The 55,278-nt window shown below is 66.9% G+C and carries 53 protein-coding genes and 1 tRNA gene (2 of these 54 cut by a window edge); 30 read left to right on the top strand and 24 right to left on the bottom strand.

Annotated elements, in window-relative coordinates; all coding sequences use genetic code 11:
* A protein-coding gene (locus ABD923_RS06115; protein WP_259546112.1) for a LysM peptidoglycan-binding domain-containing protein crosses the window boundary here: on the top strand, positions 1-306 show its 3' end. Its footprint begins 1,023 nt before the window's first position; only the last 306 of its 1,329 coding nucleotides appear in the window; the start codon falls outside the window, past its left edge; its stop codon occupies positions 304-306.
* Between the two features lie 71 nt (positions 307-377).
* Positions 378-2,264: an ABCB family ABC transporter ATP-binding protein/permease gene (locus ABD923_RS06110; protein WP_259546113.1), complete on the top strand. Its 1,887-nt coding sequence runs from the start codon at positions 378-380 to the stop codon at positions 2,262-2,264.
* Positions 2,265-2,385: 121 nt separating this feature from the next.
* Here ABD923_RS06110 and ABD923_RS06105 read toward each other — a convergent pair whose 3' ends face one another.
* Together ABD923_RS06105 and ABD923_RS06100 are read right to left on the bottom strand one after the other, a co-directional pair.
* Entirely contained in the window at positions 2,386-6,207 is a 3,822-nt protein-coding gene (locus ABD923_RS06105; RefSeq protein ID WP_259546114.1) for an efflux RND transporter permease subunit, read from the bottom strand.
* Positions 6,204-7,451, bottom strand: a complete 1,248-nt coding sequence (locus tag ABD923_RS06100) for an efflux RND transporter periplasmic adaptor subunit (RefSeq protein WP_259546115.1) — start codon at positions 7,449-7,451, stop codon at positions 6,204-6,206. The genes ABD923_RS06105 and ABD923_RS06100 overlap by 4 nt, the downstream gene beginning before the upstream one ends.
* A gap of 283 nt (positions 7,452-7,734) precedes the next feature.
* Between ABD923_RS06100 and ABD923_RS06095 the strand changes: the two genes are divergently transcribed.
* Together ABD923_RS06095 and ABD923_RS06090 are read left to right on the top strand one after the other, a co-directional pair.
* Positions 7,735-8,583, top strand: coding sequence for a hypothetical protein (locus ABD923_RS06095; RefSeq protein WP_310796364.1), 849 nt, complete (start codon positions 7,735-7,737; stop codon positions 8,581-8,583).
* Between the two features lie 49 nt (positions 8,584-8,632).
* A complete protein-coding gene (locus ABD923_RS06090; RefSeq protein WP_310796365.1) occupies positions 8,633-10,003 on the top strand; it encodes an outer membrane protein assembly factor BamB family protein in 1,371 nt (456 codons plus the stop codon).
* 31 nt (positions 10,004-10,034) lie between these two features.
* Here ABD923_RS06090 and ABD923_RS06085 read toward each other — a convergent pair whose 3' ends face one another.
* The 3 genes from ABD923_RS06085 to ABD923_RS06075 form a co-directional block, all read right to left on the bottom strand.
* The gene (locus tag ABD923_RS06085; protein ID WP_259546116.1) at positions 10,035-10,667 is read right to left on the bottom strand and encodes a YdcF family protein; all 633 of its coding nucleotides are present in this window, start codon (positions 10,665-10,667) and stop codon (positions 10,035-10,037) included.
* A gap of 7 nt (positions 10,668-10,674) precedes the next feature.
* The gene (gene guaA / locus ABD923_RS06080; RefSeq protein ID WP_259546118.1) at positions 10,675-12,252 is read right to left on the bottom strand and encodes a glutamine-hydrolyzing GMP synthase; all 1,578 of its coding nucleotides are present in this window, start codon (positions 12,250-12,252) and stop codon (positions 10,675-10,677) included.
* Positions 12,253-12,367: 115 nt separating this feature from the next.
* Positions 12,368-13,051, bottom strand: coding sequence for an outer membrane protein (locus ABD923_RS06075; RefSeq protein WP_259546120.1), 684 nt, complete (start codon positions 13,049-13,051; stop codon positions 12,368-12,370).
* Between the two features lie 286 nt (positions 13,052-13,337).
* On the opposite strand from ABD923_RS06075, the gene ABD923_RS06070 reads away from it, so the two are divergent.
* Positions 13,338-14,894 carry a trimethylamine methyltransferase family protein gene (locus ABD923_RS06070; RefSeq protein ID WP_259546121.1) on the top strand — a complete coding sequence of 519 codons (1,557 nt, stop codon included), beginning with the start codon at positions 13,338-13,340 and terminating at the stop codon, positions 14,892-14,894.
* A 23-nt stretch (positions 14,895-14,917) separates the two neighbouring features.
* Here ABD923_RS06070 and ABD923_RS06065 read toward each other — a convergent pair whose 3' ends face one another.
* Positions 14,918-15,157 carry a DUF6477 family protein gene (locus ABD923_RS06065; protein ID WP_222187305.1) on the bottom strand — a complete coding sequence of 80 codons (240 nt, stop codon included), beginning with the start codon at positions 15,155-15,157 and terminating at the stop codon, positions 14,918-14,920.
* A 212-nt stretch (positions 15,158-15,369) separates the two neighbouring features.
* Between ABD923_RS06065 and ABD923_RS06060 the strand changes: the two genes are divergently transcribed.
* From ABD923_RS06060 to ABD923_RS06050, 3 genes are all read left to right on the top strand, one after another.
* Positions 15,370-16,521, top strand: a complete 1,152-nt coding sequence (locus tag ABD923_RS06060) for a DUF6456 domain-containing protein (protein ID WP_259546122.1) — start codon at positions 15,370-15,372, stop codon at positions 16,519-16,521.
* A gap of 127 nt (positions 16,522-16,648) precedes the next feature.
* Positions 16,649-17,599, top strand: coding sequence for a lipoyl synthase (lipA, locus tag ABD923_RS06055; RefSeq protein ID WP_259546123.1), 951 nt, complete (start codon positions 16,649-16,651; stop codon positions 17,597-17,599).
* A gap of 52 nt (positions 17,600-17,651) precedes the next feature.
* Positions 17,652-19,004: a tetratricopeptide repeat protein gene (locus ABD923_RS06050; protein WP_259546124.1), complete on the top strand. Its 1,353-nt coding sequence runs from the start codon at positions 17,652-17,654 to the stop codon at positions 19,002-19,004.
* Positions 19,005-19,069: 65 nt separating this feature from the next.
* Here the strand turns inward: ABD923_RS06050 and ABD923_RS06045 are convergent, their stop codons facing one another.
* The 5 genes from ABD923_RS06045 to hpt form a co-directional block, all read right to left on the bottom strand.
* Positions 19,070-19,969 carry a cytochrome c gene (locus ABD923_RS06045; RefSeq protein WP_259546125.1) on the bottom strand — a complete coding sequence of 300 codons (900 nt, stop codon included), beginning with the start codon at positions 19,967-19,969 and terminating at the stop codon, positions 19,070-19,072.
* A gap of 67 nt (positions 19,970-20,036) precedes the next feature.
* Positions 20,037-20,501, bottom strand: coding sequence for a c-type cytochrome (locus ABD923_RS06040; RefSeq protein WP_259546126.1), 465 nt, complete (start codon positions 20,499-20,501; stop codon positions 20,037-20,039).
* A 112-nt stretch (positions 20,502-20,613) separates the two neighbouring features.
* Positions 20,614-20,796 (bottom strand): hypothetical protein, encoded by a 183-nt coding sequence (locus tag ABD923_RS06035; protein ID WP_259546127.1) that lies wholly within the window; start codon positions 20,794-20,796, stop codon positions 20,614-20,616.
* Between the two features lies 1 nt (position 20,797).
* On the bottom strand, positions 20,798-21,766 hold the full coding sequence (locus tag ABD923_RS06030) for a hypothetical protein (RefSeq protein WP_259546128.1): 969 nt from the start codon (positions 21,764-21,766) through the stop codon (positions 20,798-20,800).
* Between the two features lie 156 nt (positions 21,767-21,922).
* Positions 21,923-22,486 (bottom strand): hypoxanthine phosphoribosyltransferase, encoded by a 564-nt coding sequence (hpt, locus tag ABD923_RS06025; protein WP_259546129.1) that lies wholly within the window; start codon positions 22,484-22,486, stop codon positions 21,923-21,925.
* A gap of 90 nt (positions 22,487-22,576) precedes the next feature.
* Here hpt and ABD923_RS06020 point away from each other — a divergent pair, with 90 nt between their 5' ends.
* Entirely contained in the window at positions 22,577-23,035 is a 459-nt protein-coding gene (locus tag ABD923_RS06020) for a type II toxin-antitoxin system RatA family toxin (protein WP_259546130.1), read from the top strand.
* An 82-nt stretch (positions 23,036-23,117) separates the two neighbouring features.
* Here ABD923_RS06020 and ABD923_RS06015 read toward each other — a convergent pair whose 3' ends face one another.
* From ABD923_RS06015 to ABD923_RS06005, 3 genes are read right to left on the bottom strand one after another with little or no spacing between them, the layout of a single operon-like run.
* Positions 23,118-23,600 (bottom strand): CinA family protein, encoded by a 483-nt coding sequence (locus ABD923_RS06015; protein ID WP_259546131.1) that lies wholly within the window; start codon positions 23,598-23,600, stop codon positions 23,118-23,120.
* The gene (locus ABD923_RS06010; protein WP_259546132.1) at positions 23,597-24,091 is read right to left on the bottom strand and encodes a phosphatidylglycerophosphatase A family protein; all 495 of its coding nucleotides are present in this window, start codon (positions 24,089-24,091) and stop codon (positions 23,597-23,599) included. Before ABD923_RS06010 ends, ABD923_RS06015 begins: the two co-directional genes overlap by 4 nt.
* Positions 24,088-25,257: a bifunctional 2-C-methyl-D-erythritol 4-phosphate cytidylyltransferase/2-C-methyl-D-erythritol 2,4-cyclodiphosphate synthase gene (locus ABD923_RS06005; protein ID WP_259546133.1), complete on the bottom strand. Its 1,170-nt coding sequence runs from the start codon at positions 25,255-25,257 to the stop codon at positions 24,088-24,090. Before ABD923_RS06005 ends, ABD923_RS06010 begins: the two co-directional genes overlap by 4 nt.
* Positions 25,258-25,491: 234 nt before the next feature.
* On the opposite strand from ABD923_RS06005, the gene dusB reads away from it, so the two are divergent.
* The 5 genes from dusB to ntrX all read left to right on the top strand — a co-directional run bounded on the left by dusB (position 25,492) and on the right by ntrX (position 32,655).
* Positions 25,492-26,427: a tRNA dihydrouridine synthase DusB gene (gene dusB / locus ABD923_RS06000; RefSeq protein ID WP_259547393.1), complete on the top strand. Its 936-nt coding sequence runs from the start codon at positions 25,492-25,494 to the stop codon at positions 26,425-26,427.
* Complete coding sequence (locus ABD923_RS05995) at positions 26,424-27,497, top strand: two-component system sensor histidine kinase NtrB (protein ID WP_259546134.1); 1,074 nt, start codon at positions 26,424-26,426, stop codon at positions 27,495-27,497. Before dusB ends, ABD923_RS05995 begins: the two co-directional genes overlap by 4 nt.
* A 36-nt stretch (positions 27,498-27,533) precedes the next feature.
* The gene (locus ABD923_RS05990; protein ID WP_222187319.1) at positions 27,534-28,907 is read left to right on the top strand and encodes a response regulator; all 1,374 of its coding nucleotides are present in this window, start codon (positions 27,534-27,536) and stop codon (positions 28,905-28,907) included.
* 127 nt (positions 28,908-29,034) lie between these two features.
* A complete protein-coding gene (locus ABD923_RS05985) occupies positions 29,035-31,251 on the top strand; it encodes a sensor histidine kinase NtrY-like (RefSeq protein ID WP_259546136.1) in 2,217 nt (738 codons plus the stop codon).
* A gap of 3 nt (positions 31,252-31,254) precedes the next feature.
* Positions 31,255-32,655 carry a nitrogen assimilation response regulator NtrX gene (ntrX, locus tag ABD923_RS05980; protein ID WP_259546137.1) on the top strand — a complete coding sequence of 467 codons (1,401 nt, stop codon included), beginning with the start codon at positions 31,255-31,257 and terminating at the stop codon, positions 32,653-32,655.
* Here ntrX and ABD923_RS05975 read toward each other — a convergent pair.
* Entirely contained in the window at positions 32,652-33,158 is a 507-nt protein-coding gene (locus tag ABD923_RS05975; RefSeq protein WP_345229434.1) for a hypothetical protein, read from the bottom strand. The genes ntrX and ABD923_RS05975 overlap by 4 nt on opposite strands.
* A gap of 212 nt (positions 33,159-33,370) precedes the next feature.
* Here ABD923_RS05975 and trkA point away from each other — a divergent pair, with 212 nt between their 5' ends.
* The 4 genes from trkA (at position 33,371) to hflX (ending at position 37,927) form a co-directional block, all read left to right on the top strand.
* Positions 33,371-34,747: a Trk system potassium transporter TrkA gene (gene trkA / locus ABD923_RS05970; protein WP_222187323.1), complete on the top strand. Its 1,377-nt coding sequence runs from the start codon at positions 33,371-33,373 to the stop codon at positions 34,745-34,747.
* A 3-nt stretch (positions 34,748-34,750) separates the two neighbouring features.
* Entirely contained in the window at positions 34,751-36,268 is a 1,518-nt protein-coding gene (locus ABD923_RS05965; protein ID WP_259546139.1) for a TrkH family potassium uptake protein, read from the top strand.
* 124 nt (positions 36,269-36,392) lie between these two features.
* Positions 36,393-36,626: an RNA chaperone Hfq gene (gene hfq / locus ABD923_RS05960; RefSeq protein ID WP_025312876.1), complete on the top strand. Its 234-nt coding sequence runs from the start codon at positions 36,393-36,395 to the stop codon at positions 36,624-36,626.
* Positions 36,623-37,927: a GTPase HflX gene (gene hflX, locus ABD923_RS05955; RefSeq protein WP_259546140.1), complete on the top strand. Its 1,305-nt coding sequence runs from the start codon at positions 36,623-36,625 to the stop codon at positions 37,925-37,927. Before hfq ends, hflX begins: the two co-directional genes overlap by 4 nt.
* Here the strand turns inward: hflX and ABD923_RS05950 are convergent.
* The 6 genes from ABD923_RS05950 to ABD923_RS05925 form a co-directional block, all read right to left on the bottom strand.
* Entirely contained in the window at positions 37,884-38,819 is a 936-nt protein-coding gene (locus ABD923_RS05950; RefSeq protein WP_259546141.1) for a DMT family transporter, read from the bottom strand. The two genes, hflX and ABD923_RS05950, sit on opposite strands and share 44 nt — an antisense overlap.
* A 119-nt stretch (positions 38,820-38,938) precedes the next feature.
* Entirely contained in the window at positions 38,939-40,024 is a 1,086-nt protein-coding gene (locus tag ABD923_RS05945) for an OmpP1/FadL family transporter (RefSeq protein WP_259546142.1), read from the bottom strand.
* A gap of 371 nt (positions 40,025-40,395) precedes the next feature.
* Positions 40,396-41,226, bottom strand: a complete 831-nt coding sequence (locus ABD923_RS05940) for a DMT family transporter (RefSeq protein WP_259547394.1) — start codon at positions 41,224-41,226, stop codon at positions 40,396-40,398.
* 216 nt (positions 41,227-41,442) lie between these two features.
* Positions 41,443-42,048, bottom strand: a complete 606-nt coding sequence (locus ABD923_RS05935) for an outer membrane protein (RefSeq protein ID WP_259546143.1) — start codon at positions 42,046-42,048, stop codon at positions 41,443-41,445.
* 123 nt (positions 42,049-42,171) lie between these two features.
* Positions 42,172-42,969, bottom strand: coding sequence for a nucleoside triphosphate pyrophosphohydrolase (gene mazG / locus ABD923_RS05930; RefSeq protein ID WP_259546144.1), 798 nt, complete (start codon positions 42,967-42,969; stop codon positions 42,172-42,174).
* Positions 42,969-43,493, bottom strand: a complete 525-nt coding sequence (locus tag ABD923_RS05925) for a flavin reductase family protein (RefSeq protein WP_259546145.1) — start codon at positions 43,491-43,493, stop codon at positions 42,969-42,971. The genes mazG and ABD923_RS05925 overlap by 1 nt, the downstream gene beginning before the upstream one ends.
* Before the next feature lie 133 nt (positions 43,494-43,626).
* Here ABD923_RS05925 and speB point away from each other — a divergent pair, with 133 nt between their 5' ends.
* From speB to ABD923_RS05910, 3 genes are all read left to right on the top strand, one after another.
* Entirely contained in the window at positions 43,627-44,589 is a 963-nt protein-coding gene (speB, locus tag ABD923_RS05920; protein WP_259546146.1) for an agmatinase, read from the top strand.
* A gap of 64 nt (positions 44,590-44,653) precedes the next feature.
* The gene (locus ABD923_RS05915) at positions 44,654-45,610 is read left to right on the top strand and encodes a lysophospholipid acyltransferase family protein (RefSeq protein ID WP_259546147.1); all 957 of its coding nucleotides are present in this window, start codon (positions 44,654-44,656) and stop codon (positions 45,608-45,610) included.
* 4 nt (positions 45,611-45,614) lie between these two features.
* Positions 45,615-46,433, top strand: a complete 819-nt coding sequence (locus ABD923_RS05910; protein WP_259546148.1) for a glutamate racemase — start codon at positions 45,615-45,617, stop codon at positions 46,431-46,433.
* Positions 46,434-46,576: 143 nt separating this feature from the next.
* On the opposite strand, the gene ABD923_RS05905 is transcribed toward ABD923_RS05910, so the two are convergent.
* On the bottom strand, positions 46,577-47,365 hold the full coding sequence (locus ABD923_RS05905; RefSeq protein WP_259546149.1) for a hypothetical protein: 789 nt from the start codon (positions 47,363-47,365) through the stop codon (positions 46,577-46,579).
* Between the two features lie 81 nt (positions 47,366-47,446).
* Between ABD923_RS05905 and argC the strand changes: the two genes are divergently transcribed.
* From argC to ABD923_RS05885, 4 genes are all read left to right on the top strand, one after another.
* Positions 47,447-48,475: an N-acetyl-gamma-glutamyl-phosphate reductase gene (gene argC / locus ABD923_RS05900; protein WP_259546150.1), complete on the top strand. Its 1,029-nt coding sequence runs from the start codon at positions 47,447-47,449 to the stop codon at positions 48,473-48,475.
* A 25-nt stretch (positions 48,476-48,500) separates the two neighbouring features.
* Positions 48,501-48,962: a cytochrome c maturation protein CcmE gene (ccmE, locus tag ABD923_RS05895; protein WP_259546151.1), complete on the top strand. Its 462-nt coding sequence runs from the start codon at positions 48,501-48,503 to the stop codon at positions 48,960-48,962.
* Positions 48,963-49,160: 198 nt separating this feature from the next.
* A complete protein-coding gene (locus ABD923_RS05890; RefSeq protein WP_259546152.1) occupies positions 49,161-49,772 on the top strand; it encodes a holin-associated N-acetylmuramidase in 612 nt (203 codons plus the stop codon).
* A complete protein-coding gene (locus tag ABD923_RS05885; RefSeq protein ID WP_259546153.1) occupies positions 49,763-50,254 on the top strand; it encodes a holin family protein in 492 nt (163 codons plus the stop codon). The genes ABD923_RS05890 and ABD923_RS05885 overlap by 10 nt, the downstream gene beginning before the upstream one ends.
* Here ABD923_RS05885 and ABD923_RS05880 read toward each other — a convergent pair.
* Both ABD923_RS05880 and ABD923_RS05875 read right to left on the bottom strand, forming a co-directional pair.
* Positions 50,251-51,663, bottom strand: coding sequence for a M20/M25/M40 family metallo-hydrolase (locus tag ABD923_RS05880; RefSeq protein WP_259546154.1), 1,413 nt, complete (start codon positions 51,661-51,663; stop codon positions 50,251-50,253). The genes ABD923_RS05885 and ABD923_RS05880 overlap by 4 nt on opposite strands.
* 134 nt (positions 51,664-51,797) lie before the next feature.
* Positions 51,798-51,887: transfer RNA gene (locus tag ABD923_RS05875), tRNA-Ser, on the bottom strand.
* 221 nt (positions 51,888-52,108) lie between these two features.
* On the opposite strand from ABD923_RS05875, the gene ABD923_RS05870 reads away from it, so the two are divergent.
* From ABD923_RS05870 to obgE, 5 genes are all read left to right on the top strand, one after another.
* Positions 52,109-52,987, top strand: coding sequence for a hypothetical protein (locus tag ABD923_RS05870; RefSeq protein WP_259546155.1), 879 nt, complete (start codon positions 52,109-52,111; stop codon positions 52,985-52,987).
* Positions 52,988-53,188: 201 nt separating this feature from the next.
* A complete protein-coding gene (locus tag ABD923_RS05865; RefSeq protein WP_259546157.1) occupies positions 53,189-53,848 on the top strand; it encodes a 50S ribosomal protein L21 in 660 nt (219 codons plus the stop codon).
* 12 nt (positions 53,849-53,860) lie between these two features.
* Positions 53,861-54,130 carry a 50S ribosomal protein L27 gene (gene rpmA, locus ABD923_RS05860; RefSeq protein WP_222187346.1) on the top strand — a complete coding sequence of 90 codons (270 nt, stop codon included), beginning with the start codon at positions 53,861-53,863 and terminating at the stop codon, positions 54,128-54,130.
* A 139-nt stretch (positions 54,131-54,269) separates the two neighbouring features.
* Positions 54,270-54,809 (top strand): GNAT family N-acetyltransferase, encoded by a 540-nt coding sequence (locus ABD923_RS05855; RefSeq protein WP_259546158.1) that lies wholly within the window; start codon positions 54,270-54,272, stop codon positions 54,807-54,809.
* A 98-nt stretch (positions 54,810-54,907) separates the two neighbouring features.
* A protein-coding gene (gene obgE / locus ABD923_RS05850; protein WP_259546159.1) for a GTPase ObgE crosses the window boundary here: on the top strand, positions 54,908-55,278 show its 5' portion. 667 nt of this gene lie beyond the right edge of the window; only the first 371 of its 1,038 coding nucleotides appear in the window; its start codon is at positions 54,908-54,910; its stop codon lies off the right edge, out of view.

Here is a 55,278-nt window from a genome sequence, read left to right as displayed (position 1 = left end):
CGCGTGACCGAACTGTCGCCCCACGGGGACGTGACCTCGGAAGTCGAGACGCCGTTCCTGCGCGAAGACCCCGCGCGTGTGGCGGCCGCGCCGCTGATGATCGGCGGCGGCGTCTCGGTGATGACGGTGCAGCCGGGCTTCACGCTCTGGGGGATCGCCGAGGAAAACTTCGGCGATGGCCTGGCCTACGTGCAGATCTTCGAGGAAAACCGCGACCAGATCCAGGACCCGAACTGGATCTTCCCGGGCCAGATCTTTCGTCTGCCCGACCTGCCGGTCTCGCAAGGGGCGCCTGACGAGGGCTAGGGATCGTCCCGCACTGGTGTTTCCGCGCGCAGGGACCTAGGTAGGGGGCGAACAGCCAGCGGAATCCATCCATGCCAGCCGATGCAACCACCCCGACCGGTGCCCAACCGGGGCGCCAGACCGATCAGGTGACCGGCGGCGATCCGGGTGACGCCGGGCTGGAGCAGGTCGAGCGCCGCTCGGCGCTGCGCACGATCCGCAAGGTCGCCCCCTATCTCTGGCCCGAGGACAAGCCCTGGGTAAAGCGGCGCGTCGTGATCGCGCTGGCGATGCTGGCGCTGGCCAAGATCGTGACCGTGGCCACCCCCTTCGTCTACAAGGCCGCCGTCGACGTGCTGGCCGGTGACGCCGATGGATCGCCGGCCTGGATGCTGGCCCTTGGCGCCGTCGGGCTGACCGTGGCCTACGGAATTGCGCGCCTTGGCACCGTGGGGTTCCAGCAGTTGCGCGATGCGGTCTTTGCCCGCGTGGCGCAGCGCGCGCTCCGGCAACTGGCGCTGGAGACGTTCCGGCATATCCATGCGCTGTCGCTGCGCTACCACATCACGCGCAAGACGGGCGGGCTGTCGCGGATCATCGAGCGGGGGGTGAAAGGCGTCGAGTTCCTGTTGCGCTTCCTGCTCTTCTCGGTCGGCCCGCTGATCCTCGAACTGCTGCTGACCGGGATCATCCTCGCGGTGGTCTTCGATATCAGCTACCTGCTGGTCCTTGCCGTCACCATCGCGCTTTACATCGTCTTCACCTTCAAGGTGACGGAATGGCGGGTGAAGATCCGGCGCGAGATGAACAAGCAGGACACCGACGCCAACCAGAAGGCGATCGACAGCCTGCTGAATTTCGAGACCGTCAAGTATTTCGGCGCCGAGAGGCGCGAGGCCGAGCGCTATGACGGGGCGATGGCGGGCTATGAGGATGCCGCGATCCGCACCTCTCTGTCGCTGGCGTTTCTGAATTTCGGCCAGTCGCTGATCATCACCACCGGGCTTGTGATCGTGATGGTCATGGCCGCGCTTGGCGTGGCGGACGGGTCCCTTACCGTGGGCGATTTCGTCATGGTCAACGCCTACATGATCCAGATCACCATGCCGTTGAACTTCCTCGGCACCGTCTATCGCGAGATCCGCCAGAGCCTTGTCGACATGGGCGAGATGTTCGACCTGCTGGAGCAACCCGCCGAGGTGGCGGACAAACCCGGCGCGCGCGAGTTGGCCGTGTCGGGCGGCGAGGTCGTGTTCGAGGATGTGCGCTTTGCCTATGATAGCGAGCGCGCGATCCTCAAGGGCATCTCCTTCCGGGTTGAGCCGGGGGAAACCGTGGCGCTGGTCGGATCCTCCGGGGCGGGGAAATCCACCATCGGTCGGCTTCTGTTTCGCTTTTACGACGTCACGGGCGGGGCGATCCGGATCGATGGCCAGGACCTGCGCGATGTCACGCAGGACAGCCTGCATGACGCCATCGGCGTGGTGCCGCAGGACACGGTGCTGTTCAACGACACGATCCGCTACAACATCGCCTATGGCCGCCCCGATGCCAGCGAGGCGGAGGTCACCGCCGCCGCCCGCGCCGCCAAGATCCACGATTTCATCCTCGGCCTGCCGCAGGGCTATGACACGGTGGTGGGCGAGCGGGGCCTGAAGCTGTCGGGCGGAGAGAAGCAGCGTGTGGGCATCGCCCGGACCTTGCTGAAGGACCCGCCGATCCTGTTGCTGGACGAGGCGACCTCGGCGCTCGACACCGAGACCGAGCGGGGCATCCAGTCGGAACTGCGCATGATGGGGCAGGGGCGGTCGGTCATCACCATCGCGCATCGGCTTTCGACCATCGTGGACTCGGACCGGATCCTGGTGCTGGAGGCGGGCGAGGTCGTGGAATCCGGCACCCATGTCGCGTTGCTGGCCAAAGGCGGGCGCTACGCGAGCCTCTGGGCCCGGCAGATGGCCGGGGACGATCTCGACTGAGGGATTGCGCCGTCTTCGACGTCGCCCGGGAAAGCGCCTCGGGGGGCCTTGAGCCCCCCTCGGCGCTGATGCCTCCGGCGGGAGTTTTTTGGCCAAGATGAAGGGGCGCGCGGGCCGCTGGTTATTCGGCGGCGCGCAAGGGCGGTTGCGGCGGGGCGTCGGGGTCCTGGGTGTCTTGCTCGCCCTCCGGGTCTGCCCGTGTGTCCGTGTCGGGCGTATCCGGCGTTTCGGCGTTTTCGGGTAGCTCGTCGGTGATGTCCGCGGGCGAGGGGGTGTCCTCGACCGGCGGTTCCGGGCGTTCGTCCCAATAGATCACCGGGTCGTAGACGCGGCGTGCGGCGCGCGTGGTGGCCCAGTCCTGTGCCGCGCGGCTCATGCGATGGGCGCCGGCGCGGGCGAGGCCCTTGCCGATCCATCCGACCGTGGTGCCGGACCAGATGCGCAGGGCCAGCAGCGAGGGCGTGAAGACGAGGGTCAGCACGGTCGCAATGCCGAGGCCGAACACGACCGCCGTGGCCAGTTGTTTCCACCATAGCGCGGTGGGGCTGTCGATCGTGTAGCCGCCATTGCCGAAATCGAGCGAGATGCCGAACATCATCGGCGCGAGCCCCGCCATGGTGGTGATCGTGGTCAGCAGGACCGGGCGGATGCGCGCCTCGGCCGTGCGGGTGATCGCCTCGATCCGGGGCATGTAGCGGGAATATTCCTGGTAGGTGTCGATCAAGACGATGTTGTTGTTCACCACGATCCCGGCCAAGGCCACGATCCCCGTGCCGGTCATGATGATGGAGAAGGTCTGGTCCATCACCAGCATGCCGATCAGCACGCCCGTGGTCGACAGGACCACCGCCAGAAGCACCAGCACCGCGTTGTAGACCGAGTTGAACTGCGCCAGCAGGATGATGAACATCAGCCCCAGCGCCGCGCCGAAGGCCTGCCCGAGGAAGGCCTGGCTTTCGGCCTGGTCCTCCTGGTCGCCGGCCCATTCCCAGCCGACCGAGGCGGGTAGGGGGTTTTCCGTCTCCAGCCAATCGGTGATGAGGGCGATGCGTTCGTTCGCCGTCACCGGAACGGTGGTCAGATCGCCGTCGGCCAGGCCGGCCTCGATCGCGTCGGCGCCCAGCTCGCCGGGCAGCAGGTAGATCTGCCACGATGTCTCGCCGATCGTGAAATCGGCCTCGCCCTCGACCGTGGGATTGGCGGTGTCCCGCAGGTAGGCGACCGTCTCCCCCTCGGCATCGTCGACCCGGAAAAGCGCGGCCAGCACGTCGGCCTTTACCTGGAACACGCGGGACTGGTCGACGCGGCTGATCTCGGCCAGTTGCGGGGCCGGGGTGTAGGTGACGAAATTCGACAGGGGCACCAGCCCGTCCATCGTGCGCACGCGCATCGTGTCCAGCGTCGAGAGCACGCGCGACTCCTCGGGGAACCGCACGCGAATGTCGATCTCTTCGTCGGAGGAGGGCACGCGCATCGTGTCGAGCAGGATGCCGCGCGTGACAAGCTGGACCATCGCCCCCACGGTGGCGACGTCGGCGCCGAACCGGCCCGCGGCCTCGACATCCACGTCGATCTGCCAGTCGATGCCGGGCAGCGGCAGCGTGTCCTCGATCAGGGTCAGTCCGGCCAGGCCCTCGAACCGGGTGCGGACGATCTGGGTGGCCTCCTGCAATTCCTCCCAGTTGTCGCCGGACAGGCGTAGGTCGATGGGCTTGCCGCTGGCCGGCCCGCGCGCTTGCGAGAAGATCTCGACCATGATGCCGGGGATCTGGTCGAGCCGCGCCTGAAGCCGGTCGAGGATCAAGTCGCCATCGGCCCGTTCCCCCCAGGGCTCCAGGTCGATCTGGACCTGCCCGATCGTGTCGGCGGGCGCCGCCGCGCCGCCGGTGTTGTTGTTCAGCCCGCCATCACCGGCAAAGGCAAAGACGTCCTGCACGCCGGGCGTGCCGAGCACCTCCCTCTCGACAAGGCCGACCAGCCGGTCCTGTTCGGCGACCGACAGGTTGCCGCGCGCCCGGACATAGACGATGGCATTCTCGGGTTCGTTCTCGACGAAGAACTCCACGCCATTGTTGTTCTCGACGAAGTAGAGAAAGACCGAGACGACGAAGGCCCCGACCACGCCGATCATCACCAGCGGCATGATCGGGTTGGCGACGATGGCGTGGATGACCCATCCGAAGGGCGAGCGGCGATACCCCGCCTGCACCCGCTTTTCGCGATGCGGCAGCTGGATGGAGCCGAGCACCACCGACATGATCGCCGACAGCGCCACGAAAGCCACCATGCCCGGCGCCATCGTCATCAGCGCGGGCGAGCCCGGCGGGAAAAAGGCCTGCCCGTTGATCGTCAGCATCGCCGCGTGAAAGAGGCCGAAGGCGACCGCCGCCGCGATGGCTGCGCGCAGCAGGTAGATCGGCACGAGGCGCTTGAAGGCCGCCGATGCATGGTCAACGACGCGACTGAACCGCGCCGCGACCCCGCCCAGAACCGGGAGGTAGATCAGCGCGACGATCAGCGAGGCGGACAGGACGAAGATCAGCGTCACGGGCAGCATGCCCATGAACTCGCCCGGCACGCCGGGCCAGAACAGCATGGGCAGGAAGGCGCAGAGCGTCGTCGCGGTGGAGGACACGACCGGCCAGAACATGCGCTTGGCGGCGTCGGTATAGGCCTGCATCGGCCGCGCCCCGTCTTGCAGGCGTTTGTCGGCATATTCGACGACCACGATGGCCCCGTCCACCAGCATGCCAACGGCAAGGATCAGGCCGAACATCACGATGTTCGACACGGCGACATCCATGACGCCCAGCAGGATGAAGCACAAAAGGAACGAGGTCGGGATGGCGAACCCCACCAGCAGCGCCGAGCGCGTCCCGAGCGAGGCCAGCACCACGATCATCACCAGCGCGATGGCGGTCAGGACCGACCCCTCAAGCTGGCGCACCATGCCCTGGACCTGCACTGACTGGTCCAGCGTCGCGTCCACCCGAACCGCGTCCTGCAATTCCTGTGGCCAGGTCGCGCGTACCTCTTCGACGGTCTGGCGGACCAGCTCGGCGGTGTCGATGATGTTGAAGCCGAGGCGCTTGACCACCTGCAACGCGATGGTCGGCTCGCCGTTGTAGCGCGCGGTGCCGGTCCGGTCCTGGTAGGTCAGGCGGATCTCGGCCAACTGGCCCAGGGTCACCACCCGGTCGCCATTCACGCTGATCGGCAGGTTGTAGACATCTTCCGCGCTGTCGAAACTGGACGGGATCTTGACCGAGATCGCGCCGCCCTCGGTTTCGATCTCCCCCGCGGCGATCAACTGGTTGTTGTTGACGACCGCGTTGATCAGGTCCGCAGCGGTGACGTCATAGGCCTCGAGCGCGATCGGGTCGATCAGCACCTCCAGCATTTCCTCGCGGCTGCCCGCAAGCCCCGCTTCCAGCACCGGGGTGAGGGTCTCCAACGCGTCCTGCATTTCCTGGGCGAGGCGGATCAACGTGCGTTCCGGCGCATCGCCCGACAAGGCCACGACGATGATCGGGAATTCCGAGAAGTTGATCTCGTTGATGGAATAGCTTTCGGCCCCATCGGGAAACTGCGATTCCGCGCGGCCCATCGCGTCGCGCACATCGGCGATGGTTGCGCCCTTGTCCCAGCCGAATTCGAATTCGAGGAACACCCCCGCGAAGCCTTCCGAAGCGGTCGCGTTGATCGAGGTCAGCCCGTCGAGATCCTGGAACTCGGATTCCATCGGGCGCACCAGAAGGCGCTCGCTGTCCTCGGCCGAGATGCCGGGAAAGGGCACCGAGACGAACAGCCCCGGGATATCGATATCCGGCTCGCCCTCTTTCGGCAGGCCGACATAGGCCGCCGTGCCGATGACCAGCGACAGCACGATGAAGGCGATGACCATCCGCGCACGGCTGGCCGCCCAGTCGATGACGCCGATCATTGCGTCAGCTCCTCGTAACTGGTGCGCACCTCGACGCCTTCGGTCACGAATTCCTGTCCCACGGTGATGACGTCGGCCACTTCGGGCAGGCCCTCCAGCCAGACGCCGTTCGCCGTGTCGCGGATCATGCGCACCGGCACGAAACGCACGATGCCGTCCTCGACGATGCGCACGCCAAGCTGGCCGCCATCGTTCAGCGTCATGGCCGAGGCCGGCAGCAGGTGCGCGGGCGTGCCCGCCGTCTGGATCAGGATATCGGCGGTCTGGCCGTCGCGGATCGTCGTGTCGGGATTGGCCACCGTGATTTCCACGCGAAAGGTGCGGGTCTGCTCATCGGCCGAGCGGCTGAGGAACGTCACTTCGCCCACCACCTCGCGCCCCGAGGCCAGCCGCGCCCCGGCCATGGCGCCAAGCGCGATCCGGTCGACCTCGGCCTCGGGGACGAAGCCCACCAGTTTCATCGGGTCAAGCTGGATCACCGTGGCGCACAGGCTGCCGGGCTGCATCAGGCTGCCCAGTTCCGCCGTGTCGGACTCGAGGAAGCCGGGGAAGGGCGCGCTGATGGTCAGGTTGGCGATCTCCTCCTCGGCGCTGGCCACGGCGGCTTCGGCCGAGCGGATGGTCGACCGCGCCTGCGCCACACCGGCCTCGGCGGCGGCGATGGCAGCCAATGCGCTTTCGCGTCCCGCCTCGGCGCTGGCGGCCGCGGTTTCCGACCCGAAGCCCCGTTCGCTCAGCCGCGTGGCCGCGTTGGCGTCGATCGCGGCGGCGGTCAGTTGTGCCCGCGCCCCGGCCAGTTGCGCCTCGGCCTCGGGCAGGCGGGCCTGCGCGGTCTCAAGCGCGGCTTGCGCTTCTTCCAGCGCGGTCAGGCGGGTGCCCGGGTCGATCTCGCACAGAAGCTGACCTTCCTCGACGAAGGCGCCTGCCCGGATCGGCTCCGAGATCACGCGCCCCGAGGTTTCGGCGGCGACGTCGACCTGCCTTATCGCCTCGGTCCGGCCGCGCAAAAGAACGGCGTTCTCGGTCACCTGCGCCTCGGACCGGCGCACGGTGACGTGGACGCGATCATCGTCGGCGGCCTCTGCCGCGGCCACTTCGGCCAGCGCGGTTTCATCGACAGGCACGTTCATCGTCGGCCCGGGCGCGTAGCGCGCCGCGAAATCGACCAGGCTTTCACGGTCGAGAATGACGAAATACAGGGCGACGCAGACCAACGCCGCGATGATCAAGGGAAAAGGTTTCATGCCAATTACTACGTCTTTCCCGGCCACGCCCGTCGCCAAGCCGCGCGGTCCATGCCGATTGTCTGTCTGGTGCGTTCTTCAAATACGCTGAACCATTCCGTTCAGGTTAGTTTTTTCTGCAACGCGGCGCAACGCTGATCCCGTAAGGCACTGACCCCATGTCGCGCACAGATTGCAGGGGATCCGTGCACAATCCAGACCCAAGGCGCGGGCCGGCCCTTGCGGCGGCCCCGTCGCCCGCGCTATTGGGGCCACGAGGAATGCTTGGGGGTGAGCGGCAAACATGGCCAATACCGACAGTTTTATCGACGAGGTCAGTGAAGAGGTCCGTCGCGACCGCTTGTTCGCCCTGTTCCGCCGTTGGGCGTGGCTGGCGATCCTGATCGTGGTTCTTCTGGTTGGCGGGGCGGCCTATCTCGAATGGCAGCGCGCGCAGAACCAAGCCAGCGCCGAGGCGTTCGGCAATGCCGTTTTGGGCGCGCTCGACAATGACAGCCCCGAGGCCCGCATCGCCGCGCTGGAGGCCGTGGAGGCACCCGGCGACGCGGCCGCGCTCGTGGTGGCCCTGCTGGCCGCAGGCGAGGCCAGCGCCAATGACGGCACCGCCGCCGACGCCGCCGCAGGCCTGCGCGCCGCGGCCATGGCGCCCGAACTGCCGCAGATCTACCGCGACCTCGCGATCTACAAGGCGCATCTGCTGTCGCCGCTGCCCGCCGACGAGGCCCGGCTCGAACTGGGCATCCTGGCCGAACCGGGCCGCCCCTTCGCGGCGCTCGCAGAGGAGCAACTGGCCCTGATCGACGTCATCGAGGGCGACATCGAGGCGGCGATCAACCGCCTACGTTCGCTGGAAAATGCCGCCGCGGCCACGCCGGGCTTGCAACAGCGCGCCGCACAGTTGATTGTGGCGCTCGAAGCGGGGGCCACGCTGGTCGATACCGCCCCGGTGGAGGAGGAACCGCCGGTGGTTGAGCCAGCACCCGAAGCCCCCGCCGAGGATGCTGAAACGGGGACTGGCGAGGCGGCCGATGCGGGTGCCGAGGATGCGGCCCCCGAGGGTGAGGATGACGGCGGCGATACCGCCGGCGACGCGGTGGCGGACGAGGAGACCGAGGCCGTCGTCGAACAGTAAAGCGGGCCGACCCGGCGCGCAGGACGAGACAACAGGAATACCGGACCGCATGATGATCGAAGCCGATGCACCCCGCCCGAGCGTGACGCGCCGAAATCAGTCCCTGCGCCGTGCCATCGGCCTCGCGGTCCTTCTGGGCAGCGCCATGACGCTTGCCGCCTGTGACCGCGAAGTGATCCTGCCCGGCGAACGCCTCGACACCCGCGCGGTTCTGACCGGTGCCGAAAGCGCGGGCGAGACCGTCGATGCGGCCCGTCCGATCAGCCTGCCTGCCGCGCGCAGCCTTGGCAGCTGGGAGATGCGCGGCTTCGATGCGCAGAACCGCACGCCCCACGGTGCGCTTAGCGGCGCGCTGCAACAGGTCTGGAGCGCGGATATCGGCGCGGGCAATTCCCGCCGCCAGCGCCTGACGGCGGACCCGGTGGCCGCTGGTGGCCGTGTCTTCACCCTCGATGCCGAAGCCGGCCTTCAGGCCACATCGCTGTCGAACGGCGCGCCGGTCTGGCGTGTGAGCCTCGAACCCGGCTTCGACCGGGGTGGCGCCGTCTCCGGCGGTGGTCTGGCCGTGTCGGGGGGGCGTCTTTACGCGACCACGGGCTTCGGTGAACTGATCGCGCTCGACCCGGCCAGCGGCAATATCCAGTGGCGCCAGCGCCTCGGCGCGGGCATCGGCGCCCCCACGGTCGCGGGCGGCACGGTCTACGTGGTCAGCCGGGACAACAGCGCCTGGGCCATCGACGCCGAAACCGGCCGGATCGAGTGGGAGGTGCCCTCGGCCCCCGCAAATGCCGTCCTCTCCGGCGGCGCGGCCCCGGCGGTCAGCGACAACCTCGTGATCTTACCCTACGGTTCGGGCGAGTTGGTCGCCGCGTCGCGCAGCACCGGCCTGCGCATGTGGTCCACCGCCGTCGCGGGCGGACGCCTTGGCGTGGCCTATTCCAACATCAACGACATCACCGGCGATCCGGTGGTCGTCGGTGGCACCGTCTATACCGGCAACCAGTCGGGCCGGGTGATCGCGCTGAACGCGCGCACCGGCACCCGCATCTGGACGGCCACCGAAGGCAGCTATTCCCCGGTTCTGGCCGCGGGCGACAGCCTGTTCTTCGTTTCGGATCGCAACGAGTTGATCCGGATCGACGCCGACACGGGCGAACGGGTCTGGGGCACGGAACTGCCGCTTTACGTGCGCGAGCGGGAACGCCGCCGCCGCGCGGTCTTCACCCATTATGGCCCGATCCTCGCCGGGGGGCGGTTGCTTGTCGCCTCTGGGGACGAGCGCGTGCGCCTCTTCTCGCCTGAAAGCGGGGAGTTGGTCGGGTCGGTCGAGCTGCGCAACGGCGCGGCCGCCGCGCCGATTGTCGTCAATGACATGCTGCTGGTCTTGACCGAGGATGGCCGGTTAACGGCCTACCGCTAAGCGCGCGCGCCTCGGGCCGCACCCGATCCGATCACGTCAACCAGGCGATCCGTGTCTCGTCTGGCATCCCCAGCCAGCCGCCTAATCCGTAGGCTGCGAACCGCGCCAGGTTGAACCAGATCGCAAGGCTTTCGCGGGTGAGTGACCACAGCCTCGGCTCATTCTGCAGCCGGGCGGCGGGAACCAGGGTGACGTTGTCCATCCCCATGACCCGCGCCGAGGCCCAGGACCGCGGCAGATGGTACGCCTCGGTGACCAACAGGACATGGCTGCCCTCCGCGATAAGGTCGGACGCGTAGTAGATGTTTTGAAGGGTCGAGGCCGCTTGCGGCTCGATCCGGACCACGTCGGCGGGCAGGGCGGCCACCTCGGCCATGGCGTCTGCGGCGGTTACGGGAAAGCCGCCCCCGCTGAACACGACAAGCGGCGCGGCGCCGGCACGGTAAAGCTCGGCACAGGTTTCGGCGCGTATGCGGGACCCGCTATCGGCGGTTCCGTCCTCCTGCACGCCGCTGCTCAGGCACAGGATCGCATCGCCTTCGGCGGACAGGCCTTGATCCGGCCAGAACACTGTCCAGAGGCACACCGCCGCGAAGGTCGCCGCCCAGACCAGGAGCACGGCCCGGAGGGTCCGCCCGGCCCGCCGAATGCCGCGTCCGCGCATCAGGTCCTTATTCCCACTCGATGGTGCCCGGCGGTTTCGAGGTGATGTCATAGGTCACCCGGTTGATGCCCTTCACCTCGTTGATGATCCGCGTCGCGGTTTCGCCAAGGAATTCATGGCTGAACGGGTAGTAATCGGCGGTCATGCCATCGACCGACGTGACCGCGCGCAGCGCGCAGGCATAGTCATAGGTCCGCCCGTCGCCCATCACGCCGACGGTGCGCACCGGCAGGATCGCGACGAAGGCCTGCCAGATTTCGTCATAAAGGCCGTGCTTGCGGATCTGGTCGATATAGACCGCGTCGGCCTTGCGCAGGATCTCCAGCTTCTCTCGGGTGATCTCGCCGGGGCAGCGGATGGCAAGGCCGGGGCCGGGGAAGGGGTGCCGCCCGATGAAGCTGGCGGGCAGGCCCAGCTCGTGACCCAAGGCGCGGACCTCGTCCTTGAACAATTCGCGCAGCGGCTCGACCAGTTTCAGGCCCATCTTCTCGGGCAGGCCGCCGACATTGTGATGGCTCTTGATCGTGACGCTGGGGCCTCCGGAAAACGACACCGATTCAATGACATCCGGGTAGAGCGTGCCTTGGGCGAGGAACTCCGCCCCCTCGATCTGGTCGGCGTATTTCTGGAACACGTCGATGAAGAGCTTGCCGATGGTCTTGCGCTTCGTTTCCGGATCGGAAACGCCCTCGAGCGCGCCGAGGAACAGCTCGCTCTCATCGGCATGGATCAGCGGGATGTTGTAGTGGTCGCGGAACATGCCGACCACTTCCTCGGCCTCGTTCTGGCGCAACAGCCCGTGATCGACGAAGACGCAGGTCAACTGGTCGCCGATCGCCTCGTGGATCAGCACGGCCGCCACGGAGGAGTCGACGCCGCCCGACAGGCCGCAGATCACCTGCGCATCGCCCACCTGTTCACGGATCAGGCGGATCGCCTCGTCGCGATAGGCGGCCATGGTCCAGTCGCCCTTGAACCCGGCCAGACGTACGAAGTTTTCATACAGCGTCTTGCCGTTCGGGGTGTGGTGTACCTCGGGGTGGAATTGCACGGCGAAGTAATTGCGTTCCAGGTCGGCGGTGATGGCGAAGGGCGCGCCGGGCGAGGTTGCGATCACCTCGAAACCGGGGGCGATGCGGCTGACATGGTCGCCATGGCTCATCCACACCTGCTCGCGCCCGTCCAGGAACCAGCCGTTCAGCAGGTCGATGCGCTTTTCCGCGGGCTCGACATAGGCGCGCCCGAACTCGGCCGTGCCCTCGCCGCGCAGCACCTCGCCGCCCAGCATGTGCATCATCACCTGCTGGCCATAGCAGATGCCCAGGATCGGCACGCCGAGGTCAAAGACCTTCTGCGGCGGGCGGGGGGAGCCGTCGTCGATCACGCTGGCCGGCCCGCCGGAAAAGATCACAGCCTTCGGCGCAAAGTCGTCGAGGAAGGCGTCGGTGACATTCTGGAACGGGTGGATCTCGCAATAGACATTCAGCTCGCGCAGGCGACGGGCGATCAGTTGCGTGACCTGGCTGCCGAAATCGATGATCAGCAGGCGTTCGTGATGGCGGGCGGGATCAACGGCGGTGCTCATGGGGTTCGCTTAGGCCGCAGCGGAAGGCACTGCAAGCCTGCTTGGCGACGCGGCACGAAAAAACCGCGCCGAAAGCCTCGGCGCGGTCGCTGTCTTGGGTGGAAGGCGCATCCGATCAGAAGCGGAAGGTCATCCCGATTTCGACCGTCGTGAAGTCGATATCCACGTTGTTGTAGAGGACGTCCGTCTGGTAGTCGTCTTCTTCGAACATGTAATGCTGGACCGAGCCGAAGAACGTCATGTTGTCGCTGATGGCATGCTCCAGACCGACACCGATGGTGAAGCCGCCAAGGGTTTCCTCGGTCCCGTTCCGGCCGATCGGGCCATCGGTGTAGACATCCACATTCGCGGCGGCGAGGCCGAGATTGCCATAGACTTGGGTGTTGTCACTCAGCAGATAACCGACGCGGCCGCGCAACGAGGCGAGCATGTCGATCTCGGCGGCGCACTCGAAGGCCGGGTTGACACATTCTTCGCTGCCGCTGATGTCGGCGAACCCGATATGCACCTCACCGCCATAGACGAAGCTGCCCGATTGCATGGTATAACCGGCCAGCAGGTTGATGGCATGGCCGTCCAGATCGCCTTCGCCGTCACCGGGGAAGTCCGCATCGTTGCCGTAATCACCGAAGGCCAAGCCGAGCGATCCGCCGACATACGCACCCGTCCAGTCGAAAGCGGGCGGCGGCGTCACGATGGTGACCGGCGGGGGCGTTTCGACAACGCCACCGGCAAAAGCCGTGCACGTGCCGGCCAACAGAGCCGTCGCAGAGAATTTCGCGAGTTTGGTGCTATTCATGACGATCCCCCAATCGAGAGCAATTGAATTGACGTAAGGTTAACACCACCTGCGCAAATGTGCGATGAGTCGCGGTTTCCCTAGGGTAATTCATTCGCCCCGTGACCGCTCCGCAACATAACATATGCAACGGTCTGATCGAAAACGCAAAAATTGACGCTGTCCCATGGTGGCCCTTGGCGGACATGTCGTTTTCCCGCTGAACTTGCCGCAATTCGGCTGCGTCCGGTCGCGCTATATCGTTAGAACCGCGTGAAACAGGGCTCCGCAAGCGGGAGGATTCGAGATGGCCGAAGCACAGGCACAGGGCGCGCGGCGGCGCGGACGCGGGGCAGGCGGCGGCGCGGCGCGGCGCGCGGCGCGCTCGGCGGTGAGTTTCGAGACCGCCCGCTTCATCGAACGCAACATTCCCAATCTCGAAATGCTGAACGAAGAGGCGCTTCAGATCATCGAGGAGAATGCCGAAACGATCCTCGAAGAGATCGGCGTCGCCTTCGTCGAGAACCCCGCCGCGCTGGAGCGCTGGAAAGAGGCCGGGGCCGATGTGCAGGGCGAACGCGTCCGCATCCCGCGCGGCCTGGCGCGGAAACTCTGCGCCACCGCCCCGTCGCGCTTCACCCAGATCGCCCGCAACCGCGCCCGCGATGTCGAGATCGGCGGCGGCAGCCTGGTGCTCGCGCCCGTCTACGGCCCGCCCTTCGTGCGCGATTACGAGGGCGGACGCCGCTACGCCACGATGGCCGATTTCGAGAAGCTGGTGAAACTGGGCTACATGTCCGAATGGCTGCACCATTCCGGCGGCACCGTGTGCGAGCCGACCGACGTGCCGGTCAACAAGCGCCATTTCGACATGCTCTACGCGCATATGAGCCTTAGCGACAAACCCTTCATGGGCTCGGTCACCGACCCGTCGCGCGCGCTCGATTCCATCGAGATGGCCAGGATCCTCTTCGGGGACGAGGTCGTGGACCAGAACTGCGTGATGACCTCGCTCATCAACATCAATTCGCCGCTGACCTTCGACGCGACGATGATGGGCGCGCTGGAGCATTACGCCGCCGCCGGTCAGGCCTGCATCGTCTCGCCCTTCATCGTGGGCGGCGCGATGGCGCCCGTCTCGGTCATGGGGACGCTGACGCAGGTGCTGGCCGAAGTGCTGGCCGGCGTCGCCTACAGCCAGCTGATCCGCCCCGGCGCGCCGGTGATTTTCGGCGCGTTCGTCACCTCGATCGACATGAATTCGGGGGCGCCCACCTTCGGCACGCCCGAGGCCGCGCAGATCACCAACGGCGCCGGGCAGCTGGCCCGCCGCCTCGGGCTTCCCTATCGCTCGGGCGGGGGCTTCACCGGCTCGAAGCTGCCCGATGCGCAGGCCGCCTACGAGAGTGCGAACACCCTCAACAACGCGCTTCTGTCGGGTGTGAATTTCATGCTCCACGCCTGCGGCTGGCTGGAAGGCGGGCTTGTCTCCAGCCCCGAGAAATTCGTCATGGATGCCGACCAGCTTGGCACGCTGCACAAGCTGGCCGCGGGCATTCCGACGGACGCGAACGCGCAGGCGATGGACGCCATCCGCGAGGTCGGGCCGGGCGGCCACTACCTTGGCTGCGCGCATACCCAGGCCAATTACCAGACGGCCTTCTGGCGCACCAAGCTGCTCGACTACAAACCCTTCGAGACCTGGGCCGAGGAGGGCGAGCGCAGCACCTACGAGCTCGCCACCCAACGCGTCGGCAAGATGCTGGGCGATTACCAGCAGCCCGCGCTGGACCCCGCCGTGGACGAGGCGCTGAAGGATTACATCGCGCGGCGCAAGTCCGAGATGCCCGACGCCTTCATCTGAGGCGCCGGGGCGAGTCCGTTTCATCAGGCCGACCGCGCCGCGGACAGAAGCGCGCTCATCACCTGCACATGGCGGCGGGGCGAATAGCCTAGGCCGCCACCCAGCCGCGCGGCGTTCAGCATCTCTTCTTCCGCCAGCAGGGCGGAGACCGGGCGGCGCGCGGCGCGGCGATGGGCGCATCCCGCCTCAGCCGCGATGCGGGCGGCCTGAACCAGCAGGCCGGGGCGGTGCAGATGGGCGAGTCGGGTGGCAAGATCGGTCATGGAAACCTCCGGGTCCGTGGCATGTCAGAGGGCCACAGCCTGCACCGGCCGACACCGGTGTTGCGCCGATCCCGAAACCTGCGTTCGCAACGCATCGCTTTGTTAATATTTCGGAAACAAATTCTCTGTTATCCACAGATTTTAACCAATCAGTAATCAATCCAAACAAAACCTGACCCCCGGCGTCCTGACGTGTGACGAGGAGGGGACCAATGACTTTGACCGTACTGCCCGAAGACACCTGCCCCGGCCTGACCCTGCCGGGCTGGCTTCCGGTTTCGACGCGTCAATACCTCGTCCATGTCGCCGGGGGGCAATCGCTCCGCCGGATTGCCGAAGCCTTCGGCCAATCCCCCTCGACCGTGTGTCGGCGGGTCCATCGGATCGAGGCACGGCGCGAGGACCCGTTGCTGGACGAGGCGCTGGATGCGCTCGCCCAACAGGCCACTGCCCGCAGGCAGCCAGACAAGGAAGCACAGGAGCACGAGCATATGTCAGCCCATTTCCCGACCCCCGCCACCATGGACGAGGCCACCATCACCCGCGAGGCCCGCCGCATCCTGCGCCGCCTGTGCGAGACGGGCGCGGTGCTCGCCGTGGCGCAGGACATGGACAAGGCGGTGGTCCTGCGCCCCGGCGCAGCCCCCGGCGAGCAGACCCGCACCGCCGTGGTGGACCGCCGCGTGGCGCAGGCCTTTGCCGTGAAGGACTGGATCTCGTGCCTGCGCAAGGGGCGGGTGGCGCGCTACGGGATCACGCGGGCGGGCCGCGCGGCGCTCAAGCGGCTGATCGACGAGGATCGCCGCCGCCGTCACGCCGCGCAGGGCTTTGCCGAAGCGCCGTCGAGCTTTGCCGCGCAGCACGCCACCTTCGGCCCGGTGCCGATCACGGGCGAGGATGGCCAGCGCACCGAGATCCGCGTGAACATCGCCGAGTCGCCCCTGGCGGGGCTGGCGCGGCGCAAGGGGCAGGACGGGCAGCCCTTCCTCACGCCCGATCTGGTGCAGGCGGGCGAACGCCTGCGCGAGGATTTCGAGCGCGCCCAGATGGGCCCGCGCGTCGGCCAGAACTGGGACAGGTTCCTGACGGCGGGGGCCGATCGCGGTGGATTTCTCAACGACAGCGGCATCGGCGAGGGCCCGCGCGCCGCGCGCCAACGCGTGTCCGACGCGCTCGACGATCTCGGGCCGGGGCTGGCCGACGTGGTGACGCGGGTCTGCTGTTTCTGCGAGGGGCTGGAGCAGGCCGAGAAGCGCCTCGGCTGGTCGGCGCGCTCGGGCAAGATCGTGCTGAAGATCGGGCTGCAACGCCTGCTTCGCCATTACGAGATGCGCTACGGCTTCGTGCCCGCGCTGCGCATGTGATCGCAGCCGCATGGTCGGGTTTCGCGGCATGCAACCCGGCTGTGCGCCCATGCCCCGTTACAAATGCTGCGAAACGGGTTAGATAGCCCGTCAAAGGCGGGCCAACCGGCCCGCGCGGAGGAGACCCATGCGCGATCTGAAGATCCCTGACCAGCGCCACCCCGAAAAGGCGCACCGCCCCGACAACGCCCAGCCGAAGAAACCCGACTGGATCCGGGTCAAGGCGCCCACGGGCGAAGGCTATCGCGAGACGCATCGCATCATGCGCGAGCACAAGCTGGTGACGGTCTGCGAAGAGGCGGGCTGCCCCAATGCCGGGGAATGCTGGAGCCAGGGCCACGCCACCATGATGATCATGGGCGAGATCTGCACCCGCGGCTGTTCCTTCTGTAATATCGCGACGGGGCGTCCCGATGACCTCGACGTGTTCGAACCGGGCCGGGTGGCCGATGCGGTCAAGAAGCTGGGCCTGAACCATGTCGTCGTGACCTCGGTGGACCGTGACGACCTCGAAGACGGCGGGGCCGAGCATTTCGCCATGACGATCCGCGCCATCCGCAAGCAATCGCCCGGCACGACGATCGAGATCCTCACGCCCGATTTCCTGAAATGCGCCCCCGAGGCGCTGGAAACGGTCGTTGCGGCGAAACCGGACGTGTTCAACCACAACCTCGAAACCGTTCCCGGCCTTTACCCCGAGGTGCGGCCCGGTGCGCGCTATTTCCATTCGCTGCGCCTGCTGCAGCGGGTTAAGGACCTGGACCCGTCGATGTTTACCAAGTCGGGCATCATGGTGGGTCTGGGCGAGGATCGGCAATCGGTTCTGCAGGTCATGGACGACATGCGCAGCGCCGATATCGATTTCCTGACCATCGGCCAGTACCTGCAACCCACGCCCAAGCACCACGCGGTCGACCGCTTCGTGCATCCCGACGAATTCGCGTCCTACGAGAAAGCCGCCTATGGCAAGGGCTTCCTCATGGTCTCGGCCACGCCGCTGACGCGGTCGAGCTATCACGCGGGCGACGATTTCGCCCGGCTGCGCGAGAACCGGATGAAGCGCCTCGGCCTCGCGTAAGCGCCGGTTTTCCCCGCTTTCCCGGCATGGATCGGCCCGCTAGGGTTGGTCCATGTTCCGGCGTGTTTTCCCATACATGGCGCTCTGCCTTGCGCTGAGCGGCCCGGTCCACGGCCAAAGCCTGGAGGATGCGCGCGAGGCGCTGGCCACGGGCGATGCCGAGGCCGCGCGCGCGCTATTGGCCGAGCTGATGGCGACGGGTGCGCCCGACGCGCTGGCGCTGGCGGGCCTGATGCTGCGCGACGGGTTGGGCCGCGAGGCCGATCTGCAAGGCGCGATGGCGCTGTTCGAGTCTTCCGCCGCAGCCGGGTCGGTGACGGCGCAGGTCGCGCTTGGCCGGATCTACCACCACGGCGCGCCGGGCGTGCCCGCCGATCCGCTTGCCGCGCAACGCCATTACGAGGCGGCGATCGAAGCGGGCAGTGTCGCCGCGCGCAGCAACCTTGCCGCCCTGATCGCCTCGGGCGTGTTCGGCCCGCCCAACTGGACCGCGCTGCGGGGCTTGCTGGAAACAGCCGCCGATGAGGGCAGCACGGCGGCGCGGCTGCACCTTGCCGCTCTGCTGGCGCAGGGGCTGGGGGGAGAGGCCGACCCGTTTCGCGCCCGCGACATGGCCGAGGCGCTGGTGGACGAGCGCGTGCCGGGCGCCGCCCGCCTTTTGGCGCAGATGCAGGTGCAGGGCGTGGGCGGGGTCGTTGACCCCGAGGCCGCTCGCGCGCTGCTGCGCGAAGCCTTCGAGGCCGGGGAGGGGGCCGCGGCCACCGATCTTGGCCTTCTGATCCAAGCCGAGGACCCCGAGGCCGCCCTGCGCTGGTTCACCCGTGCCGCCGAGCTTGGTGATGGTTGGGGGGCGTTGAACCTTGGCCGCCTGCTCTCGGACGGGGAGGCCGCGCCCGACGACGACCTGCCGCGCGCGACCGGGCTTTACCGGCAGGCCCACGCGGCCGGGATCGCCGAGGCCAGCTATGCGCTGGCCATCCATCTTTGGGACGGGCTGGGTGTCGAGACCGACCTCGAGGCCGCCCGCACGACCATGCGTCTTGCCGCCGTGCGCGGCAGCGTGGCGGCGATGAATGACCTCGGCGTGATGCTGGAGACGGGCATCGGTGGCCCGCCCGACCCGCAGGGCGCGCGCGAGTCCTATCACGACAGCGCCGAGGCGGGTTACGTGCTGGGCGCGTGGAACCTCGCCGATCTGCTGCTGAGCGTTGCCGCAACGCCCGACGACGCGGCCGAGGGCTATGCCTGGTGCCTTTGGGCCATCGCGGCGGAAGTGGACGCGACCTTGCGCGCCCGCCACCAGGCGAGTTGCAACGCCCATGCGCAAACCCTGTCCGAGGCCGTCTTGCGCGCCGCCGAGGCGCGCTTCGCGGAGTTGCCCGACCCCGCAAGCGCGATCCGGTAAGGACGCTCTCCGGTCCTTGAAAGGGCGAGGGGTTTTCACCCGCGCGCAGGCCATGGCGGGGGAGCTTATCGCTCAGTTCTGGGCGGCGGCAGCACCTTGAGATAGGCCGCGATGGCCTGCCTGTCGGCGTCGGGCAGGTTGGCGAGGTTCAGGATCACGCTGCGCATATGGCCGCCCGCGCTGTCGAAGCTGGGGGTAAAGCCGTCGTTGAGATAGGCCGCGATCTCGGTCGTCGACCAGCGCAATTCATCGGGGGTGAGCGCCGGGATGCGGCCCGTCCCGGTGGGGTTCGGCGCGCCGGTCAGCCACGCGGCGCGGTCCGGCCCGCCAAGCGCGTCACGCGGCGTGTGGCATTCGCCGCAATGGGCCAGCGCCTCGGCCAGGTAGCGCCCGCGCGCTTCCTCGGCGCTTAGCTCGCCTTGCACCGCGTAATCGTCGGACAGGTAAAGCAGGTTCCAGCCGCCCACCGCGCGCCGGATGTTGAAGGGGAAGCCCACCTCATGGGCAGGCGATTCGGTGTCGTCCTCGGGCAGGGTTTGCAGGAAGGCTAAGAGGTCCGCGAGGTCCTGGCGCTCGGCCAGCCGATAGGCAGGGTAGGGGAAGGCGGGGTAGTAATGCAGCCCCTCGGGGCTGATGCCGTTCTGCATGGCGGTGACGAACTCGGCCAGGGTCCAGCCGCCGATGCCATGCTCGGGGTCGGGCGAGATATTGGGCGGGTAGAAGGTCCCGAAATCGCTGACCAGCCCTTCGCCCCCCGACAGGATCAGGCGCGCGTCGCCCTCGGCCTCGGCATCCGCGTGACAGGAGGCGCAGCCCCCGGCCCAGAAGATCGCCTCGCCCGCGGCGGCGTCCCCGGTCAGGCCCGCGACCTCGGCCCCGGTCACATGGTCCGGGCGGGTCAGGACCCAGAACGCGGCAAGGCCCAACGCCCCGAACGCCACGAGAATGCCGAGAAAGCGGCCCATCAAACACCTGTCAGATCAGAAAATGACGAAAAGGGCAGGGCCGGTCCGGCCCCGCCCCGGGGCTTGATCACTGCGCTTCGCGGTAATCGTCGTGGCAGGCGCCGCAGGTGCCGCCCACCGGGCCGAAGGCGGCCTGCATCGCTTCCAGTCCGTCGCCCGCGACGGCGGCCAGCGCCTCGGCGGCGGTGCCGAAATCACCCCATTTCGCGGCGAAATCCTCGGGGTTTTCCCAGATCGCGGGCAGGGCGCGCGTGCCGTCGAGGCCGAAATTGTCCGTCCCCTCGGGCCAGTGGAACGACTGGTCCAGCATCGAGATCGTCAGAAGGTTCGAGGCGGCCGCGCTTGCGGCATCGGCATCGTATTCGGTATTGCCGCGGGCCATCTGGCCCAGCACGCCGACATTGAGCGCCATGATGCGGAACTGGCCCTGGCGCGCTTCGACCGGGGCGGGCAGGTCCTGCGCGACGGCGACGGCGCCGGAAAAGGTGAGCGCGGCGATGCCGGTGGCGATGATCTTGCTGAAACGGGGCATTGGGAAACCTCCTTTGGAGCTGGACACAGCCTTGAGGCTAGACGTCGCAGGCCAGAGGTCAATCACAGCTTTTGTGTAACGGCGCAGGGGTGTGTGCGCGCGCGGGCAGGGCCTAACGCCAGCCCCGCCCGCGGAAGTTCTCGACCGTCAACGCCTCGGGCCAGCCGAAAAAATACTCGTAGATCCCAAGCGCCAGGGCCGCGGCGATGACGGACAACACGAGGATGACCCGTTTGGCGGAGGGCGGGTTGCGGGCCCAGCCCACCGCCCGCAGGAGCCAGTTGAACGGGAACATCTCAGAAGTTGACGCTGGCTTCGAGCCCCCAGAAAGCCGTGTCGTCGAACACCGTCGCGTGACCGCCAAGGCCGAGGCCGTTCTCCCCGACATATTCGGCGCCGACGCGCGCCAGCGTCTCTGACCCGCCGCCGAGGTTCAGCATGGTGATGTCGCCGCCCACGCTCAGGCCCGGGATCGCATCCAGCGCGTATTCGGCCCCAAGCTCGAAAGTGGTGTTGTCGGCGTCGAAGCCGACGCCGTTCGACAAGATGCCGTGCACGGTGAACCAGCCATCGTCATAACGCCCGCCCATCCAGATCCGGTGATCGAGGTCGGTGCCGGTGTCGACGGCGAACTCGGTTCCGGCAAACAGCTGGACGGTGTCGGTGAGGTGATAGAGGCCCGATAGCGCGTAGATCTGCCCGTCGCCATCGGTATCGTAATGCGCGCTGAGACCGGCTTCGATGGTGCCGTAATCGCCGAAATAGGACAGGCCGAGGGCCGGGTCGTTGCCGTAGGAGATCTGGCGCAGCCCGCTGGCTTGCCCGGCCACCTCGACCAGCAGCGAGGCCTGATCGGCGCCGCCGAAGCGCAGCGAGCGCCCGGGCAGGAACAACTCGATGGCCGAGGGTGAGCGGCCCAACTGGATCTCGCCCGCGCCGAAATCGTAGAACAGGTAGATGTCGTAATAGTCGAGCGTGTCGGTGTCGAACTCGTTCAGCGCGAACACGTCGAAGCCAAGGCCGACCCGGCGATCGGGGTCGAAATGGAGGCGCCCCTCGGCGTCGAGGCTGACATAGGCCATGCTGTCGAGCGCGCCGCGATCGTTGGCGGCATAGCCAAGCGCGATGCGGCCTTCGAGGTCGAAAGGGTCGGAATAGCCTTGCGCATGCGCCAGATCGGCGGTGCCGGGCAGGGCAAGTGCCGACAGGGTGAGTGCGGAGAACGCGAAGGAAGCGCGCGAACGGGGCGCGAATGCTCGGGTCACGGGGATACCTCAATATCTGCTCTGTTGGCCTGGTCGTTTGCCGCCAGGTTTGAAGCGATCCTAACACGATCCCGTCGAGGCGCGCCATGCACGTCGTCGCGGCAGCCGCGCGGCGACCGCGCGCGTGGCCCGGGTGCAACGCCCTTGGAGAGACGCTCAGGCGGTTTCGTTGGCGGGCGTTTCGGCCAGCATCCGCACCTTGCCGATGAAGGGCAGGTTCCGGTTGCGCTGCGCGTAGTCGATGCCGTAGCCGACGACGAATTCATCGGGAATTTCAAAGCCGATCCAGTCGGCGCGGATATCGACCTCGCGCCGGGTGGGCTTGTCGAGAAGGGCGATGGTCTTCAGCCGCCGTGGCTCGCGCGATTTGAGCAGGTTCACGACATGGTGCAGCGTGTGGCCGGTATCGACGATATCCTCGACCACCAGAACGTCGCGCCCCGCGATCTCGCCGCGCAGGTCCTTGAGGATGCGTACCTCGCGCGAGCTTTTCATCGCGTTGCCGTAGGAGGACGCTTCGAGGAAATCGACCTCGACCGGCAGGTCGATCTCGCGCACCAGATCGGCGATGAAAACGAAGCTGCCGCGCAGCAGGCCGACCACGACCAGCTTCTCGGTGCCGGCGAAGGCTTTCTCGATTTCGCGCGCCAGATCCTCGATCCGGGCGGCGATGGTCTTGGCCGAGATCATCTGATCGACCGCGTAGTCGGGCTGCGCCATTTGGTCCCCCGCAGAAAAAGGTTAGAAACCTTGAATTTCCGGCCCGCTTTTAAGACATCCCTGTCACCGGTGAAAGACGAAAGGCCCGCGATGCCCGCGCATTCAGAGACTCGAACGCTGCCCTATACCGCCCGACAGATGTACGATCTGGTGGCCGACGTGGCGCGCTACCCCGAGTTCATTCCCTGGATTGCCGCCAGCCGCGTGCGCTCGGTCACGCCCGAGGGCGAGTATGCGGTGATGCTGGCCGACCTCGTGATCGGCTTCAAGATGTTTCGCGAGCGCTTCCTCAGCCGCGTGACGCTGTGGGAAGAGAAGCAGAAGATCGACACCGAGTATATCGAGGGGCCGTTCCATCACCTGCTGTCGACATGGCAGTTCCGCGATCTGCCCGAAGGCGGCTGCGAAGTGGCCTTCAGCGTCGATTTCGAGTTCAAGAACCGCATCCTGCAAGGGGCGGCGGGGCTGTTCTTCATGGAGGCGATGCAGCGGATCGTGCGCGCCTTCGAGACGCGGGCCCAAGCGCTCTATGGCACGGGCGTAGCATAATTTTCCTGAAAATTATGCGGCCTCGGTGGCCAGTGTCGCGCCCAAAGGCCGGGCGCGCGGTTGACGGCGTGCCGCAGGATTTTCAGGAAAAACCTGCTTCGTCCCCGGCCGCCCGCAGGAGGAGAGACAGGGCATGTTCCACGGTGCGGCGGCGCACCTCGGACCGTCCCAGCGCGCCGAACTCCACCGTTTCCGTGATCACCGCGACACCCGTGGCGAGGCCGAAACACACGCGCCCCTCCGGCTTGTGGTCCGACCCGCCCGGGCCCGCGATGCCCGTGACCGCGACGGCGACCTGCGCTGCGGACCGGTCCAACGCCCCGCGCGCCATTTCGGCGGCGACCTCTTCGCTGACCGCGCCATGGGCGTCGAGCGTGGCCGGCGACACGCCCAGCATGTCGATCTTGGCGGCGTTGGAATAGGTGACAAAGCCCCGGTCGAAGACGGCGGACGATCCCGGCACCTCGGTGATCGCGCCTGCGATCAGGCCGCCGGTGCAGCTTTCGGCGGTGGCCATCATCCAGCCGCGCGCCTTCAGCGCCGCGATGACCTCGGCCGCGCTCATCCCAGGATCATCGGGATATGCGCGATGGCGGCGGCCACCGCGACGACGAGCGCCGCCAGCCATCCCGCGATCACGTCATCGGCCATGACGCCGAGCGCCCCCGGCTTGCGGTCGGCCCAGCCCACGGGGCCGGGTTTCCAGATGTCGAAGGCGCGGAAGGCGAGGAAGGCGGTGATGACGCCCGGGTAAAGATCCCAGAAGCCGACGCCCGCGAAGACCGCGCCGTAGGAGACCGGCCAGAGCGCGATCCACTGGCCCACGACCTCGTCGATCACGATCTCGGACGGGTCCTTGGTCTCGGCCCCTTCGGTTTCGCGCGCCACCGCCCACCACCCCAGCAGGGTGACGATCAGCGTGGCCGCAAACAGCGCCACGAACCCGCCAAGCGCGTGCAGCCCCCAGGCCAGCGGGATCGCGGCCAGGCTGCCCCAGGTGCCGGGGGCGGGTTTGAGGTAGCCGATATAGGCCAGCGTCGCGATGATGCGGGTCATGGTTTCACCAACGTCACCGTGGCCAGCGCCGCGATCCCTTCCTCGCGGCCGGGAAAGCCGAGGCGTTCGGTGGTCGTTGCCTTGACCGAGACGCGCGCGGCCTCGATCCGCAACAGTTCGGACAGGCGCGCGCGCATCGGCGCGGCGTGCGGGCCGACCTTGGGCCGCTCGCAGATCAGCGTGAGGTCCGCGTTGGTGATCGTGAACCCCATCTCGGCGGCCAGATCGACGGCATGGGTCAGGAAGATATGGCTTTCCGCGCCCTTCCATTGCGGATCGGAGGGCGGGAAATGCGTGCCGATATCGCCCATGGCGAGCGCGCCATAGATCGCGTCCGTCACCGTGTGCAGGCCCACATCAGCGTCGGAATGGCCCTGTAGCCCGCGCTCATGCGGGATGGCCACGCCACAGAGCATGACATGGTCGCCCTCGCCGAAGCGGTGCACGTCGAACCCGTTGCCGGTGCGAATATCCATCTGTCCCTCCAGGTATCGGGCGGCGCGGGCGAAATCCCCCGCCGTGGTGATCTTGAGATTGGCCTCGTCGCCTTGGGTGATGGCGACGGTCAGGCCATGGGCGCGGGCCACCTCGACATCATCGGCGGCGCCGCCGGGATGTGCGTCATGCGCCGCGCGGATCTGCGCAAGGTGAAAGCCTTGCGGCGTCTGAGCGCGCCAGAGACCGTCGCGCGACTGGGTGCCGGTGACGGTCTCCGCCCCGCGCCAGAGCGCATCGGTGACCGCAAGGGCCGGGGCCGCCCCGTCATGGCTGCGCAGCGCCTCCAGCACCCCGTCGATCACCGCGCGGCTAACGAGGGGGCGCGCGGCGTCGTGGATCAGCACCACGTCACAGGTGTCATCCACCGCCGCGAGCCCCGCCCGGACCGAGGCGTCGCGCGTGGCCCCGCCGATGACGTCGAGAAGGGGCGCGCGGGTCCTTGGCCGCGCCGCGGCGAAACGCTCGGAATCATCGCTGCGGCGCACCACCACGATCTGCTGCACCGCCGGGTGCGCATCCAGCGCGGCCAGCGTGCGCGCCAGTACGGGCTGTCCCGCCAAATCCCTGTATTGCTTGGGCAATCCGCCGCCGGCCCGCGTGCCGCGACCGGCCGCGACGACCAGGGCGGCGGCTTTCAACGGGGCGGTGCTACGATCTTGCGGGTCCATGAGCGGGGGTGTAGGCCCAAACCCGTTCGGGCACAATCACCTGCGCTGCGTGATGAATTTCCGGGCGCTGTGATTAATTTTTGGGCGACGCCCCGCGCATCCCACTTTGTCACAAGACTTTCCTTTGAACTCCCCGCCTAGCCGCACTATCCCGAACCCATCTGCACAAGGATTGAGCATTTGTCCGTTTCGCTGGCATGCCGCCACCTGACGCCGCCGGTATTCCTTGCCCCGATGGCCGGGATCACCGATCTGCCGTTCCGCCGCCTCGTGGCGCGGTTCGGGGCCGGGCTGGTCGTGTCCGAAATGGTCGCGAGCCAGGAGATGGTGGAAGCCAAGGCCTCGGTCCGCGCGCGGGCCGAGCTGGGCTTCGGCCTCGACAACACGGCGGTGCAGTTGGCCGGGCGCGAGGCGCATTGGATGGCCGAGGCCGCGCGGATCGCCGAAGGGCAGGGCGCGCGGATCATCGACATCAACATGGGCTGCCCCGCCAAGAAGGTGACGAGCGGCTATTCCGGCTCGGCGCTGATGCGCGACCTCGATCACGCGCTGTCGCTGATCGAGGCGGTGGTGGGTGCGGTGCGTGTGCCTGTCACGCTGAAGACACGTCTTGGCTGGGACGACGGGTTGCGCAACGCGCCGGAACTGGCCCGGCGGGCCGAGGCGGCGGGCATCCAGATGGTCACGATCCATGGTCGCACCCGCTGCCAGTTCTACAAGGGGCAGGCCGATTGGGCCGCGATCCGCGCGGTGAAGGAGGCGGTGAGCATCCCGGTCATCGCCAATGGCGATATCGTGGACGCGCGCAGCGCGCGTCAGGCGCTGACAGCCTCGGGCGCGGATGGCGTCATGGTGGGCCGCGGCGCGCAAGGCGCACCCTGGGTGCTGTCGGAAATCGCGGCGGAGCTGTTCGGCGCAAAGCCGCCCGACATCCCCGAGGGCGGGGCGCTGACCGACATGGTGGCCGCCCATTACGAGGACATGCTGGCCTTCTACGGGCGAGACCTGGGCCTGCGGTTCGCGCGCAAGCATCTGGGCTGGTACATGGACAGGGCCGCCACACCGGCAACCCTGCGCCGCGACGTTCTGACGGCACGGACGCCGGAGGCTGTTCTCGCGCGTCTGCCCGATGCCCTGACAAAGCCAGGCGAGGAGGCGCAGGCCGCATGAGCATCCCCTCGGACATGCTGTGGGCCTCGCTGCCGCTGCCCGCCCTGATCATCGACGGCGCGGATCGCATCTGCAACGTGAACCCCGCCGGCGAGACCTTTCTGAACGCGTCGCGAAAATCCCTCGACGGGCACCCGGTCTGGGACAAGGTCTTTGTCGATGCGCCGCTGGAAGAGGCGTTTTCCCGGGTCCGTACGAACCAGTCCGCGCTTTTCGTCAACGCCGTCGACGTGGGCACCGGCAGTCGCAAGCCGGTCTCCTGCGACGTTCAGATCGCGCCGCTCTCCGAGCGGCCGGATCACGTGCTGGTCCTGTTCGAGAACCGCGAACTGGCCGGTCGGCTGGACCGCGCGATGTCCTCCAAGACCGCCGCGAAATCGGCCATCGGTATGGCCGAAATGCTGGCGCACGAGATCAAGAACCCTCTGGCCGGGATCACCGGCGCCGCGCAGCTGATCAGCATGAACGCCAGCGGCGAGGATCGGGAACTGACCGACCTGATCGTGGCCGAGACACGCCGCATCCTGAAACTGCTGGAGCAGGTCGAGGAATTCGGCAATGTCCGCCCGCCCGACCGGCGCGCGGTCAACATCCACGACGTGCTGGACCGCGCCCGCCGGTCCGCTGCCGTGGGCTTTGCCGCGCATATGGAGATCGAGGACGATTATGACCCGTCCTTGCCAGCCACCTGGGCCGATCCCGACCAGTTGCAGCAGGTCTTCCTGAACCTGTTGAAGAACGCGGCCGAGGCCGGCAAGGCGGGCGGCACGATTTGCATTCGCACCTTCTATGAACTCAGCCTCAAGGTCCGCCGCCGCGATGGCAGCGGCGGGGCCGTGCCGCTACAGATCGAGATCATCGACGACGGCCCCGGCATTCCGCCCGACATCGCTGCCGACATTTTCGAGCCTTTCGTCTCGGGGCGCGAGAACGGCACCGGGCTGGGCCTTGCCCTGGTCTCCAAGATCATCGCCGATCACGAGGGCTGGATCGCGCTGGACAGCGTTCCGGGCCGCACCGTGTTCCGCATCTCGCTTCCTGTCGCGCCGCGTGATGAGGCCCCTGAATGACCCATTTCTCTTTCCTGACGATCGGAGCTTGACCCCATGGACGGCACTGTCCTCGTCGCCGATGACGACCGCACCATCCGCACCGTACTGACCCAGGCGCTGACCCGCGCCGGCTGCAAGGTGCACGCCACCTCCAGCCTGATGACGTTGATGCGTTGGGTCGAGGAGGGGAAGGGCGATCTGGTGATCTCGGACGTGATCATGCCCGACGGCAACGGGCTTGAAACCCTGCCCAAGATCAGCGAGCGGCGCCCGGGCCTGCCGGTCATCATCATCTCGGCGCAGAACACGATCATGACGGCCATCCAGGCGACCGAGGCCGACGCCTATGATTACCTGCCCAAGCCCTTCGATCTGCCCGACCTGATGAAGCGCGCCGCCCGCGCGCTGGACCAGAAGCGCCGCGCACCCGCGCCGAAACCCGCGCCCGAGCTGCCCTCCTCGGCGCAGGAGGATCTGCCGCTGGTGGGGCGCACGGCCTCGATGCAGGCGCTCTACCGTCTGGTGGCACGGGTGATGAACACCGATCTGCCGGTCCTGATCACCGGCGAAAGCGGCACCGGCAAAAGCCTGATCGCGCGCGCCATTCACGATTTCTCCGACCGGCGCACGCTGCCTTTCGTCGTCGCTTCGGCCAGCGATCTCGACGGGATGGACGGCCCCTCGGTGGTGATCTCGCGCGCTAAGGGCGGGTCGATCCTGTTCGACGAGGTGGGCGATCTGAGTGAAGAGGCGCAGGCCAAGATCGTGCGCATGCTGGACGCCATGGGCGATGCGGCCCCGCGCGTGATGGCGACCAGCCAGAAGGACCTGATGGAAAAGATGGAGGCCGGGGAATTCCGGCAGGACCTTTTCTATCGGCTCGGCGGCGTCACGATCTCGGTGCCTAGCTTGCGCGAACGGGTCGATGACATCCCGCTTCTGGCCACGCATTTCCTCGCGCGCGCCGAACGCGATGGCGCGCCGCTGCGCCGCTTTTCGCCCGAGGCGATGGACATGATCCGCGCCTATTCCTGGCCCGGCAACGTGCGCCAGTTGGAGAACACGATTCGCCGCCTGACGGTCACCAGCCTCGCCGAGGAAATCTCGCGTGGCGAGGTCGAGGCGGTTCTGGGCAGCCAACCCGCGATCGAACCGCTCATGGGCGGCGGCGAGGGTGAGAAGCTTTCGGCCTCGGTCGGCAAGCATCTGCGCCGCTATTTCGACCTGCATGGCGGGGTCCTGCCGCCGCCGGGCCTCTATGCCCGCATCCTGCGCGAGGTCGAAACACCCCTGATCGAGATCGCGCTGGAGGCCACGGGCGGCAACCAGGCGAAATGTGCCGAACTTCTCGGCATCAACCGCAATACGCTCCGCAAGAAGATTACCGACCTCGATATTCGCGTGACTCGCCGCCGCAAGTTGATGTAAAACGGCAACAGTAACGTGGCAGTTGGGAAACAGCCCGCGACGCCCCATTAGGGCGCGCGCCTGACGCCGCGATTGGGGGAGCAGTCGGAGACAGGATTTGGAACGTCCGGCCGAGAGGACGACATCCTTGATCGAACGTCTTGCGGGGTTGCGCCGCAAGCGCGGTTTGCGCAGCGCGGGCACGCTTGGCCTTGTCGTGCTGGGGCCGATCCTGGCGGTCGCGACCTTCCTCGTGCTCGGTCCGCTCGCGGCCTTTGCCGACTCGCCTGTGCTGCGGCTCGTGCTGCTTGCCGACCTCGTCTACATCCTTGTCCTCGCGGCGCTGGTCCTACGAGAGGTGGCGCGCATCGTCGCCTCGCGCCGCGCGCAATCAGCGGGGTCCCGCCTGCACCTGCGCCTGACCGGGGTCTTCGCCATCGTGGCGCTGGTGCCCACGATCCTTGTCGCCGTCTTCGCCACGATCACCGTGAACATGGGGCTCGAAGGCTGGTTCTCGGACCGGGTGTCGACCGCGCTCGGCAATTCGGTGGATGCGGCCGAGGCCTACCAGCAGGAACATTTCGACGATCTGGAGCAGGACACCCGCGCACTGGCGGCCTTCCTGAACGTGAACCGCCGGGCCTCGCCGCTGATCACCGATGGCGAGTTGCGCCAGGTGCTCAGCCAGGGGCAGGGCCAGATCCAGCGCGGCCTGCGCGAAGCCTTCGTCATCGACGGCGGCGGCGAGATCAGGGCGCGGGGCGAGCGCAGCTATTTCTTCGACTACGAACGCCCCAGCGACGCCGATCTGGACCTTGCCGAAGGGGGGGAGCTTGTCCTGATCGAGGATCGCACCCAGAACGAGTTTCGCGCCCTTGTCCGGCTGCAGGCCTTTCCCGACCGCTACCTCTATGTCAGCCGCGAGGTGGACGGAGAGATCATCTCGCTGCTCGATGAAACGCAGCAGACGGTGCAACTCTACCGCCAGCTGGAGGCCGACCGGGGGCGCGTCCTGTTCGAATTCGGGCTGCTCTACCTGGGCTTCGCCATCATCATGATCCTCGCCGCCGTGTGGCTGGGCCTGTGGTTCGCCGAACGCCTGTCGCGCCCCGTTGGACGTCTGGCCAGCGCGGCACAACGGGTCGGGCAGGGCGACCTCGACGTGCGCGTGATCGAGGAAACCAGCGACGACGAGATCGCCATGCTGGGCCGTCTCTTCAACCAGATGACCCGGCAGTTGAAGGGCCAGCGCGACACGCTGATCGAACAGAACGCCGCGACCGAGGCGCGGCGCCGACTGTTCGACTCGGTCCTCGGCTCGGTCACCGCGGGCGTGATCGGCCTGAATGACGAGGGCCGCATCGATTTCATGAACCGTTCGGCCATTCGCCTTCTGGCCCTGGTGGAACAGCGCGACAATGGCCTGTCGCTGCAAGCCGCCGTGCCGGAATTCGCCGCGCTGTTCGAACGGCTGCAAACCCGGCTGGCCGAAACCGTGCAGGAGGAAATCAAGCTGACCCGGCGCGGCAAGCAGGAAAGCCTGCTGGTGCGCATGGCGACCCGCCGCAACGCCGAGGGGCAGCTTGAGGGCTACGTGGTCGCCTTCGATGACGTCACGCAGCTTGTCTCGGCGCAGCGCATGGCCGCCTGGGGCGACGTGGCCCGCCGCATCGCGCATGAGATCAAGAACCCGCTGACCCCGATCCAGCTTTCGGCCGAACGCATAAACCGCAAGTTTTCCAAGGACCTGGACGAGGACGACGCGGCAAAGCTTGAACAGATGACCGAGGTCATCGTGCGCCAGACCAACGACCTGCGCCGCATCGTTGACGAGTTCTCGAAATTCGCCCGCATGCCCGAGCCGGAAACCCGGGTCGAGGACGTGGCCGACCTGCTGCGCGAATCCGTGACCCTGCAACGGGCCGGACAACCCGGGGTCCGGTTCGAGGTCGACATCCCCGACGCCCCCGTCATGGCCGAGCTTGACGCCACCATGATCGGACAGGCCTTCACCAACCTGATGAAGAATGGCGGCGAAGCCATTGAAAGCCTGCAGGAAAAAGGTGCGCCCGAAGGTCATGTCCCCGAGTTACGGATCGCGCTTGCGACCACGGATGAAACCGTCGTCATCACCATCGCCGATAACGGGATCGGCCTGCCGCCGGACCGGGCGAAACTGTTCGAACCCTATGTCACGACGCGCGAGAAGGGCACCGGCCTCGGCCTGCCCATCGTCAAGAAGATCGTCGAGGAACATGGCGGCACATTGGAATTGGTCGATGCCGAGCCCTTCGCCGAGGGCGCGCATCGGGGGGCCATGGCACGGATGACCTTGCCACGGCTTGCAGATAGTCAGGGAGATTGAACCATGAGCGACATTCTGGTCGTCGATGACGAACGCGATATCCGCGAATTGATCTGCGATATTCTCGAGGACGAGGGCTATGTCACCCGCCGCGCCGGCTCTTCGGACGAGGCGATGGCCGAATTGAACAAGGCCGCGCCGGGGCTGATGATCCTCGATATCTGGTTGAAAGACAGCAACATGGACGGGATCGACATCCTGAAACATGTGAAGCAGGACAACCCGGACGTGCCCGTGGTCATCATCTCGGGGCACGGCAATATCGAGATCGCCGTCGCCGCCATCAAGCAGGGCGCCTATGACTTCATCGAGAAGCCGTTCAACATCGACCAACTGATGGTGGTGATCCGCCGCGCGATGGAAACCTCCCGCCTGCGGCGCGAAAACTCCTCGCTGCGGCGCCAGGACAGCAAGGCCGCCGAGATGATCGGCGCCTCGCCGACCTTCAAGACGATGAAGGGCCAGTTGGAAAAAGTCACCAAATCCAACGGTCGCGTTATGCTGACGGGCGGCCCCGGCACCGGCAAGGAGGTCGCCGCGCGCTGGATTCACGCCAATTCCAACCGCGCCGATGCGCCCTTCGTCACCGTCTCCTGCGCCTCGATCCAGCCCGATCACATGGAAGAGGTCCTCTTCGGCCGCGAAAGCCCGGAACGCGGGGTCGAGCAGGGGCTGCTCGAACAGGCGCATGGCGGCGTCGTCTTCTTCGACGAGGTGGCCGATATGCCGCTTGGCACCCAGTCCAAGATCCTGCGCGTCCTGGTCGATCAAAGCTTCACCCGCGTCGGCGGCACCACCAAGGTGCGCGTGGATCTGCGCGTGATCTCCTCCACCACCCGCAACCTGACCGACGAGATCGCGTCCGGCAATTTCCGCGAGGAACTCTATCACCGCCTCAACGTCGTGCCGATCGAGGTGCCCGCGCTATCCGACCGGCGCGAGGATATCCCCGATCTCGCACGGCACTTCATCGAGACCTTCAACCGTGAGCAGGGCCTGCCGCTGCGCGAGATGGGCGAGGATGCCGTCGCCATGCTCCAGACCATGACCTGGCCCGGCAATGTGCGTCAGCTCAAGAACGTCATCGAGCGCGTGCTGATCCTGGGCGAGGGCAGCGGCCCGATCGAGGCGCGCGACCTGCCAAGCGGCAACGAGGGCGGCGAAAGCGCGAACGAGGATATCACCCTCTCGGCATCGCTGACCACGCTGCCGCTGCGCGAGGCGCGCGAGCTGTTCGAACGCCAGTATCTCATGGCGCAGATCAACCGCTTCGGCGGCAATATCAGCCGCACGGCCAGTTTCGTCGGGATGGAGCGCTCGGCCCTGCACCGCAAGCTGAAATCGCTCGGCGTCGTGACCTCGAACAAGGCCGGCGCCCGCGTCGCGCAGGTGGGCGAGGACTAGGCCGGGTTCACCACCAGGTCCGGCCCGCTCTGGCGCAGGATGCAGGTCCCAGAGGTCAGGGGCGCCATGACGGGCGAGCGGATCACGGCGGTGCCCGCCTCGCAATAGGGCAGGCTCATCCGGTCATACCCACGCCCGCCCATGCAGCCCCGCACCGCGTTGCGCCGAAACTCGGCATTCACGTCGACCGTGTAGACATCGCCCGGAAGGACATAGCCCGCGACGAAGGTGCAATTGCCCTCCGCATCGCAGCGCCGTTGCGGTGGCACGACGGTGGGCGGCTCGCGCCGGATCTCGGTGCGCACCGGGTAGCGCTGCACCGCCTCGGCCTCGCAAAGCGCGGTATCCCGCTCCCGCTCGCCGACCGATAGACCTTCGGCGTAATAGACCGTGCTCGTGGTGCACCCGGCCAAGGCCAGCGCCCCCAGCAGCATGATGCACCGCCGCATGCCATCCTCCGGGTCAGTTCCGATGCCCCATTCCTGCCGCCACGCTCGGCCCATGGCAACCACCCCGCCCGCATCTTTATCCTTCAAATATGCACCTGCGCGGCACGCGCGGCAGCGTTGGACGGGGCTCGATGCCCCGTCCGGCGCTTCGCCGGCGACGGCGAAGCCGGCGCAAACCCTCGGCCCGAGGTCTCGCACGCGATTGACGCCTGCGCGCGTTCCTGCCATGCAGAACCCCTGTTGCGACACTTCAGGCGAAAAGGCACATGAAGGTCATCATCTGCGGCGCGGGCCAGGTCGGCTGGCAAATCGCGCGCCATCTTTCCGGTGAAAACAACGATGTGACGGTCGTGGACAACAATCCCGACCTGGTTCGACGTGCGACCGACACGCTCGACGTGCAGGGGCTCGAAGGCTTTGCCAGCCATCCCGACGTGCTCGACCGGGCCGGGGCGCGGGATGCCGACATGATCATCGCCGCGACCTTCTCGGACGAGGTCAACATGGTCACCTGCCAGGTGGCCCATTCGGTCTTTTCCGTCCCGCGCAAGATCGCGCGCCTGCGCAGCCAGTCCTACCTGGATGCCATCTATTCCGACCTCTACCGCCGCGATCACCTGCCCATCGACGTGGTGATCTCGCCCGAGCGCGAGGTGGCCGAGGCCGCCCTGCGCCGCATCGCCAGCCCCGCCACCTTCGATGCCGAGACCTTCCTCGGCGGCGATGCGCAGATGATCGGCATCTTTCTCGACGCCGAGTGCCCCGTGCTCAACACGCCGCTGCGCCAGCTGTCCGAGTTGTTCTCGACCCTGCGCGCCATCGTCGTCGGCATCCGGCGCGAGGGCACGCTGTTTTCCCCCGAGCCGGGCGACCAGCTGTTCGAGGGCGACCAGATCTACGCCTTCACCCATGCGCAGGACATGGCCCGCACGCTGGAGATTTTCGGCAAGACCCGCAAACCGCCTGAGCGCATCCTGATCGTGGGCGGCGGCAATGTCGGCCTCACGGTCGCCACCGCTTTGGAGAAATCCGAAACCCGTCTGCGCACCCGCGTGATCGAGGCCAACCGCAGCCGCGCCGAGGTGGCCGCGGACGCGCTGGAACGCACCATCGTCCTGCATGGCGACGGCCTTGATATCGAACTCCTGCGCGAGGCGGGCGTCGAACGCGCCGATGCGGTCGTCTGCGTCACCGATGACGACAAGACCAACCTTCTGGCCTCGGTGCGGGCGAAATCCGCGGGCGCCAAGATGGCCATTGCGCTGGTCAACGACCCGACGCTGGTGCCGCTGATGGATCCGCTCGACATCGACGCCTACGTCAACCCGCGCGCCACGACCGTGTCCTCGATCCTGCGCCATATCCGGCACGGCCGCGTGCGCGGCGTCTATTCCATCGGCGATGCCGAGGCCGAGGTGATCGAGGCGCAGGTGCTCAAGACCTCGCCCATCGCGGGCCGCCCGATCCGCGAGATCGACTTCCCCGAGGGCGCGCTGGTCGGCGCGGTGCAGAAGGGCGGCAAGGTGATGCGGCCCACCGGCTCCACCCGGATCGAGGAAGGCGACGTGGTGGTCATCTTCGCCCTGGCCTCGGACGTGCCGGCGGTCGAACGGCTGCTCCAGGTCTCGATCGACTTTTTCTGAGCCATGGCCGCCTGGTTCCGCAACCTGCCGCTCTTCGTCGTGCTGATCCTGCTATCGGCGGGGGCGATGCTGATCCCGGCGGCGGCGGGCATGATGCTGGGCGATTTCCGCACCGGGCGACTGTTTTTCTACTCCAGCCTTCTGGTCGGTGTCGGTGCCTGGCTGATCGGCATCGCGCTGCAGGCCCATCCCAGACCGCCGACCGAGCGCACGCATCTTGTCGCGATGTTCGCGGCCTATCTCGTGCTGCCGGTGATCCTGTCGATCCCGATGCAGCAGGCGGTCGGCAACACCCGGTTCATCAATGTCTATTTCGACATGGTCTCGGCCTTCACCACCACCGGCGCTGTGATCTTCGAGCCGGACCGTTTCGGCATGGCGGTGCATTTGTGGCGCGCCACGGTGGGCTGGCTGGGCGGGCTGCTGATCTGGATTTCGGCCATGGCGATCCTCGCACCGCTCAATCTCGGCGGCTACGAGGTGACCTCCGAGGCGCATGTGCAGGGCAGGGTGGTGTCCTCGACCCAGCAGATGCGCGCCGCGCGTCCCAGCGAGCGGCTGCGCCGCTCGACCGCGAAGCTGACCCCGGTCTATGTCACGCTGACGGCGATCCTTGCGATACTGCTGATGTCCGCGGGCGAGGACCCGATCATCGCGACGATCCACGCGATGTCCACGCTCTCCACCTCGGGGATTTCGCCCGTCGCGGGGCTTGAAGGGCGGCCGGGCGGGATCCTGGCCGAGCTTCTGATCTTCCTGTTCCTGTTCTTTGCCCTGTCACGGCGCACCTTCACCAGTGGCTTCGGGCGTCATTTCATCGAGCGCGTCTCGCGCGACCGGGAAATCCGCCTTGCGCTCTTTGCCACGATCCTGGTGCCGACGCTTCTGTTCGCCCGCCACTGGATGGGCGCGTGGGAGGTCGATGAGCTGACGGATCTCGGCGCGGCGCTCAGCGCGCTCTGGGGGAGCCTCTTTACCGTCCTGTCCTTCCTGACCACGACCGGCTTCGTCTCCGAACACTGGGACGCGGCGGCGTCCTGGTCGGGGCTGGGCACGCCGGGGATCGTCCTGATCGGCCTTGTCCTGATGGGCGGGGGCGTGGCGACAAGTGCGGGCGGGCTGAAACTCCTGCGCGTCTACGCGCTCTACAAGCACGGCGCGCGGGAACTGGGCAAACTGATCTACCCGCATTCGGTGGCGGGCGCGGGCCGCATGGGCCGCCGCATCCGGCGCGAGGGCGCCTATATCGCGTGGATCTTCTTCATGCTCTTCATCATCGCCATGGCGGCGACGATGACGGGGCTTGCCGCCACCGGGCTGCGCTTCGAGCCTGCGATGATCCTGTCCATCGCCGCGCTCTCGACGACCGGCTCGCTGGCGCAGGTCGCGGGCGAGGCCCCCATCGCCTATGTCGCCCTGAGCGACGCGGCCAAGCTGATCCTCGCCGCGGCGATGGTGATCGGCCGGATCGAGACGCTGGTGCTGATCGCACTTTTCAACCCGGCCTTCTGGCGATCATGATGCAATTGCGGCAAGTGCCCGTATCCGGGGTGGAAATCCGTCTCGATCATCGCCATAGTGTGATTTGGCGACCATTCCGCGGCATTTAACGCGGTGACCGAAGACAAGAAGGCGCGAACAAAAAATGGCTGAGAATAAACAGAACCTTCAGGACGCATTTCTCAACCACGTCCGCAAGACCAAGGTGCCGGTGACGATCTTTCTGATCAACGGCGTCAAGCTGCAGGGCGTGATCACCTGGTTTGACAATTTCTGCGTGCTTCTGCGCCGCGACGGGCAAAGCCAGTTGGTTTACAAGCATGCGATCTCCACCGTGATGCCGGCTCAGCCCATCAATCTTTACGACGGGGAAGAGTGACAGCCCCCGATCGTCACGCATCCGAAGGCGACCTGACCGCGCGTGGGCCGACGCGCGCCGTCGTCTTGCATCCCGACATCCACACCGACCGCGACCGCCGCGATCCCGGCCCCGCGCTGGAAGAGGCCGTGGCGCTTGCCGCCGCGCTGCCGGATCTCGAGGTCGTGGGGGCCGAGATCGTGCGCCTGCCCAAGGCCCATCCCGGCCTTCTCTTCGGCACCGGCAAGATCGAGGAGCTGAAGGCGCGGATCGAGGCGCAGGAGGTCGAACTGGTCCTGATCGACGGGCCGGTGACGCCCGTGCAGCAACGCAACCTTGAAAAGGAATGGGGGGTCAAGCTGCTGGACCGGACCGGCCTGATCCTCGAGATCTTCGCCGACCGAGCCGCGACCCGCGAAGGCGTGTTGCAGGTGGAACTGGCCGCGCTCAGCTACCAGCGCACGCGCCTTGTCCGCGCCTGGACGCACCTTGAACGCCAACGCGGCGGCCTCGGCTTCGTTGGCGGCCCCGGAGAAACGCAGATCGAGGCCGACCGCCGCGCCATCGACGAGGCGGTCACGCGCATCCGCCGGCAACTGGCCAAGGTGGTCAAGACGCGCACGCTCCACCGCGCCGCGCGCAAGAAGGTGCCTTATCCCATCGTCGCGCTGGTGGGCTATACCAACGCGGGCAAATCCACGCTTTTCAACCGCCTGACCGGGGCCGAGGTGATGGCCAAGGACATGCTCTTCGCCACGCTCGACCCGACCATGCGCGCGGTCGAACTGCCCGATGGCACCGAGGTGATCCTGTCCGACACGGTGGGCTTCATCTCGGACCTGCCGACGCAACTGGTCGCCGCCTTCCGCGCCACGCTGGAAGAGGTGCTGGACGCCGACCTGATCCTGCATGTGCGCGACATCAGCCACCCGGAAACCGCCGAACAGGCCGAGGATGTGATGCAGATCCTGACGGATCTGGGCGTGACCGGCGAAACCCCGCTGATCGAGGTCTGGAACAAGATCGACCAGTTGCCGGGGCCCGAGCGCGCCACCCGCCTGACCGAGGCCGCCCGGCGCGAGCATGTCTATGCCGCCTCGGCGCTGACGGGCGAGGGGATAGGGCCGCTGCTCAAGGCCGTGGCCGAGGCGGTCTCACCGCCGCGCACGCGGACCGTGGTAACGCTCAAGCACGAGGACGGCCGCCGCCGCGCGTGGCTTTTCGATCAGGGCATCGTCGAGGGCGAAAAAGCGGGCGACGAAGAAACCCGGCTGACGGTCAACTGGACGGATCGGCAGCGCGCGGCCTTCCAAGCGCTCTGACCAGCGCGGCGGGCGGGTTGAGCAGCAAAAGCCCCACCGCCAGCAGCCCGAACCCCACGAAGACCGAGGGCGCCAGCCGCTCGTCCAGCACCAGCCATCCCAAGGTGATCGCCACGGGCGGAATCATCAGTGTCACCAGCATCGCGTTGCCCGATCCGGCCACGGCCAGCACGCGGTAATAGAGCAGGTAGGCCAGCGCCGTGCCGAGCACCGCGAAATAGGCGACCGCGCCGATGCCCTGCGTGGTATGGGGCAGGGTGATGCCCCCATCCACGACATAGGCCAGCGGCAGCAGGATCAGGCTCGATCCCGTCAGCATCCCCATCGCCGCGATCTGCGGCGGCAAGCCCGACAGGTGTTTGCGCGCCCAGGCCGCCGCCACCGCGTAAGAGAGCGCCCCCAGCAGAACCGCCAGTTGCGCCGCCGAGCGGATGTCGAACTGCGCCAGGGCCTCCAGCCCGATCGCCACCGCGACGCCCGCAAAGGCAATCAGCACGCCCGCCAGCCGCCGCGTCGTCAGCCGCTCATCCGCGAAAACGGCGGCGGCGACCAGCACACCGAAAACGGCCGTGCCCGCGTTGAAGATCGAGGTCAGCCCGGTCTCGATATACTGCTGTCCCCACGCCATCAGCGCGAAGGGGATGGCGTTGTTGAGCAGCCCCATGACGATCAACGCGCCCCAGACCCGCGGCGCGCGGGGCACGGGCAGGCCCCGGATCAGGACATAGGCCCAAAGGATCAGCGTCGCCCAGACCACGCGATGGGCCACCAGCGTCAACACCGGCAATTCGTCCAGCGCCAGCTTGATCGACAGGAAAGACGCGCCCCAGATCGCCGCCAGCAGCAGCATCTCGCTCAGGGCGCGAAAGGTGAGGGCAGGGGCCTGGGTCATGCCCCCCTCATGGCACGGGGCAAACGCCCGCGCCGACCCGAATCCTGCTCATGCGACAAGAAAAACCCCCGCAGGCCATGTGGCGCGCGGGGGCTTGGTCTTGGGGTATTGGGCTCGGATCAGAAGCGGAAGCCGACGCGCACACCAACGGCGGACACGAAGTTGTCGTCGAAGTCGATGTCGCCGACGATCCCGTTCTGAACCACCTGGTCACCGGGCACGCCGAGGGTCAGGCTACCCGAGATGGTGAAGGCATCACGCGTGTAGCGCAGGCCCAACGTCACCGAATCCAGGCCCGTGGTGGGCGCCAGCGCGGTATCGCTGGGAATCGTGCCGTCGGTACGGTGCAGGTAAGACACCGAACCGGCCCAGTTTTCATTGAACTGTCGGCCCACACCCAGCGTGTACGTCGTCGAATCCGAGGTGAAGTTCACGTAGTCACCCACGGTTGTCGACAGCCGGAAGCCATCCCAGAAGGCATGACGGATGGAGCCGAAGATCAGGGTGTTCTCGGCGATGCCGCTTTGGAACTCGAGATTGATGCTTTCGGGGAACTCGACATCGAAATTGGCCTGAGCCGTCGGCCCGACAGGGGTCCCCGTCGCCGGATTGAACGGGGTTTCATCGGCATCAAACGACACTTCGATCGCCGAATTGTAGGTCAGGGCGACGCGCAGCGCGATGTCAGGGATCTCGTAGGCTGCACCCACCACATAGCCGTAGCCCCAATCGCTTTCACCTTCGAGAAGATGAAACACCGGACCTGCCACGTTGGTATAGATATCGCCTTCGACCCCCAGCGCGCGGACCCCGGCATGCACGCTAAAGCGATCGTTGATCTCGTAGCGGCCGACAACGGTTATGGCGTCGCTTTCCACAACGGCCTGGCCGTCAAAGAACGGGACGCCCGGAGTGTAATCCACACCCGCGCCGAACGGCTGATCGTAGATCATCGCGACCGAAAACTGGTCATTGAACCGGTACAGGTAGCCGATGCTGGTCAGATCGTAATCTGTCAGCGGGTTGGAATAGCCGTTGGCGCCCGCCTCGGGCATGATGCTGCCGTAGGACAGCTCGACATAGCTGCCGAGTTCGCCGGTGTCCTCATACAGAATGCGCAGCGACTGGTTCGTGCGCTCGATATCTGCCTGTGCGATGGCGGTTGACGCCAGAAGTGCCGCACCTGCGGCTGCGAAACGGTACATTCGTTCCTCCCCAAAAAAATCCGTTGGCTCCCTGCGACACTATGGCTTTGGAAGGTTTGATCCCGTCAATTCTTCCCCAGCGTCACCTCGAATCTGAGGTTTTGGTAAATCCGCTGATGTGGCGGAAATGCTACAGGCCGATGCTGCTGTGCCGCAGATCGCCGGGGGTTCAGATTTGGACCCCGATCTGGAGGACGGCCGATCCTGCCGAACCCTTGGTTATCCGGATCGGGAAAAGTCAGCAGGAGTTCGAGGTTGCCGCCTTAGTCGAAGAGAAAGCCCATGCTTGGCAGGTCCCGCTCCGTCCCGTGGGCCTCGGCTGCGTTAGCCCAACGCCGAACGAACCCTGTGGCGGGGGCGAAACAGCCCGGTCACCCGGCGCGCCGCCCGGCGCGGATGTTCAGGAAGTTGCCCGTCAGGATCAGGATCGCGCCAAGGACCACGCCAAGGCTCAAGGCCTCGTCGTAGAACAGAACGCCGATCACGGCGATCACGGGAAGGCGCGCGAAATCCATCGGCATCACGATCGAGGCCGGGGCCAGCGACAGGGCGGTTGTCAGGCAGAAATGCGCGGCCAGCCCTGCGACCCCGATGATGACGACCCAGGGCAGCATGGCGAGCGAGGGCAGGGCCATGTCCCCGTCATAGAGCGAGGTCAGCAGGCCAAGCCCCAGTTGGATCAGCGTCAGCCAGAACAGGATGCAGGTGATGGTCTCGGTCGCCGTCAGCCGCTTGGTGAAGATCGCCGTTGTCGCGAACATGATGGCGGCAGAGGCCGCGGCGATCATCCCCGGCGAGATCGCGGCATTGCCCGGCTGGACGATGGCAAGGATACCGGCAAATCCCATCGCCCCCGCCAGCAGCTTGATGCGCGTTAGACGCTCGCCCAAAAACAGCGCGGCAAGCCCGATGGTCCAGAGCGGCGAGGTGAATTCCAACGCGAAGACCAGCGCCAGCGGGCTGACCGTGATGGCGTAGAACCACAGGTTCTGCCCGGTGAAATGCGCGATGTTGCGCAGGATGTGCCGGCCCATGTGGCGCGTCGTGACCTGCCGGATATGCCCGCTCAGCAGGCCGGCCGTCACGACGATCACGAAGCCCACCGCCGAGCGATAGGTCATCAATTCGAAGGTATCGAGTTCAAGGCTGGCCGCGCGCCCGGCAATCGCCATGGCGCTGAAGGACGCGATGGCCCCCAGCATCCAGAGGGCCGCCAGGCCCACCTGCGCAGGCGCGGCCGCGGCGGCCAATGGTGTCTGCGCCGTCCGGTCGGTCACGTTGAAACGCCTTCCTCCAGCGGCCCTGCGCGGGCCGTTCTCCCTCGGTATTCCTTGCCGGTTTAACCGCCGGGTGCAAGCGGCCATGACAAAGGCCGCCCCGATCAAGGGCGGCCCACCTGGTCCGATGCGGCGAGGATGTCAGAAGCGGAAGCCCACGCGCAGCGTTGCGGTGTTGGCCTCGGCCTCGTAGCTGAAGCCGCCGGAGTCGCCTTCGAGGTCGCGCGCGGTGAAATCGGCGCCGAGGAAGAAATTGTCGGTGACGTTGTATTCCGCGCCGATCCCGTAGCTAGGGCCGTCGAAATCAACCCCGAACCCTTCGGCGAAGCTGTAGCCCAGCGCGCCGTAGACAAGGAAGTTGCCCGTGGCAAAGCCCACGCGCCCGCGCAAGTCGATCGTCGACTCGATCTCGGCCCCGAAAAGGCCGGCGGTGTCGTTGAAATGCAGCCAGCGCAGGTCGCCGCCGTAGACCATGGCACCGGTCTGGATGGTGTAGCCGGCAAACGCGCCCCAAGCCGTGCCGTCATCGAGGCCCAGGTCGCCGAACGGCGTTTGCGGGCCGCCCGTCTCGTCCATCTCGGGCATGACATGGCCGAATTCGAGGCCGGCATAGAATCCTTCGAAAGGCTCGACGGGGTCAGGGATGATCACCGGGGGCGGGGCCGGCGGGGCCTCGTAAGGGCCGGCAATGGCCAGACAGGGCAGGAGGACAAGAACTGCAGCAGTCGTCGCAAGAAACTTCTTCATCGCAATACCCTCCAACACGGAGCTGCCCGTTGGATGTAGTGTATCGCAAAAGACGGCAGGCCGCATCCTTTATCGCCCAGGATTATGGCTTTGGCCCGTAGGGCACGGCACCGGCCAACCCGGTCACAGACCTTGGGTTTTCGCCTCGGTCCAGAGCGCGTCCATCTCGTCGAGATCGCTTTGATCCGGCGTCCTGCCCCGCTCGGCCAGCGCGGCTTCGATGAAATGGAACCGGCGCACGAATTTCGCATTGGCCGCGCGCAAGGCGACCTCGGGGTCGACCTTGAGATGCCGGGCGAGGTTGGCCACGACGAACAGCAGGTCGCCCAGTTCCTCCTCGATCTTCTCCTGGGGCAGGGTTGCGCGGGCTTCGGCCAGTTCGCGCGCTTCCTCGGCGATCTTGTCCACGACCATGCCGATCTCGGGCCAGTCGAAGCCGACCCGCGCGGCCCGTTTTTGCAGCTTTTCGGCCCGCATCAGCGCCGGCAGGCCCAGCGCCACGTCATCCAGCACGCCGCCCCGCGCCTTGGCGGCGCGCTCGGCGGCTTTCACCGCCTCCCAGTCGCGGGTCTGCTGTTCGGCGGATTTCGCGTTGCTCTCGTCGCCGAACACATGCGGATGACGCGCCACCATCTTGTCGGCGATGGACCGCGCCACGTCGTCGAAATCGAACAGCCCCGCTTCTTCGGCCATGCGGGCGTGGAACACCGACTGGAACAGCAGGTCGCCCAACTCGCCCTTCAACTCGTCCCAGGCCTCGCGCTCGATCGCGTCGGCGACCTCATAGGCCTCCTCGATCGTGTAGGGCGCGATGGTGGCGAAGGTCTGCTCCACGTCCCAGGGGCAGCCGTGCTCGGGGTCGCGCAACCGCGCCATGATCGCGCGCAGCCGGGTTATCTGGTCCTGCGACATATCCGGCATCAATGCGCCTCTGGCCGCAGGTATTTCCGCAAGCCGTAAAGCAGCGGCTCGCCTTCATGCGCGGTGATCACCTCGGCCACCTCGCCGATGCAAATGTGATGCGTGCCGATCCGCTCGGCCGAGATCAGGCGGCAGTCGAAACTGACCAGCGCGTCCGACAGGCGCGGCGCGCCGGTGGCCATCACCTCATGCGCGACCGCGTTGAACTTGTCGCCCCCCGGCGCGGGCAGGCGGGAGGAGAAGACGTCCGAGATCTCGGTCTGGCCGGTGCGCAGCACGTTGATGCAAAAGCACTTGTTCTCCAGCACCAGCGGCAGGGCCGAGGAGGACGCATTCAGGCAGGTCAGCATCGTGGGCGCGGCCCCGTCCGCCGAGATCGAGGTCATGGCCGACACGGTGACACCCGCACGGCCCGCCGGGCCATCGGTCGTGACCACCGAGACCGAGGCCGCCGCCCGGCTCATCCCTTCGAGGAAGGCCGCGCGCAGCGCCTCTCCTGCGGTCGCATCGGTGGTGTCGGCCATCGGAACTCTCCCGTCGCTTGCCTGTCGCCTCATTGCCCGATGGGGCAGATAGGGGCAAGGGCGGCAAAGTCAGGGGCCGCTTGCCAATCGCGCGCGAAACGGCAAAGGCTGGCGCAACGAAACGGAGACGCACATGGCCCTGGAAGACGCGAAACACGAGATCGACACCGCCATCACGCGCGACGAGCTCAAGGGGTTGGCCTTCGAAAACGCCTTTTCCGGCGTGACCAGCTTCCTGCGCCGTACCTACACCAAGGACCTGGGCGGCGTGGACGTGGCGATTACCGGCATTCCCTTCGACCAGTCGGTGACGAACCGGCCCGGCACCCGGTTCGGCCCGCGCGCGATCCGCGCGGCCTCCAGCCTGCAACCCTTCGATCCGCCCTATGGCTGGGATGGCTATTCGCCGCTCGAAGCACTGGCCATTGCCGATTACGGCGACATGGCGCTGGACTATGCCTATACCGCCGACGTGCCCGCCCGGATCGAGGCGCATATCAAGGACATCCTCGACGCAGGCGCCGCCGCGATCACGCTGGGGGGCGATCACTCCATCACCCTGCCGATCCTGCGCGCCCATGCGGCCAAGCACGGACCCGTCGCCCTGATCCAGGTCGATGCCCATACCGACACCTGGCCCGATGACGACGCGTCCCGCATCGACCACGGCACTTTCTGCTACACGGCGGTGAAGGAGGGGCTGATCGACGTGGCCCATTCCGCCCATGTCGGCATCCGCACCGTGGTCGAGGACAATCTCGGCATTCACATCCACGACGCGGCCGAGCTTCATGCGCGCGGGGCAGGGGCCGTGGCCGAGGACCTGCGCGCACGGGTCGGGGAGCGGCCCGTCTATCTCAGCTTCGACATTGACGGTCTGGACCCGGCTTTTGCCCCCGGCACAGGCACGCCGGTCTGGGGCGGCCTGTCCAGCGCGCAGGCCGCGCAACTGTTGCGCGGGCTGGCGGGGATCACCCTTGTCGGCGGCGACGTGGTCGAGGTTTCGCCCCCCTTCGACCATGCCGAGATGACGGCGGTGGCCGGCGCCCATGTGGCGATGGAATTGCTCTGCCTTTGGGGCTGGACCCGCCGCTAGAGGCTGGACGCAGCCGCCCCCTTCGCGGTAAGCCACATCAACGCTTTCAACCCGGACGCGAGCCATGCCCCTCAGGCGCTCCGAACCCACGCAACAGGCGCTCCAGCGCCAGGTCGCGCGCGAGATCTCCTATGCGTCTTCGGCTGCCTCCAAGGGCGGGCGCGCGATGATCCGGGTGATGGAGAACGCCACCGGTCGCATGGGCCTGATCCGCCGGGCCGAGGGCTATGACGACGAGGTGCGGCAGGGCCGCGATTTCTGGCAGGTGATGACGGATCGCTACGGGCTCAGCCTCGAGGTGATCGGCGGCAGCCTCTCGAACATCCCCGCCGAGGGGCCGGTGGTGGTGATCGCCAACCATCCCTACGGCATCCTCGATGGGCTGATGATGGGCCATATCCTCAGCCAGGCGCGCGGTGATTTCCGCATCCTGGCCCATCGCGTGTTCCGCAAGGCCGAGGATATCGACCGGATCATCCTGCCCATCAGCTTCGACGACACGAAAGAGGCGCTGGCGCTGAACATCGAAACCCGGCGCGAGGCGCTGCGCTACCTTTCCGACGGGGGCGCGATCGGGGTTTTTCCCGGCGGCACGGTCTCGACGGCGGCCAAGCCCTTCGGCCGCCCGATGGACCCGGGCTGGCGTGGTTTCACCGCCAAGATGATCGCGAAATCCGACGCGACTGTGGTGCCGATCTTCTTCGACGGCCACAATTCGCGCCTCTTCCAGTTGATGAGCCACCTGCACACGACCCTGCGCATGGGCCTGCTGATCAAGGAATTCCGGTCGCGCGTGAACAGCCCGGTGCGCGTCGTCATCGGCGACCCGATCCCGCGCGCCGAGTTGGAGCCCTTCGCCCGCGACACCAAGGCGATGATGGCCTTCCTGCGCGAAAGGACCTATGGGTTGAGCCCGAGGCCGCTGGACCCGCGGCTGAGAGGATTCGAATTCGAGGCACAGCACCGCGACAGGGATGACGAGGGCGCACGCCCCCGCGGCAGGCTGAAAGACAGGTATTGAGGCGATGGCAGTCGGAATTTTCGATAGCGGATTGGGTGGTCTGACGGTTCTTGAGGCGGTGACCAAGCGCCTGCCGGAGCTGCCCGTGGTCTATTTCGGTGACAACGCCCACACCCCCTATGGCGTGCGCGATGCCGATGACATCTACGACCTGACCACCGCCGGCGTGCAATGCCTGTTCGATCAGGGCTGCGACCTTGTGATCCTGGCCTGCAACACGGCCTCCGCCGCCGCGCTGCGCCGGATGCAGGAAGGCTGGGTGCCCCATGACAAGCGCGTGCTCGGCGTCTTCGTGCCGCTGATCGAGGCGCTGACCGAGCGCAAATGGGGCGACAACTCCCCCCCGCGCGAAGTCGCGGTGAAGCACGTCGCGCTCTTTGCCACGCCAACCACCGTCTCCAGCCGCGCCTTCCAGCGTGAACTGGCCTTCCGCGCCATCGGCGTCGACGTGGAGGCACAGCCCTGCGCCGGTGTCGTCGACGCGATCGAGATGGGCGACATGATCCTGGCCGATGCGCTGGTGCGCTCCCACGTGGAATCGCTGCAACGGCGGATGCCGAGGCCCGAGGCCGCGATCCTGGGCTGCACCCATTACCCGCTGGTCGAAGAGGTCTTCCGCGATGCGCTCGGGCCGGACGTGGCCGTCTATTCCCAGCCCAATCTCGTGGCCGAAAGCCTTGCCGATTACCTCGACCGCCGCCCCGAGATGGTGGGGCCGGGCGCCGAGACCCGGTTCCTGACCACGGGCGACCCCAAGCGCGTCTCCTCCAAGGCCACGCAATTCCTGCGACGACAGATCGACTTCACCGCCGCCGGTCTTTGAAACGGTCTTGAGCGGGGGATGGGGTTCGTTTATATAGCAACCATGGCTTACGGACCTCTTCCTCCGATCGTTTGATCCGCAAACACGCGGTCACTGAATGCGCGGCACATGGTGCCGGGCAACAGCCGCTTTGTGTCCATTCCTCAAGAAATCTCGGGTTTGTCCCGGCGCGATGTCGGGACGTTCGGCTGTGGTGGCTGTGGTACAGGCGGTCTGGGCACAGGCGGTCGCGGCACGGGTGGCCGGGGCGTCGGTGGCCGGGCGCGTGGCACGGCCGGCTGATCCTGTCCAGCCGGTGAACCGCTCGCGGACGATTTCTGTTCCCGGGGATCGGGCAGGACGTCCTCGAGCTTGATCTTCGCGGCGATGGCGGAAAACTCCGGGCCCTTCTCGCGGAGGGTTTCATAGGTTTCCACAAGACGAACGCCAAGCTCCTTCAGCGTGTCCAGCGTGCGCAGCTTTCTTTCGCGGGACAGTTCGCGGAAATCCTCGGTCGCCAGTTTGAGATAGTAGGTCTGGAAAATGCGCGCCCGGTCGAAAAAGGTATCGCACAGACTCATTTCTTCCGCGCTCAGGCTCCGCCTGATCTCCTTGTATTCGAGATAAACATCGTCATCCGAGACCGCGGCGTTGAACCCGCGGAACCCTGTCGGGTCCTTTTCGATCTCCGCGCGAACCGGTTGCAAGGCCGCGTCGGAGGCGACGCGGTGGACGTTGAGGAAATAGGTCCGTGCGTAGATGACGATGTCGGTCAGCGCCTCCTTTCTGTGACGCCGGCGGTCGTTCCAGGCAAGCACGCCCGTAAGGATTGCCCGCAAAACCGCGCCGATCACCGCAACCGCACTCGACACGAGCAACAGAATCAAGGCACCCGATACGGAATCGACGTCGCCGTCCAGGAACTCGGCAAGGAAATCGCCCACTGCCTCCATGTGTCCGCCCCCCTTAGCATCTTCGGCACAGCGACTAGGAAACGGGTGCAGAGGCCCTTTGGCAAGAGAAACGACCGTAGCATGACCTACAACATCGCCATTCTCGGCGCGTCCGGCTATACCGGCGCCGAACTCACCCGGCTGATCCTCGGCCATCCCGACATGACCCTCGTGGCGCTCACCGGCGAGCGCAAGGCAGGCCGCGCCATGGCCGAGGTCTATCCGTTTTTGCGCGGCTTCGACCTGCCCGGTCTCTGCCGCATCGAGGATGTGGATTTCTCTGGGGTGGATCTGGCCTTTTGCGCCCTGCCGCATGCCACATCGCAAAGCGTGATCAAGGGTTTGCCGCGCGACCTTAAAGTTGTGGACTTGTCCGCCGATTTCCGCCTGCGCGACCCCGAGGCCTACGCCAAGTGGTATGGCAAACCCCATGACGCGCCCGAGTTGCAGGCGGAGGCCGTCTATGGCCTGACCGAGTTCTACCGCGACCAGATCCGCACCGCGCGGCTGGTGGCGGGCACCGGCTGCAACGCCGCGACCGGGCAATACGCCATCCGGCCCCTGCTGGCGGCGGGCGTGATCGACCCCGACGAGATCATCATCAACCTGATCACCGGCGTTTCGGGCGCGGGGCGCAGCCTGAAGGAAAACCTGCTGCATGCCGAGATGAGCGAGGGCGCGAACGCCTACGCCATCGGCAGCACGCACCGGCACCTCGGCGAGTTCGACCAGGAATTCAGCGCCATTGCCGGCCGTCCCGTGTCGGTGCAGTTCACCCCGCATCTCGCGCCGATGAACCGAGGCATCCTCGCCACCGTCTACGTGCACGGCCATGCGCAGGCGATCTACGAGGCGCTGGAGCAGGCCTACCGGGACGAACCCTTCATCCAGATGCTTCCCTTTGGCGCATCCCCCTCGACTCACGACGTCAGAGGAAGCAATTATGTCCATGTCGGTGTGGCGCCGGACCGGCGGGCGGGACGGGCCTCGGTGTTCGTTGCGCTCGATAACCTGTGCAAGGGCTCTTCGGGGCAAGCGCTGCAGAACGCGAACCTGATGCTGGGGGTGAAGGAAACCACCGGCCTGCTGGGCGCGGCGCTGTTCCCCTGACGCCCCATTGAGGAGACGAACGACCATGCGCGGTCTCAAGAAACAGCGGCGGATCCAGGTCATCATCGTGGCCACCCTCGCCCTGGCGGTATCCGCCAGCCTGATCGGATATGCCATGCGCGACGGAATCAACTTCTTCCGCGCGCCCATCGACGTGGTGGAAAGCCCGCCGCCGCCCACCGAGGTCTTCCGCATCGGCGGCCTGGTCGAGGATGGCAGCCTGATCCGCGGCCAGGGCGAGACGATCCGCTTCACCGTGACCGATGGCGGGGCCTCCGTGCCGGTGACCTATACCGGCGTGCTGCCCGACCTCTTCGGCGAGGGGCAGGGGATGGTCGGCACCGGGCGCCTGATCGACGGCGTCTTCGAGGCGACCGAGATCCTGGCCCGCCATGACGAAACCTACATGCCCGCCGAGGTGATCGACGCCCTGGAAGAGCAGGGGGTCTACCGTCACACCGAAGACGGGGCGCTGCCCGAAAGCTGAGGGATTTCGCCGCGCTGACGCGCGTCGACCCGTGCGAGAGGGGCTGTCTGCCCCTCTCGCGGTCTCCCCGAGCATATTTTCAGGATAAAGAGGGGGCGCGGCCGGAGGGTCGCGTCTTTTTTCGTCTCCGTTAATCGAATCTTAGGAAAGCTGTGGTGTCCTGCTCGGGATTGAAACCTTGAGCATGGAGGGCGAGCCATGCTTTCGGTTCGTGCTATTGCCGATCAGATTGTCGCCCGCGAGGGCGGGTTCGTGAACGACCCGGACGATCCGGGCGGGGCGACGAAACACGGCGTCACCATTCACACGATGCGCAGCCTCGGGCTGGATCTCGACGCCGATGGCGACGTGGACGTGGACGACGTGCGCGCCGTCACCCCCGAGATTGCCGCCGATATCTTCCTGCGCCACTATTTCGAGGGGCCGCGCATCGCCATGTTGCCCGAGGTGCTACAGCCGTCGGTTTTCGACATGTATGTCAACGCGGGCTCGAACGCGGTGCGCATCCTGCAACGGCTGTTGCGCGACATGGGGCTGGATATCGCCGTGGACGGGGTGATCGGGCCGCAGACCGCGCGCGCGGCCCATGCCGCCCTGCGCCAGGCGCCCGATCACCTGGCTGATGCCTACGGGATCGCGCGGCGCAACTACTATTACCGCATCGCCGACCGCCGCCCGGCCAGCCGCAAATACGCGCGCCGCCGCGATGGCGGCAAGGGCGGCTGGATCCTGCGGGCCGAGGAATTCATCTCGCCCCGCTTTCACCTGACGGAGGCCGAGCATCGCGCCCGGGTGGCGGCATGGGGCTGATCGACCGGGCCATCGGGGCTAGCCGTGCCGTGGATGCCATGGGCGACGCGGTAGAGGGCCTGTCGGAAGTGTTCGTCGAGAACGCGACGCGGCGCATGGAGCTGGCCGCCGAGGCGCGCGCCGCCGCGCTGGAGGCGGCCTCGGCCGAATTCGAACACGCGGGCAACAGCCTGTTCGACCGCTTCGTGAACGGGGTGAACCGGCTGCCGCGCCCCTTCCTCGCGCTCGGGACCTTGGGTCTGTTCGTCTATGCCATGGCCGATCCCGAGGGTTTCGCGGCGCGGATGCGCGGGCTGGCCGAGGTGCCCGATCCGCTCTGGTGGCTCTTGGGGGCGATCGTCAGCTTCTATTTCGGCGCGCGTGAACTGCACTACTTCCGCAGCCCCGCCAACCCCGGAACGCCCCGCCGACCCGAGACAGGCGCGGCGGAGAACCCGGCGCTTTCCGCCTGGCGGTCCCAGGCAGGCGAGGGGGAGGGCTAGTCTTGCCCCAGCAACGTGTCGCGCGTGACCTCGCCCAGATCCCAGTAGAGCCCCGCCATCAGCCGCGTCGCATCGGCGAAGATCGCCGTGGGCAGATGCTCGTTCGGAGCGTGCTGGGAACAGCCCGGGTAGGAATGGGGCACCCAGACCGTCGGCAGGCCGAGAATGTCGGTGAAGATGTCGTTGGGCAGCGACCCGCCGAGCGAGGGCAGCACCACGGGCCGCGCGCCTGTGGTCCGTTCCAGTGACTGCACGGCGAAGCGCGCGGCCGCGTGATCGGGCGGCGTGGCCGAGGCGGCGAAGGCGGGGCCGATCTCTTCGACCTCGATATCGCCGAAGCCTTCCCTGGCCAGATGCGCGCGCAGGTGATCGGCCAGCCTGTCTTCCTCGAGGCCCACGACATAGCGCAGTTGCACCCAGGCCGTGGCCTCGGGCGGGATGGCGTTGACCGGATGCTCGGGCGCGCCGCAGGTGAAGGCGAGGATCTCGGCCGAGTTCCAGCCATGGACCCGCTCGGCCGGTGTCATGTTCGGCGTGCCCCAGCCCTCGTCGATCTCGCCCCCGGCGGGTGTCAGGCCCAGCAGGGCGGCGCGCACGGGGCGCGGGATGCCGCCCTCGGGGGTCCAGCCGGGCACCTTGATCGCGCCACGCGCGTCCGAGATGCAGGCCAGCGCATGCGCCATCTCCAGCCCCGGATTGCGCAAGAGCCCGCCGAAATTCCCGGAATGCCGCCCGCCCTCGCGCCGCTTGAGATGCAGCTTGAAGGTGCGCCCGCCGCGCGCGCCCAGGAAAATCGTGGGCCGGTCGACGGCGATGCGCGGCCCGTCCGAGGCGACCAGCAGGTCGGCGGCGAGGTCGTCCTTGCGCGCGGTGCACAACTCACGCAGGCCGGGCGAGCCGATTTCTTCGCCCATCTCCACGATCCAGATCAGGTTGAACCCAAGCCGGCCGCCGCGCGCGGCCATTGCGGCCTGAACGGCGGTGAGATTGACGAGGAACTGGCCCTTGTTGTCGGCGATCCCGCGCCCGTAAAGCCGGGCTTCCCCGGCCGCTTCGGTCAGGGTCCACGGGTCGCGCCCCTCGCGCCACTGGCCGTCCATGCCGGGCACGGTGTCGCCATGGGCATAGCCCAGAACGGTGGGGCGGTCCGGGTCCTCGATGCGGCGGGCGATCAGAAAAGGGTGGCCCTCTGCGGTCGTGCGCTCGGTCTCGAAACCTATGGCGGCGAACCCGGTCTCGACATGGTCGAGATAGGCGGCGATCTGCGGACCGGCGTCGTCGGCGGAGGCATCGGTGCGAAACGCGATCAGGTCGGCCAGCGCGGCACGGAACGCGGCGCTGCCCGCGATGTCTTCGCCATAGCGGGTGGCGGTTGCGCGGCTGTCGGTTGGATCGGGCGAGTCGGACACGGGGCACCTCCGGAAACGGGACGCCACAGGCTTGGCCGCGTTGGCCGCCGGGTGCAAGAGGGGCGCCGGGGCAATCCGGGTGTCGGGTCGAAGGGGAAAGATGGCACGGTCGGCCTGCGCCCGATGTGGGCAAGTGGCGGAGAGACAGGGATTCGAACCCTGGGTGGACTTGCGCCCACAACGGTTTTCGAGACCGCCCCGTTCGACCACTCCGGCACCTCTCCGCAAGGCACGTGGTCCGTGTGGAGGCGGCATTTAGCGAAAGGGCGCGGGGCGTGCAAGGGGGCGTCGGCGCTTTTCGTGCCGCACCGCGCCAAAGGCTCCGCGCTCACCGAGATTTCACGTCTGCGGCATTTGCCATGGGCCGGCGCGCTTGCGGCTGGTATGGTTGGGCCCGCGAGACCATGTTGAGACCGTTACGTTCTTTCGACCCGGAGATGATCGGATGCTGAAAGCCGCCCTCGTTGCCCTGCCGTTGACGCTTGGCCTTCTCGCCGCGCCCATGGCCGTTGCGCAGACGCCGGCGCAGACCATGCCCACCACCCCGCCACTGTCCGAGCGCGCGCCCGAACTTCACGCGATGCTCGATGCGCTTGGCATGTACGACGTGCTGGAAATCATGGCGAGCGAGGCGATGGCCGGTTCGGTGCAGCTGGAGGCCGAGATGTTCCCCGGCGATGGCGGCGCGGCCTGGCAGGCGATGATCACGCGGCTGCATTCCGTGGACAGGATGACCGAGGCCTTCGAAGAGGCCTTCCCGATGGAGCGGATGACGGCCGATCACATCGCGCAGGTCACCGCCTTCGCCACCGCCGAGCCGGGGCGCAGCATCGTCGAAGGGGAAATCGCCACCCGCCGCGCGTTTCTCGACCCCGGGATCGAGGAGGAGGCGCAGATCCGTTTCCGTGAACGCGCCGAGGCCGGGGACCCGCGGCTTGACCTGCTGACCCGGTTCATCTCGGTCAACGCGCTGGTGGAGCGCAACGTGATGGGCGCGCTCAATTCGAACTATGCCTTCTACCGGGGCCTCGTCGATGGCGGCGCCTTCGAGGTGGACCTGCCCGAGGACCTGATGCTGGCCGAGGTCTGGGGGCAGGAGCCCGAGATCCGCGCCGACACGATCGAATGGCTCTATTCCTACCAGCTGGCGGCCTATGACGGCCTGACCGATGGCGACCTTCAGGCCTATATCGCCATGTCCGAGACCGAGGCGGGGCAGGCGCTGAACGCCGCGCTCTTCACGGCTTTCGACGCGATGTTCGACGCCATGAGCTACGACCTTGGGCAGGCGGCGGCGGTCTTCATCGCGGGCGAGGATACCTGAGCGCGCGGCCCTTGACCTGAGGGGACGCTTGCGGCATATGGCGGCCTCTACCGCCGTCCGGGTTTCGGGCGGCGGGAATCGTTTTCGACATGACGCCCCGACCGGGGCGCGCTGTCCGAGGCGGGGCAGGGGCCACGGCCCGACCCCAGGAACACCGGGAAACCGGGGCCACAGGGCGCGGTAGACAAAAGGACCACGCGCATGTTCGCGGTGATGAAAACCGGCGGCAAGCAATACAAGGTGAAGGCGGGCGACCGTCTGCGCGTTGAAAAGCTGGCAGCCGATGCGGGCGAAACCGTCCAGTTCAACGATATTCTGATGCTTGGCGGCGACAGCGCCACCGTTGGCAGCCCCACGGTCGAAGGCGCCGCGGTGCAGGCCACCGTTGTCGACCAGATCAAGGGCGAGAAGCTGATCCACTTCGTGAAGCGCCGCCGCAAGCACTCGTCGAAGCGCACCAAGGGGCATCGCCAGCAGCTGACGCTGGTCGAGATCACCGAGATCCTGACCTCGGGTGCCGACAAATCGGGCGTGAAAGCCGCCGTCGGCGCAGGCTCGGTCGCGACGACCGCCGGGGCCGCAGCGGCACCCAAGAAGGCCGCCAAGCCCGCCAAGACAGAGGCCGCACCGGCCGCAGCCGCCCCCGCCCCCGCCGCCGAAGGCGCGGACGATCTCAAGAAACTGTCGGGCGTCGGTCCCGCGCTTGAGAAGAAGCTGCTCGAAGCGGGTGTGACCAGCTTCGCCCAGATCGCCGCATGGACGCCCGAAGACGTGGCCGCCATGGACGAGAAGCTGTCCTTCAAGGGCCGCATCGAGCGTGAGGGCTGGATCGAACAGGCCAAAGAACTGGCCGGCGAATAAGGAGAGAGACACATGGCACATAAAAAAGCAGGTGGCTCCAGCCGTAACGGCCGCGATTCTGCCGGCCGCCGCCTCGGCATCAAGAAATTTGGTGGCGAAGCTGTCGTCCCGGGCAACATCATCGCGCGCCAGCGTGGCACCAAGTGGCACCCCGGCCAGGGCGTCGGCATGGGCAAGGATCACACGATCTTCGCCACCGCCGAAGGCCACGTGACCTTTGCCAAGGGCTTCAAGGGCCGCACCTTCATTTCGGTACTGCCGTCGGCCGAGGCCGCGGAGTAACGCCGTATCCCGAAAGTGGAATTTTCGAGGGGCCGGCGGATCAGCCGGCCCTTTCGCATTTCTGTCACTACCTTGTGTCACAGGGCCATCATGCCCACCTTTCCCCTGGGGGGAGTGGTTCGGAGGAGGACCGCAGCCCATGAAACAGGATACCATCGTCGTTCAGGCCGTCATCGAAGCCCCGCGCATGACGCTGCGCCCGCTGCGCAACTCGGATGCGGGCCTTCTGTCGATGTATACCGCCGACAAGCGCGTGGCCGAGATGACGACCTCGATCCCGCACCCGTTGCCGCCCGGCTCGACCGAGGCGTTCATCCAACGCGCGCTGGACGCGGAGCGGACGGAATTCGTCTGGGCGATGGACGCGACCGAATATGGTGGCTCCGAGGTGCTGGGGGTGATTTCGCTGAAGCAGATGGATCGCGGCCAGTCCGAGATCAGCTACTGGGTGGCGCCGGCGATGTGGAACACCGGGTTCGCGTCCGAGGCGGTCAACGCGCTGGTTTCGGCCAATCCGCTGGAGAACAAGACGATCTTCGGCTCGGTCTTCCAGGACAATCCCGGCTCGGCGCGGGTGCTGACCAATGCAGGCTTCGACTATCTCGGCGATGCCGAGGCCTATTCGGTCGCGCGCCAGGCCAAGGTGCCGACATGGACCTACCTCAAGCGTTTGGGGTAAGGGTCAACGGGCGGGATGCGAGGGGCCAGCCCCTCGCGCTCCCCGGAGTTTTTTTGCCAAGATGAAGGGGAGGCCGTGCGCCTCGACCCGGTGACCCGATGAAATTTCTCGATCTAGCCAAGGTTTACATCCGCTCGGGCAGCGGCGGCGGTGGGGCGGTCAGCTTTCACCGCGAAAAGTTCGTCGAATATGGCGGGCCCGATGGCGGCGATGGCGGGCGCGGCGGCGATGTCTGGGCCGAGGCCGTGGACGGGCTGAACACCCTGATCGATTTCCGCTACCAACAGCATTTCTTCGCCAAGAACGGCACGCCCGGCATGGGCAAGCAGCGTACCGGCGCGGGCGGCGACGATATCGTGCTGCGCGTTCCTGCGGGCACCGAGATCCTCGAAGAAGACGAGGAAACGGTGATCGCCGACCTCGCCAATGTGGGCGACCGGGTGTTGCTGGCCAAGGGCGGCAATGGCGG

Source organism: [Roseibacterium] beibuensis (assembly GCF_039542305.1).
Taxonomy (GTDB): domain Bacteria; phylum Pseudomonadota; class Alphaproteobacteria; order Rhodobacterales; family Rhodobacteraceae; genus Roseibacterium; species Roseibacterium beibuensis.
Note: the sequence above shows the minus strand (reverse complement) of the source record. Positions and strands in the feature narration are given on the sequence as shown.

What these genes read in the sequence shown, in the direction of transcription:
- ABD923_RS06015 (WP_259546131.1), bottom strand. Translation starts at nt 23,600, where the DNA reads ATGAGCGCGGCCGAGGTCATCGCGGCGCTGAAGGCGCGCGGCTGGATG.
- ABD923_RS06090 (WP_310796365.1), top strand. Translation starts at nt 8,633, where the DNA reads ATGATGATCGAAGCCGATGCACCCCGCCCGAGCGTGACGCGCCGAAAT.
- ntrX (WP_259546137.1), top strand. Translation starts at nt 31,255, where the DNA reads ATGAGCGACATTCTGGTCGTCGATGACGAACGCGATATCCGCGAATTG.
- hpt (WP_259546129.1), bottom strand. Translation starts at nt 22,486, where the DNA reads ATGGCGCAGCCCGACTACGCGGTCGATCAGATGATCTCGGCCAAGACC.
- ABD923_RS05965 (WP_259546139.1), top strand. Translation starts at nt 34,751, where the DNA reads ATGGCCGCCTGGTTCCGCAACCTGCCGCTCTTCGTCGTGCTGATCCTG.
- argC (WP_259546150.1), top strand. Translation starts at nt 47,447, where the DNA reads ATGACCTACAACATCGCCATTCTCGGCGCGTCCGGCTATACCGGCGCC.
- ABD923_RS06075 (WP_259546120.1), bottom strand. Translation starts at nt 13,051, where the DNA reads ATGAATAGCACCAAACTCGCGAAATTCTCTGCGACGGCTCTGTTGGCC.
- ABD923_RS05935 (WP_259546143.1), bottom strand. Translation starts at nt 42,048, where the DNA reads ATGAAGAAGTTTCTTGCGACGACTGCTGCAGTTCTTGTCCTCCTGCCC.
- ABD923_RS05865 (WP_259546157.1), top strand. Translation starts at nt 53,189, where the DNA reads ATGTTCGCGGTGATGAAAACCGGCGGCAAGCAATACAAGGTGAAGGCG.
- ABD923_RS05945 (WP_259546142.1), bottom strand. Translation starts at nt 40,024, where the DNA reads ATGTACCGTTTCGCAGCCGCAGGTGCGGCACTTCTGGCGTCAACCGCC.
- ABD923_RS06010 (WP_259546132.1), bottom strand. Translation starts at nt 24,091, where the DNA reads ATGACCCGCATCATCGCGACGCTGGCCTATATCGGCTACCTCAAACCC.
- guaA (WP_259546118.1), bottom strand. Translation starts at nt 12,252, where the DNA reads ATGAGCACCGCCGTTGATCCCGCCCGCCATCACGAACGCCTGCTGATC.
- trkA (WP_222187323.1), top strand. Translation starts at nt 33,371, where the DNA reads ATGAAGGTCATCATCTGCGGCGCGGGCCAGGTCGGCTGGCAAATCGCG.
- ABD923_RS05925 (WP_259546145.1), bottom strand. Translation starts at nt 43,493, where the DNA reads ATGGCCGACACCACCGATGCGACCGCAGGAGAGGCGCTGCGCGCGGCC.
- ABD923_RS05910 (WP_259546148.1), top strand. Translation starts at nt 45,615, where the DNA reads ATGGCAGTCGGAATTTTCGATAGCGGATTGGGTGGTCTGACGGTTCTT.
- ABD923_RS06060 (WP_259546122.1), top strand. Translation starts at nt 15,370, where the DNA reads ATGACTTTGACCGTACTGCCCGAAGACACCTGCCCCGGCCTGACCCTG.
- ABD923_RS05890 (WP_259546152.1), top strand. Translation starts at nt 49,161, where the DNA reads ATGCTTTCGGTTCGTGCTATTGCCGATCAGATTGTCGCCCGCGAGGGC.
- ABD923_RS06040 (WP_259546126.1), bottom strand. Translation starts at nt 20,501, where the DNA reads ATGCCCCGTTTCAGCAAGATCATCGCCACCGGCATCGCCGCGCTCACC.
- ABD923_RS06050 (WP_259546124.1), top strand. Translation starts at nt 17,652, where the DNA reads ATGTTCCGGCGTGTTTTCCCATACATGGCGCTCTGCCTTGCGCTGAGC.
- ABD923_RS06095 (WP_310796364.1), top strand. Translation starts at nt 7,735, where the DNA reads ATGGCCAATACCGACAGTTTTATCGACGAGGTCAGTGAAGAGGTCCGT.
- ABD923_RS06100 (WP_259546115.1), bottom strand. Translation starts at nt 7,451, where the DNA reads ATGAAACCTTTTCCCTTGATCATCGCGGCGTTGGTCTGCGTCGCCCTG.
- ABD923_RS05870 (WP_259546155.1), top strand. Translation starts at nt 52,109, where the DNA reads ATGCTGAAAGCCGCCCTCGTTGCCCTGCCGTTGACGCTTGGCCTTCTC.
- ABD923_RS06005 (WP_259546133.1), bottom strand. Translation starts at nt 25,257, where the DNA reads ATGGACCCGCAAGATCGTAGCACCGCCCCGTTGAAAGCCGCCGCCCTG.
- ABD923_RS05855 (WP_259546158.1), top strand. Translation starts at nt 54,270, where the DNA reads ATGAAACAGGATACCATCGTCGTTCAGGCCGTCATCGAAGCCCCGCGC.
- ABD923_RS05915 (WP_259546147.1), top strand. Translation starts at nt 44,654, where the DNA reads ATGCCCCTCAGGCGCTCCGAACCCACGCAACAGGCGCTCCAGCGCCAG.
- ABD923_RS06065 (WP_222187305.1), bottom strand. Translation starts at nt 15,157, where the DNA reads ATGACCGATCTTGCCACCCGACTCGCCCATCTGCACCGCCCCGGCCTG.
- ABD923_RS06045 (WP_259546125.1), bottom strand. Translation starts at nt 19,969, where the DNA reads ATGGGCCGCTTTCTCGGCATTCTCGTGGCGTTCGGGGCGTTGGGCCTT.
- ABD923_RS05995 (WP_259546134.1), top strand. Translation starts at nt 26,424, where the DNA reads ATGAGCATCCCCTCGGACATGCTGTGGGCCTCGCTGCCGCTGCCCGCC.
- ABD923_RS05905 (WP_259546149.1), bottom strand. Translation starts at nt 47,365, where the DNA reads ATGGAGGCAGTGGGCGATTTCCTTGCCGAGTTCCTGGACGGCGACGTC.
- ABD923_RS05990 (WP_222187319.1), top strand. Translation starts at nt 27,534, where the DNA reads ATGGACGGCACTGTCCTCGTCGCCGATGACGACCGCACCATCCGCACC.
- ABD923_RS06085 (WP_259546116.1), bottom strand. Translation starts at nt 10,667, where the DNA reads ATGCGCGGACGCGGCATTCGGCGGGCCGGGCGGACCCTCCGGGCCGTG.
- ABD923_RS05940 (WP_259547394.1), bottom strand. Translation starts at nt 41,226, where the DNA reads ATGCTGGGGGCCATCGCGTCCTTCAGCGCCATGGCGATTGCCGGGCGC.
- ABD923_RS06020 (WP_259546130.1), top strand. Translation starts at nt 22,577, where the DNA reads ATGCCCGCGCATTCAGAGACTCGAACGCTGCCCTATACCGCCCGACAG.
- speB (WP_259546146.1), top strand. Translation starts at nt 43,627, where the DNA reads ATGGCCCTGGAAGACGCGAAACACGAGATCGACACCGCCATCACGCGC.
- ABD923_RS06105 (WP_259546114.1), bottom strand. Translation starts at nt 6,207, where the DNA reads ATGATCGGCGTCATCGACTGGGCGGCCAGCCGTGCGCGGATGGTCATC.
- ABD923_RS05975 (WP_345229434.1), bottom strand. Translation starts at nt 33,158, where the DNA reads ATGGGCCGAGCGTGGCGGCAGGAATGGGGCATCGGAACTGACCCGGAG.
- ABD923_RS06110 (WP_259546113.1), top strand. Translation starts at nt 378, where the DNA reads ATGCCAGCCGATGCAACCACCCCGACCGGTGCCCAACCGGGGCGCCAG.
- rpmA (WP_222187346.1), top strand. Translation starts at nt 53,861, where the DNA reads ATGGCACATAAAAAAGCAGGTGGCTCCAGCCGTAACGGCCGCGATTCT.
- mazG (WP_259546144.1), bottom strand. Translation starts at nt 42,969, where the DNA reads ATGCCGGATATGTCGCAGGACCAGATAACCCGGCTGCGCGCGATCATG.
- hfq (WP_025312876.1), top strand. Translation starts at nt 36,393, where the DNA reads ATGGCTGAGAATAAACAGAACCTTCAGGACGCATTTCTCAACCACGTC.
- ABD923_RS05885 (WP_259546153.1), top strand. Translation starts at nt 49,763, where the DNA reads ATGGGGCTGATCGACCGGGCCATCGGGGCTAGCCGTGCCGTGGATGCC.
- ccmE (WP_259546151.1), top strand. Translation starts at nt 48,501, where the DNA reads ATGCGCGGTCTCAAGAAACAGCGGCGGATCCAGGTCATCATCGTGGCC.
- lipA (WP_259546123.1), top strand. Translation starts at nt 16,649, where the DNA reads ATGCGCGATCTGAAGATCCCTGACCAGCGCCACCCCGAAAAGGCGCAC.
- dusB (WP_259547393.1), top strand. Translation starts at nt 25,492, where the DNA reads ATGGCCGGGATCACCGATCTGCCGTTCCGCCGCCTCGTGGCGCGGTTC.
- ABD923_RS05950 (WP_259546141.1), bottom strand. Translation starts at nt 38,819, where the DNA reads ATGACCCAGGCCCCTGCCCTCACCTTTCGCGCCCTGAGCGAGATGCTG.
- ABD923_RS06070 (WP_259546121.1), top strand. Translation starts at nt 13,338, where the DNA reads ATGGCCGAAGCACAGGCACAGGGCGCGCGGCGGCGCGGACGCGGGGCA.
- ABD923_RS06035 (WP_259546127.1), bottom strand. Translation starts at nt 20,796, where the DNA reads ATGTTCCCGTTCAACTGGCTCCTGCGGGCGGTGGGCTGGGCCCGCAAC.